Here is a 51,644-nt window from a genome sequence, read left to right as displayed (position 1 = left end):
TTTAGAATTAGAGACCCTTTGGACCTCTGGTTTTGCTAAAAAACCACCCCGAAAAGAACTCTTGATTCGTAATAATTGAAGAAAATCATAAAAAGATTTGTTAGAATCAGAAGAAAATATTTCTTCTCTATAGGACTTTTTATATGGTTACATCTTTTGGTAAAATTTTACGGAAACTTCGCATTGATCACTCCGAACGCCTCTTAGATATGGCTAAGAAATTAGACATATCTGTATCATTTTTATCTGCTGTAGAAATTGGCAAAAAATCTGTTCCTGTAGGACTGGAGGAAAAGATAATTGAACTCTATGCTTTAGATCAAGAGGTAGCAGAAATTTTGAGAAGAGAATCGGATGCTTGTCGCAAAAGTTTTACAATCAAGACTTCTGATCCGTTGAGAGGTGAAGCTGTTGGCATGTTTTTTAGAACTTTAAAAGATTTTTCACAAGAGGATTTAGAAGCATTCAAAACATTATTAGAGATGATTAGCGAAGCGCAAAGAAAAGAAAATGCTACTGTTGTAGAGAAATGTTAGAAAATCCTATTCCCCAACTTTTATTTACGCGTCCCTCACAGTAAAAAAGCTGTATAAATACAGCAAGTTATTTTTACATAAAACTTACATGTTATCCGTAAAGGGTATAACGGTAAAGCCATTGAGCCCCCCATCTTTACGCTTCATAACGGAGTAAGCCTTGCACCATCACATAGTTTGCCAGCTCGTGGGTGTCGCTTACAGCTCTTGGTACTTGAGACGGTTCATTAGAGGCATTTTTAATTCTTACTTAATAGTTTTTATCCATACGCCTCTTCCCACTTGTAACCTGCAAGAGATATAGTTTTGGTTGATTCAACATGGAACAGATTTGAAATGAAAGAATCTTACGATATTCTGGATTCTCATTTAACATGTACAATAATGAACACTCATTATAAATCAATGTGTTGCCTTATGATAGAGTTGCTGTAGCATTGAGATTTTAGAGGAAAAATATGCCTTTAAAACTTTATAACAGATACTAAGTCTTTATAGCAGGTATATTAATGCACATCATCTAAAATAAAGAGAGCGTCCATAGCGAAAAGGTAGCCCCTTTAAATACGGATAAATGCTTATTCTGTTGTACTGTAAAACGCTATCGTTTGCGGCTGTGGTGATATAAGACATAAGACTTTATACATGGGGTGTTTTGATGAGAGAGTGTGATGAATATTCAAGGGAGGGCTTGCTTGTATAATTTTGTGAAAGGAACCATATGAAATGGGAATCTGAGAAGGAGCTATTTTTGAGAAGGCGGATTATTCATCAACCGGTTTAAGAAGGGGGTTGCATCCTTTGAAGGTGTGGGGAGAAAGCCAAGAATAGGGCGTGTAGTACCCTATAGCTATGCTTTTAAAGCGTTTTAATTTTGATCACAAATTAAGTTTAAAATCGCTTTCTGCTTGACAGATGTGAGGACTCTAAAACTTTTTAAAAGCAAATATTCCTCTTTGCTCGAGGCGATTTCATCATAATGGTACGGGGTGTTGTCTTTTTTGATGATATCAGTGTAAAAAAAGGCAAGTGGAACATTCAAAATATCGGAAATTTCCTTTAAACGCCCTGCGCTCACGCGATTTAAGCTTTTTTCATACTTTTGGATTTGTTGGAAAGTGACACCTAAATAATGCCCTAATGTTTTTTGAGACATTTTTAGCATTTTTCGCCTAAAGCGAATCTTTTTGCCTACAAAAAGATCAATATTAAGATTTGGAGCTTGCATTTTTCCCCCACCGGCTGCGAGCGCCCTCGCATGAGTATTCCGGGAGTTAAAAGTACTGAACTCAAATCAGCATTTTGCTTTTAGTGCTGAGAAGCACTTGGACATAGCAAAATCTCCCGGAATTCCGGGATATCCGCAAAGCGGGGTCAATTCATGTTTGAGTTTTCAGGCTTTTAATCCCTATTGGTCGTTGCGTATGCGACCAAGACACTTTCTGACTCATAAAGTAATTTTAGGAGATTGGCAATAAAAATAGTTTTTCTTGAGACGGACAGATTTTTCCAAATGAGAGGTTGTTTGCCTTTCAAACTTTTAAGGTTTGCTTACTAAACGCATGACATCAGATATGCATTTTACGAAGGTAAACCTTGGTTTTTAAGCTCAAGGCACCGCTTACGGTGTTGCTCTTAACCAATAACCAAAATGGCTTGTTTTGATGCGTCTGAGATATCATGATGATAGGGGAAAGCTTTTATGAGTAAAGAGCCCTCATGCAAAATAAACTCAAAACATTATAGATCTGATTGTTGTATATTCACACATTTTTTTAAGAAGATATTTCTCAATGTTAGCGCCTATTTTACAATGGTGCTTCGTAAAGTGTGTAGTGTAAAAGCCTCTATGAATGGGATAAAAGCTATATTGAAAAAAAGATGCTCGGACGGCATATACTCTCGGCCAGTTCAAAATATTACGACAGTTTTTTCCTTTGAAAGGGAGCATAAGAGCTATTTTTTCTTTCTTTACGTGTTTTTATCTGTAGGCTCTCCGCTTATAATGTGCAAGTCAATAGTTTTGATTGATTCAATATAAACAGATTTGAAATGAGAAAATATATTGGGCTTTCTCATGATGCATGTTTTTAAGAGGGGGATACGTTTATTTTCTCAGTGAAGAATTTGAGTATTTTAGATAAAAAACTCTACCAACGTCGTTGTTGTTAGAATTAAAATTTTTATGAGAAAAATGAGCATTGGGGAATGATAAGCTTTTGCTATCAAGCATTTTAGAATTTTGCACAACTTAATGATAACTTAGTTATTTTATCATTTCTTATGATCTCTATAGACGATAAAAAGTTGGGATATGGTTTGAGAAAGCAGATGACACAAGTATTATCTTTCGGTAAGTAATTTTGAAGTAAAAGACAGCTTTAAATGACAAATAGAGATAGGTGCACCATGAATGAAGTTACCCATATTGAGACTATTATAGCGCATTATGATGCTGTTTTTTGTGATGTGTGGGGTGTTGTGCATAACGGTGTACATGCATTTGAACCAGCGTTGAAGGCGTTGTATAAAATCCGACAAATGGGAAAAACTGTCATTTTATTGACCAATTCTCCTCGGCTACGGGAAGATGTTGCTGCTCAATTACAAAGTATGAATGTTCATAGCGACTATTATGATGCCATTATCACTTCAGGGGATGTAACGCGCGATCTTATTCTGACTGCTCCGCGTAAAGTTTTTTTCATTGGTCCACAGCATGATTTGGTGCTGTTTGAAGGGTTAGAGTGTGAATTTGTTGAAGAATGGGAGGCTTCTGTTGTCGTCTGTAGCGGTTTTCTTGAAGATTTTGACGAAGAACCCTCTGCTTATGAGGAGATGTTTCGTCGCATGCGGTCGCGGAATTTACCTTTTATTTGTGCGAACCCAGATGTGATTGTCCATTATGGAAATAAAGAATTTTGGTGCGCTGGTGCATTGGCTCGTCTTTATCAACAATTAGGGGGGGAGGTGCGCATTGCTGGAAAACCTCACGCGCCTATTTATGAATGTGCCTTTGAAAAACTTCAAAAAGTACGGGGAACAGTAGAAAAAAGTCAAGTTTTAGCTATTGGTGATGGTCTTTTAACGGATATTAAGGGGGCGGCTCATTTTGGTCTTGATGCCCTTTATATTATGGGGGGGATTCATCATTATGATTATACGCAAAATGGTGTGGTTGATAAGCAAGCTTTGCATTCTTTTCTTGAACGTCATGGTTATAAACCACAAGCAATCATGTGGGCACTTCAGTAATGACTAATTTTTTGCGTCTTCAGGGAATTCATATGTTTCCCTCGGCTTGGCGGGGAGCAGTGTTGGCACTTGGAAATTTTGATGGTGTTCATTGCGGACATCAGGTGGTGTTGCAAAAAGCGCTTGATTTCGCCCGTATAAAAAAGAAACCAGCAGTTGTTTTAACCTTTGAACCCCATCCAAGAAGTTTTTTTCAACATTCAGCTCCTGTCTATCGTTTGACAGAGGCAGCTGAAAAAGCTGAAATTTTTAAAACCCTTGGCTTTGACTGCGTGATTGAACAGCCGTTTGATGCACAGTTTGCCGCTCTTTCAGCGGACGAATTTATCAAGTCGTTTTTAAAGGAAGTTTTTGATGTTTCAGTTGTGGTGACAGGCGAAAATTTTCAATTTGGTCATCAGAAAAGCGGAAATGTACATCTTCTTTGCCAAAGGGGAGAGAAATATGGATTTGAGGTTGTGCAAGTTTCTTGCGTTTCTCGTTCTCAAGATTCACAACCTTTGATCATTTCTTCTAGTTTTATTCGGCAACTTCTCTCACAAGGGGAAGTGGACAAAGCAGCCCATTTGTTAGGGTATCACTATCGGATACGCTCCAATATTATTCAAGGTGAAAAACTTGGACGTCTTTTGGGATTTCCTACCGCTAATCAAATGTTGCCTCCCCAAGTTCGTTTGGCTCATGGTGTTTATGCGGTACGTTTGCGTCGTGCGAACGGTGTTTTGTATGATGGTGTTGCAAGCTTTGGTTGTCGTCCAACGGTTGTTAAAGATGGTGCGCCCCTTTTGGAAACCTATTTGTTTGACTTTAACGACGACCTTTATGGGGAAAGCTGTACCGTTTCTTTTTTCCAGTTTTTGCGAGGACAAGAAAAATTTGATGGGCTTGAACCTTTGATTGCGCAAATGCATCGTGATGAAAAAAAAGCAAAAGAAATTTTAAAGACAGTACAACCATTATCAACGTTGGATAGGCTGCTTACTTTTAAAAATATGTCCTAAACTGATCTGAAAAAGAGAGAAGAGCTGTAAAAATAGCACTTAAAGTGATTATAATCACAAACATATATTCCAAAACATCGTGGAATATATGTTTTTTCCGTTGTTGAGAGGGAGAATCGAATATCTGAAGATCTGATTTTGGCATCATTTTTTTCAAAGTTAACTTTATGGTTTTTGTTGTCATTCAAAACTTTACTGCTTGTTTCTTTCTGATACGTTAAAACTCGTCATAAAAGATGCAGTAAAGAATAAGCAACCAGCCTATTTAGCAATAATAGACGTGAAGAAGGAGAAAGGCTGTTTTTAAAATTTCTTGCGATTTTAAGCTTATAGTTTGATAAAATTTAATTGATGACTTTTTTTATTTTAAAAGTTTATTGTTTCTTTTTTCTAATTTGGCTTATTATGTCATTTATGCCGTATCATCGTTTATGATGAGAGTTGGTTCGTGTAACCTTACGCATGTGATATTTTGTATTATGTAATGAATATTTTTACAAAAGTTTTGTTTGTCGAGTCTTGTGAAGAAGATTTAGTGCTCAGCAGCAGTTTTCGTGCTAACCAATCACGTAAACGAGAATGAAGCTGCTGGAAAATGCTTTAAGTTTCGTTTCTCTTGTATATTGTGATGGGGAATGCATATTAAGGAGACTGCGATTGATTGTAGATAAAAGAAATCATTGCGAGAAAGCAGGTGTATTTGTTTCAAAATTTCTAATGCTTTTGATGGATAAAGGCACAATTTTGTTGTCGTAACACGTCAATCTTTCAGATTTTCAAGTTAAAAACTATCCATATATTTCCTTTGTCTTTCACAAATGTAACGCCTATAATGAAAAGGAAAGACAGTCTTGTAAGGATATGAAAACACAAAGCCAATAATGTTTTGTTGTTTTTTGATAGAAATATTGGATAAAAGTTAGAACATCTTTCCAATCTATGTTCGGTCTATTCGTGACTTTATGGTGTTGTTTTTCTTATAAAACTTTTTCTTTAGTGTTCCTCAACGCGAGCAGTATGTTTGAGATAAGGATTAAGGTGCTTTAATGCTCTCTCTACTGTTACAGCTTTTGTATGCTAGATGAGGAGAGCCCTATTGCATTATCCATTTGCGTAATCTCTGAAACCGGTTTACAGCTTTATTGGGGAAAATATGAAGTTATAAAGGGGAAAATCAGTCCAGATGACAGTCTTTTTTAAATTCGGCTTTGCTACTTTCAAAAGGGTCCAGAGCAATATCTCTTAAATCATGAAAATAACAGCTTCAGGCTTTTGTTGTTCTTTGAATAGGATATCACGCCCCACAGGTAAAATAAAATGCTGGAATATCCTTGTTTTGCTAATTTATGCGCTTCTTTTGAAGAAATATCTCTCAACGCTTCCCATATTCATTTTCATGATGGCTCTCATGAATGGTATCGTGCAAGCTTCGTTGAGCGCTATCATCTTTATGCCTAATAAAAGAGCAATCCGACACCATCCGTTATATTGACAAGCCTTCAGTTTTGTACAGTCTTGGCTATTTGAGAGCGTTTATGAGAGTTTGTTCTTAACTCGTTTTATTTCACACGAATACTTCCTGCTTGTGACATGCAAGAAACACGCTTTTGATTGCTTCACTATAAATAGGCTTGAGAGAATCTTACGGTATTAGGATTTATCATTCAACGTGCAAAATAATTAATTGTTATAAATCAATATGTTGTAGTTAATCATAGATTATGGCTTACGGCTTTTTTTATAAAATACTCTGCACGCCTTTTATTCGGAATATGGGGTTTTCTTAGTGGTTTTACTGTCGTTTTAGGTGTTTGTGGCGTACGAATGAGCTCGTATTGGTAAAGGAAGAGAAAAAGAAGGTGGAGCAGTGATAAAAAGTGAGGTGAAAATAATTTTCTTTGATCATCATATGAATTTTCACGCATTTTTATGGCGTCGGGTGTGCATGCTTGTTGTATATTGAGGAGCAAAGCTTTCTTGTAGAGTTTTATGAAGTGGCAAGCCAAGGGAAAGGCGCAAGACAAAGATTATTGACAGATTGTTTTTTACAAATCGATGTGTATTTAAGAATCTTCGTCTTTTAAGGCGAGGGGGAAGTGTGCGAAACCTCTGTTTAAAGACGCGCTAAACGATAAAGATGCAGCGAGCGTGCTCCGTGATGGCAATAGGCAAGAAGAGGCAGAGAGGCTGTTTTTAAAATTGTTTGCATGGCTTCAACAGCTGACTTTTCTATAGTTGGATGAGAAATGGGAATGTGATAGGCTTTTATGCCATATTCATTTGCGACCGTTTTAATGCTAGAAAAGTCAGGTTGATGGAGCTCTTCGTGATCGGGGCGGTTACAGATAATTGTTTTAAAACCAGCTTGTGCCAATGTTTTGATATTTTCTATGCTAAGTTGGGCGCTGATAAAAATATCAGGTTCAATTTGTTGTAAATTCATTTTTGTTTATTCCCAATTGCATGATCTTCACGATACCCTCTGGTCTGGTATATAGAAAGAACATAATGAAGGTAAGTTTTTCAGTGGCATCTTAACAAAAATATTCTTTTTGTCGAGAAAATCTATTTGGGAAAAATGAGCTATAAGATGCAAAATATCTCACTTCGCAACATGTTCGTTATGCGATTTATGAAAGACGGATGTTTGGTCTTTATGGATAATCTATAGTGTTTACTAAACATAGACATTTCATTGTGTTGCTTGTTTACGCGCTTGCTAGAGGCACCCTTATTTCTCTTAAGCCCATTTTACTCTGTCGAGCGTCAAAGAGTATAAAATTCATGGATCACCACCCTTTTTACGCTTATGAAGAAGGAAGTCGGCACCTATTATATTTGCCAGCCCCCAATATTGTAATAGTTCTTGGTACTGGAGATTCTGCATAAGAAGCATTTTAAATCCTTTTTTGTACAGTTCTTGCCCACACGCCAGCCCTGCTTGTACGTACAAGAGATATGATTTTGATTAATTTAATATAAGAGGCATGAAATGAGAGAATCTTCCTGATTTCGGCTCTCTCATTCAACGTGCAAAACAATGAATTCTCCTTATAGTTTGTTGTATATTCAGAGTGGAGCTTGCTTGTAGAGTTGTATTAAGTGGATAGCATGAAGGGAGAAGCCCAAAAGGCCGGCGCAAAATAAGAAGCTGGATCATTTACAGCGCATTGTTTACAGATCGACATGGATTTAAGAATCTTCGTTTTAGGGAGGGGGAAGAAGAGCATGCCTCTTTTAAATTTATTTTGTTCTTTTCAAGAATATCATCTTCATAATGTTTTTGTTCATGCTAAAAGAATATTATAAAAAATTGCGGGCTATTGTTATTTATCCTAAAAATAGGAGAAATGGTTATTTTGCACGTATTGGATGCTTGTTTCTTTTATTACTTTCTGTATAATCGTAAAAACGATAATGCTGAAAGGCGTAATAAATGATTATTGGACTTTTGAATCAAAAGGGAGGTGTCGGAAAAACGACGTTGAGTGTTAATCTTGCGGCCAGTTTTGCCCGTACCGGTCTACGGGTATTGCTTATTGATGTTGATCCACAGGGAAGCGCATTGGATTGGGCTGCTGCGCGTGAAGGTGCACCTTTGTTTTCGGTTATTGGTTTACCGCGTGCAACGGTTCACAAAGAGATTACACAGATTGGTCATGGTTATGATCATATTATTATCGATGGTCCTCCGCGTGTAACTGATCTTGCTCGTAGTGCTCTTATGGCTTCGGATTTGGTGCTTATACCTGTTTTGCCTAGTCCCTATGATATTTGGGCAGCGGATGGAATTGTAAAGCTGATTGACGAAGCACGTGTTTATAAAGAAAATCTCAAATCTGCTTTTGTCATTAATCGTAAAATAGTCAATACAGCGATAGGGCGTGATGTGAACGAAGCTCTTGGCATATACCCTGTGCATGTTCTTTCTTCTAGCGTTGCGCAGCGCGTGATTTTTGCAGAAGCAGCAGCACAGGGGAAGGCGGTTTATGAAGTTGATAAGCAAGGACCAGCAGCAGCAGAGATTGAAGCGGTTGCAGCCGAAATCAAGGAGTTAGCGCGATGAATAAAAAAATTAAAATCGGCACAAAACCAACGAATAAATCAATTCCTTTAACAGCGGATGCATGGGTAGGAAGCCACAAAGGGAGCATGAGTGGAGGTATGAAGCGCCTCACGATTGATATACCAGAAAGTTTGCATCGGTTGATTAAGGTCAGTTGTGCAAGTCGTGGAACTAAAATAGCTGATGAGGTCCGCGAATTGCTTTCACAAAAATACGGAAAAGTGTAAAAATGATACGATAATTTCGTTGGTTTGAGTGCTTTTTCTAGAGATGATATCGATTGTTTTTATACGAAGTTAATAATAAAAGTGCTCTTCTTTTTTCACGATGGTTGCTTCATTCAAGTTGTTTTTCATAAGGTTCTGTATCATCGCATGAAAGAGCTATGAGTTTGCGAAAAATTCTCCGTTTCAAACTTTTCCCTATAAATGTGATAATCATCATACTACTTGTGATCTTATCCGCTAGATGAGTAGATAAGTTTATTCTTCCATAAAAATTATCTTGATAATGATTTTAAACATCAGGTTATTTTTTTGTTTATTGTACTTAATACATGCGTAAATAATGTAATTAAGAGTAGCGTTGATTATTTTTTTCTGTTATGCAGCAATCCGTTTTATTAAATTATATTCATGTTTATAAAGGGGGGGGATAAAAATAAGTAAAATTTACTGATATTGACGCGCTATAAGTTTTCCTAATAAACAAAAGAAGTCATTGAGCATATTATAGACAATATTTCTTACATTTATATGATCTTATAGTCTTAAATAGTTAATGCCAGTTGTAATGATACGCAAGGCAATAGGCTTTTTTCTTCAATTGGAATGTATAAGATCGCTTTTTTAGCATTTCTATTGGCTTTTAAAAAGTACAGGGGGGACTTAAAGCTTTCTTTCTTTTCCGGTGGTTTAGAAATGATAAGAGCGCAATCTGTTGATTAAAAGGTGTATTTTTTCGTTTGCAGGGAATTTGCAATGGATATAGGCATGACGAATTTTGGGTAAGATATCGTGCTGCTTCTCGTTACCAAGAGGTTCTTGAAGGAAAAGAAATGATTAAAAAGCTTTTTGAGAATGTCAAGATATCAGAATTTTTGCTGAAGTTTTAACACTTCAAATACAAAGAGCTGCCGTGCAGATAATGTTACAAATACAAGTCTGATAAATGAAAGCAGTTTTCATGATTTAACATGTTTGCGTTGGAAGTGTACGTATTTGCAAAGGAAAATTAGACGCAAGGTCACAATATAGGAGGGGATGTGAATCCAAAGATATTGTTAATAAAATATAAAACAAAGAGAGGGGTTAAATCATGAACAAGATCATTATAACAGCGCTACTGCTTTGCGTGGGACTTGTCGTTTCTGGTTGTGAAAAAACTTATAGCGTAGCAGAATTTAAGAAAGATAAAAAATTGATGCAAGAATGGGGAAAGAAATGCGATAAAATGGGCCCCTCTGCTTTTGCAACCAAGAATTGTCAAAATGTCATGCAAGCCGATATGGAACTTTTTCAAGAGCATTATAGAAATCTTGCAAAGGAACTTCGTGAAAGTAGCAAAAAGGGGAATGAAACTGAAAAACAGCAGGACAATAATTAAATCATAAAAATATATTGATAGCGGTATTTTTCTTTGTACGCGATTTATCATCATAGATTGGGAAAAATCGCGCACAGAAGTGGATTTTAAAATTTTTGAAAATGCACAATAAACTGAATGTACAATTTTAATCGGGTGCTAAATTGTGTCCTAAACTTTGTAAATTTGAAAAAAAGGGGAATTTTATTGATGAATAAAGCCATTATTACAGCATTGCTGCTTTGTACTGGACTTGTCGTTGCTGGTTGTGAAAAAACTTATAGCGTAGCAGAGTTTAAGAAAGATCCAAAATTACTCGAGCAATGGGCAATGAAATGCATGATATCAGGGGATTTAGATTCTCAAAATTGTAAAAACGTAGATAAAGCGTATCGTGAAGTTCATGCCCGAGATTGGCCTGGTTCGAGCTTTGTACATGATGACGAGAAAAAAACTGAAGAGAAAAAGGAAGGGAATTAAATCATGAATAAAGCCATTATTATAGCATTGCTGGTTTGTACTGGACTTGTCGTTGCTGGTTGCGAAAAAACTTACAGCGTAGCGGAATTTAAGAAAGATAAAACATTACTCGAAGAGTGGGCAAAAAAATGTGAAAAGCTGGATCAATCTTCTATGGAGAAATCTAAAAATTGCCAACATGCCAGACAAGCATATATGGAACTTATGTTTGGCATTCATTAAAAACATACAGCTCAATAAATAAGGAATTGTTTAGTTATTGATTCTATTGCGTTTTTTTAGGCTCTCTCTAACTTTTAGAGAGTCTTTTTATGGCTTCAAGAATTAGTCGTTTACGATCTGTACTCTTTGTGTAAACGGATGTTATACTGTCATTTGTTCAGCCCAAAAGTGCTTTCAATTGTAGATAGTATTTCCTCCCAATGAGTTGTTACGTGTTACTGCTAATTTTTTAATGTTTTGATTACATGTATTTAAAATATGAGATTAAATCTATCTTTGGGGTGTTTTTTTGCCTTTATCACAAATAAATGTTTCATCACATTAAGATCGTCTTTAAGCGTTGCGGCTAATTTCGGAAAAATTGGGAGGAAACATTTGTTTGGAAATTACTTTTCTCTGTTTTAATAAAGAGAAAAACATTCTGAATGTAATTATTATCGTTTTATACTCAAATGTTTTTCTCAAACTATTTTAAAAAATTGCTTTTGATTTGAGAATATTATAACATTAGTTAAGATGTGAGGCAGTTTTGCTAGGACGATTTTGCCGGATTTGTGAGGAATTGAGCGCCTTCCACACCTTTTTATTTTTCCCCTCTCTTTTCTGAGTTTGCAAGGGTTTCCCTTGTTATGTTTTATCTTGATTGTGTCGTAATATTATCATGTTGAGCGGTGGAGCTCATATAAAACTTTACGTATGAGGTGTTTTTTGTTCTCGAGTGTGTGATGAATATTTTTTTTGAATAACACTTTTATTTATAAAAATAATTTAATTATTTTATACTGAATAAGGATCTCGAATATAGTAAGATTCTCTTATTCCAAATCTGTTCTAGGTTGAATCAATTAAAACCATCTGCTTGCACGTTACAAGCATGGAGAGCCGTGTGGATAAAAACTGTTGAAGAAAGAAGTAAAAATGCCTCTTATGAACGATCTCAAGTGCTAAAGATTGTTGCAACATTTGGGGCTGGAAAAGTGTGTGATGCTGCTGGTTTATTTTCTCATAAGGGTAAAGATGGTTTTCAATAGATTTATTATAAGCTTCATGAAATATTATCCTTTAGAATTGTGATATGCCCTTGAAGGGGGGAGCAAGAGAAACTCACTCAATAAGGAGACAAATTATTTACAGATCGGATCTGGTAGAAAATTTCGTTTTTTAAGGTGGGAATGAAGTTGAGATTCAAGATAGCGTGAAAAGACGGACACTGATGGTTAAAAATGCATACAAAAAGCAGAGTTTACACTCAAATAGTTGCAAGCGATGTTTGAAATTGGGTGTGTGGTTTATCTGTAGAATTAAAATTTTGCTTTGCTCTTATGTGAAATTAAGATGCTTATTTGCGCAAATTACAATAAGCCAAGAGAGTATGCTTAGTATATTTCTATTACGAGAACTAAAATAACAACAAAAGCATTGATGGTGATAATCAAGGTTGAATAAAGCATAGCGGCTTTTACGAGATCAGCCATAAAAACCTCTTTCTGTTCTTTTTGAGGTGATTTTATGAATAACAATATGTTACATATCTGTAATATATGCTGATACAACATATTCGGCAAGCTTATAAATCGTTCTTTTTTTATAAAAGCTTAAGGAGTTGGAGTATTGTGAATCCTAAAAAAGAAAGCTTTAAAAGGACTATTGATTGCTTTTGTAAGTTTTGTGTTGCTGGAAACTTTTTTTTCCTGTTATGCTATAAAGCACTGTCATTTATAACGGTAATATAAGGCATATAAGTTTTCTTGGAACGTTTAAGTATTTTTTAGTGTGCGATGAATATTCGTAGGTTTATTTGTTGAGCCTTTCGTTTAAGTGAATCACAAGAGTGGAAGTCAAGAGAAGATCGTTTGACAAAAATTCGGACTGCGTACAGAGCAGATGGAGTTAAGATCTTGGTTCTTTAAGGTGAGCGGAGGAAGACAAAAATGTTTTTTGATCGTTTATCTCATAGCAAGATTGGTTAATGCTGTTCTAATGGGGCATGTTTTGCACAAAAGTAAAGAACGTTTCAAACGAAATATACTTATGTTGTATATTAGTATTGCATATTTATGTACTTGTTTTAAAGAAACATCTCTCAACGCACACGACAGACATTTTACGATGACACTCGTAAATGGTATAACGGTAAATGTGACTAGTATAACAGTAAAGCTCTCGTGAAATAATATAAACTTTGAATAATATAAAAATCTGTAGAATGCTATCATCTTTATACTTATGAAAGAGCAAGTCACAATCATCGTACGCTTGCTTCCAATATTTATTATAGTTCTTGGCATTTGCTAAGGTTCATAAGAGGCATTTTTCTTTCAGCGTATTTTATCAACACATCAGGGCGTTGTTTGTGATGTGCAAGCAAGTGATGTTAATTTATTCAACATGGAATAGATTTGAAATGTGATGATTATGAAAGAGAAGAGCCGCATTTAAAAGGTTAAAAACGAGAGAAAGTTCGTAACAAAAATTGTACCTTGATTATAAAATGATTGTTTCTCTGTTTTTATACTAGTAGCGCATGTAAAGCCGCGATATTAAGAGCAAACTGTTTTATGGAGCGAAATAATCTATAGGAAGATACTGTGGAAATTCTGAAAATATCAATGTGGGGGAGCATGAAGCATTATGCATTGGATAATATTTTGATTTATAATGATAATCTATCGTTATTCAACTTGAATTAGAGCCCTGAATACTGGAATTTTTTTCATTCCAAATTTGTTTCGTGGTGAATTAACCAAAACAATGTCTTTTGCAGTTACAAGCAGGGAGCTCCCATGCGCAGAGAAATTGTACAAGAAAGGCCACGCTTTTATGAACCATCTCAAGTGCCAAGGGTATCAGAACATAAGGGGTTAGAACAATATGTGATGGTGCTGGCTTGCTTCTTTTATTAAGCGTAAAGATGGAAAGTGCTCAATGGATTTTATACATGTCATGGAAGATTTATCATTATACCATTCATGGGCCGCGGCGCGAAATAGGCTTGGGTGCACTTAAGAGATGTTTCTTTAAAACAAGCGCGTGAATATGCGATTGAAGACGTATCGAACTGATTGGCTAAGAAACTCTTGAAAAGGTTCAAAAAATCTTATATAGTCGTTCATTGCAAAGAAAAGCGAATGATAACTTAAAAAAGGAAGATTGATGGCTGTTTAGCTATTTTAAGATGTCTTTTTTTATATTGCTGTATGGCTGATCTGTTCAAAAGAGCATTCTTTTTGTGTTTTATGCGAAATACTGCATGTGTGCGGAAAGAGCATGGGAGAGGGGGTGTCTTTTTGAATGGGTGCAAACTGATCTTGTAGGGTGCCATCTTATGGGACGCCAGAAGGTATACAGGTTTAGGTGCAGAGAGAGCCATACGGTTATGGAGGGTAAAATGCTGCTATCGGTAAAATGCTGAAATTTTTAATGGGCTTACGTTTTTATATGCTGCAAGATAGGCTGCGGGTTTTTGTCGGCAGATAGTTTTTGTGGCCGAAGTTTTCGTGAGAGCATTGTTGTTTTCTGTTGAAGACGTACTGGTGATAAAATAGGCAAAGATAAAATCGGTAAAGCGAAATAGACAGAACAAATATGGAAGTTTCGATATTATCGTAAGGTTTGAGTTTATAGCGTTTTGATGAATTAGTATAGCCGCAATGATGGTTTTGGAGCAAAGCAAGAAAAATATTTGAAGAGAATGCGTTGAAAGTTGAAGTGGTATACGCTTTGAAGGATTGTCGTGCTGTTGTTTGAGCAATGTTTGCACCACGAGCTTGGTTGAGTGTATCAGCATTGAAGAGAACCTGTTTAATCTCCCTCATTTGAAAGTAAGATTGAACAATAGTGTTGAAGGGGAAGTAAAAATGTCTGTAGTGCAATATGGTGATGATAGTTTTGCAGCAAAAGCAAAAGTTCTTGATAATAATCTTATTGATCGTGATTGGGCGATGACAAAATTTGTTGCTGCTGTTAAAGGATTAGCTCAAGTTGTTGATTATGAAAGCAATATGCTAGAGAGCAGTGGTGTTCCAGATTACGAAGAAATAAATTTGCGTAAAATACGTGGTTTGCGTGATCTTAATAAATCCATGAGTGATGTGAAGCGCTATATGAATCAAGATATTGAGCATGAGGTTGAAAGTTTGTTGTCTGATTTACAAGAAAAATTACAGCGTAATAGTGAATTACTTCAAACACATTTAAATGCAGTTAATGATCTTTCTAGAGCTATACAACTATCTGGACGTGCAAAAGAAATAGAGGAATGATCAAATCTGCTTAATACGGGCTGTTCTAAGTCATGACAATGATTAGGTAGGGCAGTTGATTTGGATAAATAGTGCGTTTAGTGAGTAGACTTGTTTTAAGTGCATTTGGGTATTTAAATTATTATCCTGTTGTACTGTAAAATGCTGTTCTTAAAACAGTGTCTTTTAAGGTGTAGTGATGTGAACCGCATGCTTTGGGAAACTGGCTGAAAGAGAACTCAGAGAAGGCGGATTATTTACAGAGAATTGTTTGCAGACTAAGTTAATAGGGGGCTTCATTTTTTAGTTTAGGGAGAGAGGCCGATCAAGAGGATATTTAGACCAGCCTGTGATGCCTTAAAAACAGCTTCCTTGGGGCTGTGGTAATGTAAGGTTCATACATTAGAGTCTTTTGCATGCATTTAGCAGATCTGGCAGCGACTTACTCTCCCGTGCCTTAAGGCAAAGTACCATCAGCGTTGGAGGGTTTCACGGCCGAGTTCGGGATGGGATCTGGTGCATTCACTCCGCCATAACCACCAAGTCAGCAAAAAGCATGAATGATGAAGAGTATGTGATGAGTATTGCCTATAAGCCTCATGGAGTATTGTCCTTTGAAGTGTGGTGATATGAAGCGGTTCGTTGTTTAAATCTATATGTTTGAGATAAAAATTAAAGCGGTTTAGTATTTTCTTTCTGCTGTTTTTAGTTTTTGTATGTCAGATTGGAGAGAGCATCCAGATTTGAGTGGATATATTGCGTATATCTTTGTTGGCGTAATATTTGAAATGGGGCGGCAATCTCATTGGGAAAGAATAAAGGGGGAGAAATCAGCTTCCCTCTGTCCTGCCGTCTTTTAATTTAGCTTTATGTCTTTCAAAAATATCTAAAGCACTATCTGTTAAATAATGAAGATTACGTATTGTTTCACGCTTTTTTTATTGTGTTTTTTACTGGGGGCACGTCCTTCATGCACGACAAAATGCTCAAAATAGAATGGATTTGTTATTCCTAATTCACGGCCTTGTTTTAAAGAGATATCTAAGCTCTCAAGTCTATTTCGTGATGGTGGTTGTGGGGCGCAACGACATCTTTGATGCAACGGCGCTTGTGAATGGTATAATAAAAAGTCCCCATGGAAATAATATAAAATCTATAGGGTACGACCATCTTTATGCTTAATAAAAGAGCAATTTGATATTGTTATATTCTTTGCTTTCTTCCAATGTTGCTACAGCCCTTGGCACTTGAGATAGTTCATTAGAGGCATTTTTAATCCTTTCTTAATAGTTTTTTATCCCTATGGCTCTTCCCCCTTGTCACTTGCAAGAGATATGGTTTTGGTTGATTCAACATGGAACAGGTCTAAAATGAAAGAATCTTACGATATTCTGGATTCTCATTTAACATGCAAAACAATTAATTGTCTTTATAAATCAAATGCTTGTCTTATGATGGAGTTGCTGTAGCATTGAGATTTTAGAGGAAAAACATGCCTTTAAGAATTTATACCAGATACTAAGTCTTTATAGCAGGTATATTAAATGCACATCATCTAAAATAAATAGAGCGTCCACAGCGAAGAAGGGGCTGACTTTTTTTAAAAATATGCATGAATGCTTATTCTGTTGTGCTGTAAAAACATCATCGCTTGAGGTGTGGTGATATAAGACATAAAACTTTATGGGGTATTTTGATGAGAGAATGCTAAGATATTCAGTTTTTTATTCAATATGCAAAAGAAATATTATAAGTCAAAATCTTCTTTGATGTGATAATGATTTTTGAGAATTTTAAAAAATATATAAATTTAAATAAAAAAGCAGCACTTTGTGCTGCTTTTTTATTTAAGTTAAAATTAACTTCTGCTTTAGAAACGATAACGTATTCCGCCAGACAAATTGGTGCCAGATACACCGGCTTTTTGCAGTTTTTGCCGATAGCTGATATCGGCGTTTAGTACGATATTTTGAGAAAGATATGCGTTCACCCCCATGCCTCCCTCAACTGAAGAGCCGGTAGGATCAACATGAAAGGTATCAGCAATTTTTATTGTTTTACCATCGCCAAAAGTTCTGATAACATTCATTTTACCATAGAAGGAAACAGCCTTGTTTTCTTCAACAGCCATTATCGTTTTTGTTAAACGTCCACCAAAACGGATCAACCATTGATGTGGATTGCCCATGTCTACTTTTAAGCCATTGGTATCTGAGAAAATATCAAACATGAGATTTTGATAAATGAATTGAGCTTGTGGTTCAAAGACCAGCCCTTTTGTATTGGTTGCTAATTTCTGACCAATGGTTGCAGATATATTAAGCATCTCGGTGCCATCCAATTTTGCGGCATTCCCAACAAGAGCCGTGGTAATATTTCCTTTTAAGGTTCCGTAAGAAAGAAGTGTGTTTAGATATATACCATTGCTATGTTGGATGCTGCTGTAAGCGGCAAGAGACCATTTATCAAGAGTTGTCTTTTCAGAATCTTGCATCTCTTTGGGCGTAAAGGCAAGTTTTCCGTATGTTCCTAAAAGACCAAAATGTGTGCTTATGTCTTTACCTTCCAAGGCGGCTAATATGACACCTATTTGTAAAGCAGTATAGTTTACATCAGCACCATAGCCATAATGTAATGGATCGCGGTTGGAAGATAAGGTGACTTTCTCGCCGTAGGAAGAGAAAAAGATACCATTTTTTTTATTGTCTTTTGCCCCAAATACTGTTGTGCGCATATTGTCTAACAACGTGTTTTGATTGTTTACATCAGTAAATCCAGCAGAAAACAAAGTATTAGATATGGTTAAATAGTTTGCTACCTGTGGTAAAAGGGCTCGAACCTTTTTATCCTTATCAATGTAGGCATTCTGTAAGCGAAAATCCCAGAAATTACTGTTTTTACCAAAAAGATTTTGGCTCTCATGAGATGTTCCAGGTTTATAGCCTGTAAGTACATACATATAAGGTTGTTTCCCTATTGTCATATAGTTTCCTGCTAACGTGAAGGAATTTTCATTTGCTTGTCCGGAAACTTGAATGATTGAAATCCCATGTGTCCCTAAAGGAAGTGACGCCATGCGTTCTTCCCAAACAGCAGAGCTATCGGTTATTTTTTTATCTGTTTCTTGGAGATTGATGTGAACAACAGTACTCCCTGAGACATCACCATTAATCACAATGCGATCAGTCTGTTGCTCCGTGATAGGAGAATGTTTATTCCATTGAGTATTTACATAAATTTCTGCAACACCTGTTGCACTGTAAACCGCTGCTGTGTGGGTCGTTTCGTCTTCTTGCGAAAGATTAGGTCCTATAAACAGAGTTTGATAATGTCCCTCCATTGGCTTGTCAAACATAATGACACTGTCTGTAAGGTGCAATTCAGAAAGATTAGAGTATGATTTTTCATCAACATCAAACTGTCTATAGTCATTTAAAATATTATCATTATTTGTGGCATTTTTATTCGCCTTTAAAAGCCATTTCGTCCCCTCTTTTAGATCAAAAACTGTTCTATTATCTTTAGAAGTTCTTACCCGACCTTCTAAAGAAGAGTGGTCTGCAACTAATGTAATAGTGTTTGTGGAGGCACTTTCGTTCTTGATATTTTTTAATAAAATATCGGCATGGACTTCTGAATTTTTAAGGTTGACTTCTCCGTCTACGCCTGTTCCATAAAGGTTGATACCGCTACCATGTTCAACAAAAAGCTTTGTATTCTCTAGGGTTACTTTATCTTTATTAGGAATAGCTTGTTCTTGAACGGCGTTGGCATTTCTTTCAGCATTGCGTGTATATTGTTTTCTAGGGGTATAGTATTGATTATTGCGGAAAATAATACCGTCTGCTTCATAATTTCCCGTGACATGTACGCTTGAATCCTTAAGTTTGATTGTGCCCCTCATGTTTAGCAAACCAGCTGTTTCTGCTGTTGCAGTAATACCTGTAGCATCAATTTCTCCACCATCTGATACGCTTAGTGCAACAAAACGTGCATCAACTGTTCCCCCTATCATGTTGACTTTTGAATTATTTCCATCTGCATGTACAGCAAAACCATTGTCTTGAATTTTTTTGTTATGTAGCGTTATGGTCTTACCGTTTGTAGCCTCAACTCCAGAGCTTATATCCTCAGTTTGTGCAGGTTTTTCAGGTTGTTTTGTTGGCGATATTGGTTTTTCAAGCTCTGATTTTGCAGATACCTTTTGTGTTGAGGCAGATTGCACGGGCGCTGGTTTTACAGATTTTGGCGGTACCGGTAATGCTGATTGTCCAGTTTCTAGCCTTAAAGATATTGGCTGTGCGAGTTCTGGTTCTTTAGGCGTTGGCGATAGCTCTGTTGTTAGTCTTGTAGCTTCCGTGCTTGTAGGTTCTGACTGTGAGGATACAGCAGAATTTTCGGGCGTTTTTTTTCTGGAAGAGTTTGTAGAAGAGGATGGCGCCCCTGAACGTCTTCTAGATTTTGCTTCCATTCCTGTCGTTGAAGCTGTTCCTATCGCTGGAGATTGTGTAATAGTGTCTTGTGTGGCTGTAGGGGTAGATTGTACATCTTCTGTATTTCCTTCAAGTTGCGTTTTGGGAGGTAGAGTGCTCGTGGAAGTAGGCGTTGTAGATTCACTCCCTGTAGGAGAAGAGCTTCTGGTCGTTCTTGTAGACCTAGATGTTGAAGGTGGATACGAAGATGATGCATTTGAATAGGGATTAGAAGTTCTGGATGCACCTATTTGATGAGTGGGTTGCAGAGAAGAGAGAGCTATCGTAGGTTGTGTATTCGTATCATGAAGAGCATTAGACAAGCTGGTGGAAGAACAAAACAGAACTCCAGAAACTGTGTATAGTAAAAAACTTTTTTTCATATGGATGTATTCCTAAATGTTTCCCCTCTCTTAATAGAAGATAAAACCTTGGCCTCATTATGTTTATTTTGTAAGAGACAAAACGAAACATAATGAGAGCACGTTATATTTCAAGATAGGAATATAAGTATTTTTAAAAGTGATAGCGCATTCCAGCGGAAATATTTATTGCAGAGATGCCATCTTTTTTGAGTTTATGTTGATAGCTGAGATCACTATGAAGCTCGATATTTTGCGATAAGTGCGCCTGAATACCAAAACCACCTTCGATTAAAGATTCCATAGCAGCAAACGGAAAGTTTTCACTAAAAGTGTTGATCATGTTCAGTTTGCCGTAGAAGGAAAGGGCATGGCCTTTGTTTTGTGTCAAACGTCCACCAATACGGATCAACCATTGATGAGGTTTGCTTATGTCTATTTTAGAGTTATCGCCATCTGATTTAGAGTTATCGTCATCTGAGAAAGAACTCCTATCTGATAAAGAACCAAGCATGAGACGTTGATACACAAGTTGTGCTTGCGGTTCTAGGATTACACCTTCCAAACTGGTTGACAGTTTTTGACCAATAGTTGCCGCGGCTCCTAATGTTTTACTATTCTTCACTTTTGAGGTATGTTTGATGAGAGCTGTGGCGTTATCTTCTTTGAAAATTCCATAAGAGAGAAATGCACTTGCATAGATGCCACTGTCATGCTGAATATTTCCATATGCGGTGAGTGACCATTTATCAAACATATTTTTTTGAAAGCTCTCCTTGTTTTTAGGAGTAAAAGATAATTTTCCGTATGTTCCGAAAAGGCCAAAGTTGCTGCTGATATTTTTATCTTTTAGCGCTATTAATGTTGCTCCTGCTTGCAATGCAGCATAGCGAATATCTGCTTGGACACCATCTTGTTCTGCTTGAACCTTGGAAGAAAACGTGCTCTTATTGCCATAAGAGGATAAGAAAACGCTTCTTTCTGGATGATCTTTGGGTTCAAACATTGTTATTTGCATATTGTCTAACAAGATATTTTGATTGTTGACATCACTAAACCCAACAGCAAACATCGCGATAGGCATGACTAAAGAGCTTTCTTCTTGTGGTGTAAGAATTGTTCTTTTTGCTGTCCCTTCAAGAGAAGTAGAAGTTGCGGTTGCTTTATCATCATCTGTAAGTTTAGAGGTGCTCTCTGTAGCCGCGGTAGCGGTATTTCCAACTTTTGGGAGCAAATTCATATGCGCTTTTTCGGATGGAAGAGTCGTTTTCGATTCCGAGGAAGTGGTGTTTGTTTGGGGATCAATATCAGATTGCGAATTTTCATTTATTTTAGGCTGTCTCATTCCATGATCTGTTCTTGTGAATGAATTGTCCTTTGAATTATCCTTGTGTTGGGCAGCAACATGAGCGGGTGGTAATTTATCACTAGAGCGTCTTTGTCTTGTACTGGAGACAATAAGAGGTTGTCTATTCTCTTCAGATGAAGGAGAGGTTATATCTCCTTTTCTCTCCACGTTGGTTATTTCATTATTGTTCAAAGCTTCTAATACCGCTTTGCGTAAAGTATTGGAAAGTTCCTTGTTGTGTTCTTGTAAAGCACTATCTATTTGTACTGCTTTATGTAATATTTCTGCTTTATTTTGCAGTTCAAACCAATTATGATTGTCTTGGCTCACCCATTGTTGGCGCGCGGTATTAACACGCTGTTGATTATCAGCATCAAGAATTTTTTCTGCTTGCACGGCATCGGAAACTACTTTGTCGTAGCCACGTAATAAATTTTCTCTTGTTTTTAATCGGTTCTGACGTAATTGTTCAAGGTATGCTATGGCTTTCATCATATGTTGCATATCCAGATGGTGTTTGTTTGCCATGGCTTGGGTACGTATATTATCCATTTCGTGGTTCACCACGTTCATATGTGCATCAGAACCGTAACGACTTTCACCTGCAAAAGAGTTGTTAATCGTATCTCTTACACGATCCATATGATTTTCAAGTGCTTGGTTGAAGTGCGAATTATCTTCCATCATGGCGCCAGAGGCTATCTTCTCAAGATTTTTTTCTGCTTGTGTTGGTGTGTTTATTGAATCAATGGCATGGCGATATTGTTCAGGTAATTTCATGATCCCTTCAAGAGCATGGCGTTCCTGGTGGCTTAGACCAGAGTCGGTGCTGGTAGATGTGAAATTAAAAGAAGAAAAAAATAAAGCACAAGCGGCTGTACATAACAAAATATTCTTATGCATAGAGATGTTCCTTAAGATATTTTCTTTGTTTTGCTAAAAATGAACCACTTTTTGACACATTGCGTTTTTTTGTAATGTAGCAAAATATAAGCAGCACTGTTTTTCATCTCAGCGCTGCTTACGCGTCAAAATAGAGAGCTAAGATTTCTAAAAGCGATAACGCATTCCACCGGAAAAATTAATTCCAGAGAACCCAGCTTTTTGAAGTTTATGTTGGTAATTAACGTCAGCATGAAGTGCGATGTTTTTAGAAAGCTGCGCGTTAATGCCAAGCCCACCTTCAAGGGACGAGCCCATAGAATCGAGATGGAAAGATTCCATAACATCGATAGTGCGCTTCTCACCAAAAGCTTTGATGACATTCAATTTACCATAAAAAGAAAGAACACGATCTTTTTCAATAGGAAGCATTGTTTTTGTTAAACGCCCTCCAATACGGACCAACCATTGATGAGGGGGCTTTATATTAACTTGGAAGCCATCAATATCTGAAAGAGTGCCAAAGGCAATATGTTGATAAATAAGTTGTGCTTGTGGTTCAAATGACACTCCTTCAACACCAGTTGCTAGTTTTTGTCCAACGGTAGCTGATATATTTAATGTATCCGTATTGTTTAATTCTGTGGTGTTGCCGATAAGGGCTGTTGTAATATGTCCGTTTAAAATGCCGTAAGAGAAAAGTGCATTAACATAGAGACCACTGTCATGGTGGAGGTTCCCATAGGCCGTAAAGGACCATTTATCCAGTATGCTTTTGTCAGAACCTTCCATATCCTTTGGCGCAAAAGCGAGCTTTCCATATGTGCCTAAAAGACCAAGATTCGCGGTCATATTTTGATTTTCTAACGTTGCTAATGTCATGCCTGCTTGTATAGCAGCATAGTGAACATTAGCACCATAACCATATTCCAATGGACTACGGCTGGAAGATAACGTCATCTTGTTGCCATAAGTCGATAAAAATATCCCTTTCTGTTTATGACCTTCTAATCCGAAAACTGTTGAGTGCATATTATCTAACAGTGTATTTTGATTGTTTATATCAGCCAAGCCAGAGGAGAATATTGCATTATGCATAACCAAATAGCTTGCCATTTGAGGAACAAGAGCTTTGATCTTTCCTTCATCATCGAGAGTAGCACTTTGCAAGCGGAAATCCCAGAAATTCTCATTTTCTTCCAAGGGAGCTTGTCCGTTGTTTTCTTTTCCAAGAGATGATGCATTGGTATTTTGCGCATCTTGCTTTTTTGATTCTTGTGGTATTGCGCTTAAATGACTTTGTGCCCTATCAGCTTTCCCACGGCTGGATGTTGGTCCATAGCCATTGAGTATGTATTTATAGGGTAATCCATCCATTGTGGTGTAGCCATTTGCCAGCGTGAAGGCGGTTTCTTCTGCTTTTCCAGACACTTGAACAAGTGAGAGACCACGCGCATTCAAAGGAATTGAATCTTCATCATCATCGAATGGTTCTGCATGCTTTGAAAGATTGTTGAAATAGATCGTTGTGGTGCCTGAGACATCACCATGAACAAGAACACGGTCAGTTTTTTGTTGTTCTTTTGTAAGACCATTACTCCATTCGGTATTAAAGTAAATCCTTGCGTTGCCCAATGCATTGTAAACCGTTGTTGCATCGGAGCTTCTGTTTTGCTCTGCTTTTTGTGGATGTCTTCCTACATGTAAGGTTTGATAATGATTGTCTGCTAGTTTATGCGGCGCATTAAATATGATAGAGCTATTATTAAGGTTTAGGACTGAAACGATTGATTGTGCTCGTTGCTTAAGATCAAGGAGCTTGTAATCAAATAGACTAAAACTATCTTTCAATTCAAATAGACTAATTTTTAAATGCCACTTGCTGTTATTGTTTAGGGTGAAAACCGTTGTATTTCGAGGAAGCGTTTGGGCTCTTCCTTCCATAATCGAATTATCAGCGTCTAATGTAAAAGTAGTAGGTTGAATCTCGAAGAAGGGTGAGACTTCATTTTTTAATAACATATCAGAACGAATTTCTGAGTTTTTAAGGTACACTGCATTAGCAACAGCTTTGGAATAATAAGGTCCGAAAATACCTACACCGTCGTTTACAAGAAGTTTTGTATTATTGAGGATTGCTTTGTTTACAACTTCTTCTCCTTCTTTTATTGTAGAGCTTGCAATATAACCAAAGTTGATACCATAGGCTTTGCCGTGGCCTATGACGTTTAATGTTGAATCTTCAATATGGATTGTGCCGTTTGTGAGTGACAAACCATGCTCTTTTGCCTCTCCCACAATTCCTTTGGCATTAATTTGACCACCTGACGTTGCAGAAAGCAAAGCAAAGCCTGAGTGCATTATTGAGTTTGTAATGGTAATATGACCTTTCTTAGCAACCACGGCATCATACTCACCACGAACAAAAACATTATGAAGGCTCTTCTCTTCTCCATTAGCTACTTGGACCGTAGGAATTTCAAGAGGTTGTTTATTTGCATAAGTTGGAGCAAAATGAGAAAAAATGAAAGTTCCAGCAATTGTACATAACAAAAAATTTTTCTTATAAATATATTTCTTATACATAGATATGCCTTTAGTATTTGGTATGCTTTGATGCTTACTTCATTCCCCTGATGGCGCAAGTACCCAATCAGTTTTTATATCATTACGTTTTTATTGTAAATAACAAAACGAATTATATTTATGGTGTTCTCTATGATTTAAAGTTTTTTTAAGAAAAGCGTTTTTCATGGTCATAAAAAGTCGGGAAAAATGGACTTCATAAAATCTAGCTTGATAAGTATTTTTGTTTTAAAGTGCTAAGAGTCAAAATATTTTGTATTTTTTATTGATATACAACAATTTTTATTGAATCCATTCGATTTTTATAAATCAAAAAGGCAGCTCTCTAAAGACTTCAACAGTCATTAAGAGATAAAGAGTTTTATTGCATTTGGTTTGAATGAAATTAATCCTTTCAAGAAAGCTGTATAGAAAGAACCATCATTGATGGCTCTTTCCAATAGATTGAAAAAAAGCAGCACACGCGTACTGCTTTTTTATTAAAAATGAATAGACTATAAATTGTTTTTTGCTTTTTCTTAAAACTGATAGCGTATTCCGCCTGAAAAGCTAGCTCCTGATATACCAGTTTTTTGAAGCTTATGTTGATAGTTAACATTAGCATGAAGGGCGATATTTTGTGATAATTGTGCATTTACACCAAGTCCACCTTCAAGGGCAGCTCCCATAGAATCAAGGTGGAATGGTTCACCAATCTGTATGGTGCCATTGTTAGAAAAAGCTTTAACAATATTTAATTTACCATAGAAAGAAAGAATACTGCCTTTTTCAATAGAAATCGTCGTTTGTGTTAAGCGCCCACCAACACGCACTAAGTATTGATGAGGATTTCCCATATCTACATCAAAGCCATCGACATCTGAGAGTGTGCCAAGCATGAGACGCTGATAAACAACTTGTGCTTGTGGTTCAAAGACCAATCCTTTCGTACTGGTTTCGAACTTTTGTCCAATGGTCGCCGATGCACTGAATGTATCAGCGTTTTTCAATTCTGCAGTCTTTCCTATGAGAGCTGTGGTGATATCTCCCTTGAGCATTCCATAGGAAAAGAGAGCATGGATATATGTACCATTATTATGGTGCAGTCCACTATATGCAGCAATTGACCATTTATTGAGTGTACTTTTGTCAGCACCTTCCATGTCTTTTGGGGTGAAAGCTAATTTCCCATATGTCCCGAAAAGCCCCACATTGGTGGTCATGTTTTGATCTTCTAGAGCTACTAATGTAAAGCCTGCTTGTAAAGAAGCATAGTGAATATCGGCACCATAGCCATATTGTAATGGCGTACGGTGAGAGGATAATGTCATTTTATTGCCATAAGTCGAGAAGAAGATCCCTTTGTTTTTATGATTTTTTTTCTCAAAGCCTGTTTCTTGTATCGTGTTCAGTAAAGTGTTTTGATTGTTTACATCAGCCAGTCCAGCTGAGAATAGTGCGTTAGGCATGGACAAATAGCTTGCCACTTGAGGGACGAGAGCTCTGATCTTTCCTTCATCATCGAGCGTTGCACTTTGCAAGCGGAAATCCCAGAAATTCTGATTTTCTCTCAAATGGTTTTGTATGCTCCCTATTTGCTCAGAATTTGGTGTTGATTCAACTTTTATATTATTCTCACCCCTTAAAGCTATTCCGCTAAATGCAGCGAAGGTCGTGTCGGTTTTTGAGTCCTTTTCTTGTGATTGTTGAGTTACTTCTCCTAAATGGCTTTGTGTGCTCTCTGCTTTTCCAAGACGTGATGTCGGTCCATAGGCATTTAAGACATATTTATAAGGCAAGCCGCCCATTGTGACATAGCCATTTGCTAGTTTGAAGGCATTTTCATCTGTTTTTCCAGATACTTGAATGAGTGACAGTCCACGCATATTCGTGGGAATAGAAGCTTCTTCTTTTGATGACACACCTTTTGAAAGGCTATTGAAACTAATTGTTGTGGTACCTGTTACATCTCCATGGACAAGAAGGCGGTCTGTTTTTTGTTGTTCTCTTTCTAAACCATCACTCCATTCTGTATTGAAATAAATCCTTGCATTGCCTACAGCATTATAAACGGTTTCTATAGCGGAGTCCCTGTTTTCGCGTGGATTAGGGAACTCAATTGTTCGTCCTACACTCAAGGTTTGATATTGACTCTTTGCCAGCCTATGTGGCGGATTAAACACAATAGAGCTATTATTGAAGTTCAGTACTGAAACGGTAGACAGCGCTCGTTGCTTAATGTCATGGAGTGCATAATTAGATGAACTAAAATCACGATTTATGTCGTATTGACTTACATTTAAATACCATTTGCTATTGTTGTTTAAATTAAAAACAGTCGTGTTTACTGCTAAGGTTCTTGCTCTTCCTTCCATAATCGAATTATCGGCAGTTAATACGAAAGTCACAGGATGAGGATCTGAATCTGTTTTCTTTTTTACATTGTTTTGTAATAATACATCAGAACGAATTTCTGAATTTCTAAGTTGAACTTCGGCAACAGACTTTGAAGATGACGGTCCTGAAATACCGACACCATTTCTCACAAGAAGTTTTGTATTGTTAAGAATTGCCTTATTGATAACTTCTTCATAATCTAAAATGCCATGGAAAATAATACCGTATTTTCTTTTGGTTTCTATGAATGAATCTTCAATGTTAATGATACCGTTTGCAATTGATAGACCAGTATCCAAGGCATTGACTTTCACTTCTTTAGCATTAATACGTCCACCTTGTGATACAGCAAAAGCAAACGAAGCTGAATGTATTGTTGAGTTCGTAATTGTGGCAATTGCTTTATCATCGGCGTACACTGCGCTCGATCCATTGCGGATAAAAACATTATTAAGAGTTTTTTCTTCTCCTTTCCCCAGCTTAAACTCACTAATAATTTCAGGAGGTTGTCTATTTGCATAAGTTGGAGCAAAATGAGAAAAAATGAAAGTTCCAGCAATTGTACATAACAAAAAATTTTTCTTATAAATATATTTCTTACACATAGATATGCCTTTAGTATTTGGTATGCTTTGATGCTTACTTCATTCCCCTGATGGCGCAAGTACCCGATCAGTTTTTTATATCATTACGTTTTTATTGTAAATAACAAAACGAATTATATTTTATGGTGTTCTCTATGATTTGAAGTTTTTCTTCAGAAAAACTTGTTCATGATCATAAAAAGTCGAAAAAAGTGGATTTCATAAAACCTAGCTTGGTTAAGCTTATGCTAAAAGCACTATGAAGTATGATATTTAAAAACTGTCTATTAAAGATAATCGCTATAAAAGCTCTATCGCATTGAGATGTATTATTTGATGTACTCACCAAAACGATCAGAAAATTTTCTCTGCTAGAAGAAGTGATGAGGGGGCTATTCACAGGCTTTCTTTACAGAAGCTTTTCCTTAAGGGTAGCAAAGTCCATTTTTCTAAGGTCGCACAGCCCATTTCGTGATGGTTTTCATGAATGCTATAACGCTAAAGCTATAGAGTCCCATCATCTTTATGCTTACGAAGGAGCAAGCCGATACCTTTACGGCTTAATAAAAGAGCAACTCCATTACATACTTTGCTAGCTCCCAATGTTGTGTGGATAGCCTTTGGCACTTGAGGCGGTGCATGAGAGGAATTCTTAGGCTTTTCTTATATAACTTTGCTTCACACGCCAGTCCCGCTTGTAATGTGTAAGTGAATGATTTTGATTAGTTCAACATGGAACAGATTTTAAATGAGAGAAATTTACGATATTCAGAACTCTAACTCAATGAAAGTAACGCTAAATTATCATTATAAATCAATATTTTGAATATTTCATTTAAAACATCTTTTATTGATACAAAAAGAACTTTATTGAGTTATTTCATTTTATAAATGAAAAAATTAGCTTTCTTGAGCGTTTTGTATGTGAAAGATAAAGCGCTTGTTGTTAGATTTTCTTTTCATGCATTAATTTTCTCAAAACTGTTTGTTTAGAAGAACCAGCAATGGAAGTGTAAATAAATCTTTATAGATAGCGACAACACATCGTAAAGAAAGAATTTATTTTATTGCTATAATAGATTGTAAATAACAAAAAAATACACTCCGTTTTTTTGTTAATAGTAAACGGATCAATATGCTTATTTTTTTATAATTTTATATTAAAATTGGTAGTGTATTCTATCAGAAAAACTTGTCTCGGCTATACGTCTTTTAAAATTTTTTCTGATAGTTTACATCAATATAGAAGGTTAAATTGTGAGATAACTGTGTATTGTGCTAAACGCACCTTTAATGGCAGGATCTATCGGATTAAGGTAAAAATGAATACCAATCTGTTTAGTATCATCAATATCAAAGTTTTTTAAGGAAGTTCACTTTCTCATACAAGGATGGGGTACGATCTTCTACGGTCCTAACAATAGTTTTTGTTAGATACCTACCTATCCGGACTAACTGGGGAGGCTGTCTGATTTAATTTTAAGATCATCAATATGTTAAAAGTTGGTAAAAATCAAATCCTTAGCACACAAATTATGTTAGTGGTTCAAAAGGTTAGTTCTCTGATTATTCTTTGCAAATTTTTGACAAATGATTGTTGAGGCAATTAACATTTTTACAGCATAACTTTAATAGTATTTTTTATAGAAGTTTTAGAGATATCTGCTGTACAGATATCACAAGGGAAGAGTGTAGCCATATGAAAACACCATTATGCTCTGTTATATTGTAAGCTATGATTGATGATTTATCCAGTGTGCTTTTTTTTCATTTTCTATATCCTTTGGAGTGAATGAGAGTGGCTGTAGGTTCCTATCTATTTCAAATGTGTAGTGATTAACTTTTCATTTTTCTAATATCATCTTTGCTTGGACAGCTCTATGGCGCATATTAGCACCATATCTATCTTCAAAGAGGAGCATAATCAAACGGTAGAGTTTCTGTACTTCCATAAGTGAAAAAGCAAGAAATCTTCTATTTTTTAAGATTTATTCTTAATGCTGTTATCTTTATATTATCTAAAAATACACTTTTTTAGCTTTATGGGTAAATTCGATGATGAATAGCTGCGCAACCCATGTGAAGAGGAGAAAAATCGTATTTAAGTGGAAAAGAAAACACTTCAGGAAAAAATGGATTTCATGTTCGAAAAGGCTGCATACTTTGTGACATATTCTAGATAAAAATACCTTATCTTTTATCTTGATAAAAATGGTATAATGTAATGATTTATAATGATAATTTATCGGTACTTTCATTGAATTAGAGTTCTGAATAACGTAAGATTTTCTCATTTTAAACCTGTTTGTCTTAAATTAAGCAAAACCATTCTCTTGCACACCACAAGCGGGGCTGGCGTGTGGGTAAAAAATGTATAAGAAAGGACTAAAAATGGCTCTTATGAATCGTCTCAAGAGCCAAGGGCTTTAGCAACACCCACGAGCTGGAAAATATAATGATGGTGCCGGATTGCTCCTTCACAAACGTAAAGATGGGGGCGCTCAATGGCTTTACCGTTATACCTTTCACGGGGGGGCGCCGGCGTGAAATGGGCTTGGGTGCCTTGAGAGATGTCCCTTTAAAACAAGCTCGTGAATTGGCAACTGGGTGGCGTGCTGTTTTACGTGAGGGGCGTGCCCCCATTAAAGAACGTGAGAAACGAAAACGTGAGGCAATGCGTAATCTCCATTACTTAAAAGACATTGCCTTAGATGCTTTTGAAAGTTGTAAAGCTGAATTAAAAATGATGGTAAAGATGGAAACGGGTTTTCACATTTAAAACTCCATATTCTCCTCAAATTAGGCTGTCTGCCTATTTCAGAGATTACACAAACAGAAATACGCAATATCCTCGCTCCCATCTGTCATACAAAAGCTGGAGCTGTTAATACAGCACTGATGCGTCTCAAGCTTTGTTTTAAACATGGGCGTTGCGCGTGGATGTTGATTTTACAGGCAGTAGAAAAAGCAAGGGCTCTCTTAAGGAGGGATAGTGTAGTGTTATTAGGATTTATAAAGCGAAAAGGCAGCATATTGTAGCTGCCTTTTTTTAAAATTGAATAGAATGAATAGGCTACTTTTCAACCTTGATTTAAAACTGATAGCGTATGCCGCCTGAAAAGTTTGCACCACTTATACCAGTTTTCTGAAGCTTTTGTTGATAGCTGACATCACCATGAAGGGAGAAATTGTGAGACAGTTGCGCATTAATGCCAACGCCGCCTTCAATTGCTGGTCCCATAGGATCAAGGTCAAAATCTCTGCCAATCTGGATGGTACCATTATCACCAAAGGTTTTGATCAAGTTTACTTTTCCATAGAAAGACATCGGACGGTTGTTTTCAGTGGAAATGGTTTTTGTCAAACGTCCACCAACACGGATCAACCATTGAGAAGGATTGTTCATATCAACGGTAAAATTATCAGCATCTTCAATGGTATTAAACATCAAATGTTGATAGGCAATTTGTGCTTGCGGCTCAAATGTTAAACTTTCCATTCCGGTTGCAAACTCTTTGCCAAAAGTGGTGGAGATACTCAACATTTTGGCATTTTGCAATTTTGCGGTTTTGCCAATGATAGCATTGCCGATATCTCCTTTTAGAATTCCATAGGATAACAGTGTATCCATATAGAAACCATTGTTATGCTGCACGCTGCCATAAGCTGTTAGTGACCATTTATCCAATGTGCTCTTACTTACATCATCCATATCCTTTGGAGTGAAAGACAGCCGCCCATAGGTGCCTACAAGACCGAAATGTGTTGTGGTATTTTGTCCTTCTAATGCTGCGAATGTAACACCGGCTTGTAGAGCAGCATAGCGGATATCAGCACCATAACCATATTTGAGAGGTCCGCGTTCAGAAGATAAGGTTCCTGTGTTTCCGTAAGTATAGAGGAAGAAACCGGTTTGTTTTTCTTCTTCTTTTCCTAAGACAGATGTTCTGATATTGGCTAAGAGTGCGTTTTGTTTAGCCATATCGGTTAATCCACTGTAGAAGAGAGCATTTGGCATGACCAAATAGCTTGCTGTTTGTGGTACAGGTGCAACGGTAGGGATATTTGTTTCAGGATCAGGATTTGAACCAGAATTGGAGCCAAGCAGTTCGGGTTGCAAACGGAAATCCCAGAAATTTTCATTCTTTTCATCAAAGAGGTTTTGTGCAATATCGGCGTTGCCTTGGCTTGAGTCTGGTCCATAGGCACGTAGTGTATACATATCTGGTAAGCCACCTCTTGTGGTATAGCCATTTACCAGTTTGAAAGAGTTTTCCTCTGCTTTTCCAGAAACTTGAATAAGTGAAAGACCCCGGACATTGGCAGCAGCAGAGGTATTTGCTTCGATATTGTTCTCTTCTAAGCGCCCCGTGACATAAACTGATGTGTTGCCAGAGACATCCCCATGGATCAAAAGTCTATCGGTTTTTTGGTCATTTATTGCAGCACCATCACTCCAAGCCGTGTTGAAGTAAATCTTTGCATCACCCGTTGCATTGTAGACTTCTTGCGTGTCTGGTTTACCAGAACCTATATGCAATGTTTGGTAATGATCTTCTGTTGGTCCATTAAAGATAATGGAGCTGTTATCGAGATTAAGCGTGGAAATATCAGAACGAGATCTTTGAGCGATATCAAGGAGATTGCCATCATCATCTTTTTCATTTTTGCTGATTTTCAACGTCCATTTTGTATTGTTTTTCAGATCAAAGTGCACATTTCTGTCTTTAGCAATATTTGCTCTGCCCTCTAGAATAGACTGATCTGCGCTTAATGTGAAGGTGCCGTTGGAGATCGTTTTAACCTCTTTACCATCCCACAAATCTTCATCTTTCCATGATGTTTTGTCCCAAAAAATACCATCTCCTAATAATACGTCAGCATGGACTTCTGATTTTTTAAGATTGACTGTGCCGATTGATGGAGCAGCAGCATCTTCGATGCTTTTTTCAACAACAGTTCTAACGAAAATTCCTGTACCATTTTCAGCATGAAGCTCTGCATTAGTCAGATTGATCTCATTACTATGATATTTTTGCGGATCATGCGAGCTATTCGGATTATTATCAAAGAAAGTTGCGAATTGTAAACTGGCAACTTCTGCTGTGGCAGAAACATCTGTCAGATCAATATGTCCGCCATTTATTACAACCAGTGCAGCCATTTTTGCTTCTATTGTATTTTTCTTCCCCTTCTGAGGAGTATCGGATTGGGTATCTAGGCTTTTAGAATTAGTATCAATAGCACGATTGCTCGTTTTAATTGTGCTACCTTCAATGACAAAAAGACCAACATCAACATTTTGAATGGTTGTTTTGCCATTGAATTCAACTATACTATCGGCATCCCAAATGTTTACACCAACGGTTGCTGCTTCGGACTCACCACCGGTTATTGTTAAATCTCCGCTAATGATTTGACTTCCACCGTCTGCATAAAAACCTTCATCGACATTTTGAATGGTTGTTTTGCCGGTTAACTGAATTTCACTACCAGAATCCTCTGTCCGTACACCAGTGCTTATTTTGCCGAGATTTTCATTAATTGCTTTACCACCGACTACTGTTAAATTTTCGCTGGTAATTTTGCCACCATTTATTGCTCTAAGACCCTTCAAAATATTATTAATCGTTGCCGTTCCATGCAATTCAATTCTGCTATCAGGACCAAGTGCAAGTGCACCGGTTCCCGCGTCATTCGTTGTTAAAGCTATATCCGTGACATCAATCTGTCCACCATTTCGTGCCTCAAGCCCATGTGTGAATTTTTCAATGGTTGTTTTTCCATTTAGTTCGATCTTGCTGTTAGGCAGGTCAACTCCTACACCAGTGCTTTCTTCTTTTGCTCCAGAACCGATGAGTGTTAAATTTTCGCTGGTGATTTTACCACCATCAAATGCTCCAAGACCGTTCAAAGCATTGTTAATCTTTGTATTGCCTTTTAATTCAACTATGCTATCAGAACCAAGTGCAAGTGCACCGTTTCCGAAGTTATCGGTTGTTAGAGTAACATCCGTAATTTCAATACGTCCACCATGTTCTGTAAATAATGCGCCTTCATGTCCATTCAAACTTCCTCCTATGACAGCCCCTCCTTTCATTGTGATCTTGGATTCTATACCATCTGCATGGAGTCCAGTACCATTAGATGATGCGACTGTAACATTGTTGTTTAAAGTAATGGTGCTGCCATTTTGAGCAGATATTGCTGTATTTTTTGCACGAAATGATCCTCCAGAGATTGTTATTGTCGAGTGATCATCTGCAGATATGCCTGTTAGTGCTTGAGTAACGGTTACATTGTTCAAGGTTACTGTGCTGTTTTTAGCACTTATTCCTAAGGATAGTGAACTGTTATCGTTTTCACTCGATATTACCACGTCTTCCAGCTTGTTTTTTTTACTCTTACTGTCAGAAAAGGAAGCACCAGTGCTAGATAAAATGCCAGATGAGGAGGCCTCCATTCCAGAATATGTAATTGTTCCCTTAGTCATTTGAAGTGTAGCACCGTCTTTGGCTTCAAGGCCTAAGAAAATACCAGAACCAGTGCCTTTAATGGTTGTGCCATCCAGTAACTCAATCGCACTGTTAGCACCTTCTGCTGTTACAGCATAGACGGTTTGGTTTGTGCCTTGGTTTATATCTTTATTCGTAACAATGGTTAAATGTTTTCCAATGATTTTGCCACCGTCTTTTGCGTGAATAGTTTCGTAGGTTTTATCGGATACTTCTTGTTGTTTTCCCCCAGAAACTACGAGGGTTTCAGCATGTGCACTGAACTGGATGTTGAACAGGATGATAGCGGCTGTAGCCGTGCATGATAAAAGGGATGTTTTATACACTAGTATTCTCCTTATGATAGCCCCCAAATATTCATTTCCCCGCGAACTTCATAAGAAGAAGTGAAAATGGATAGTTGTTATTAATTTCAGTAATTGTCTTTATTTGGTAAGACATTTTTGGTTTTTTGTCAAAATTAAAAAATACTTGATATTAATTATGTCTAATACAAAATGTATTTATAATTGATTTTATTTAAAGAATTATAATTTTGAATATTATTATTCAGAGAAATATTCTGAGATACTGATATAGTGGTACCATGACATCTTTTACGTGATGGTAGGGATTATTATATGACGCAAATTGGGATTATGAGGGAACAAAAAAGGATGTAGAAGAAGCTAGTAAAAAAGCTAACTTACTTGGGCTTAAAGTGGGTTTTCATCTTTCAACACAGTGGTATTAATTTATTTCTAATAGACTTCTCTTTTTTTCAAAGTAGGAAGTACTCTTCATCCACTGGGGATAGAAGTGCTCTGTTGCGTTTGTTGTGTCTTGTCTTGGGGATTTTCGTAAAGAACTAAGTATAAAGAGGGAAGGGTGCTTTAAAAGGAAAAAGGATGACTTTAATGTACAAAAAAGGCAGCATATTGTGCTGCCCTTTTTGTTAAATTGAATAGAATGAATAGGCTATTTTTACAGCCTTGATTTAAAACTGATAGCGTATGCCACCTGAAAAGCTTGCACCACTTATACCAGTTTTCTGAAGCTTTTGTCGATAGCTTACATCACCGTAAAGAGAGAAATTGTGAGACAGTTGTGCATTGATGCCAACGCCGCCCTCAATTGCTGTTCCTATGGGATCAAGGTCAAAATCTCTGCCAATCTGGATGGTACCATCATCACCAAAGGTTTTGATCAAGTTTGCTTTTCCATAGAAGGAAATGGCAGGACCATTTTCAGTGGTCATAATGGTTTTGGTTAAACGTCCACCAACACGGATCAACCATTGAGAAGGATTGTTCATATCAATTTTTAAATTATCAGCATCTTCAATGGTATCAAACATCAAATGTTGATAAGCAAGTTGTATTTGGGGCTCGAAGGTTAAACCTTCCATTCCGGTAGAAAATTGTTTGCCAACGGTGGTGGAAATACTCAACATTTTTACATTGTTCAATTTCGCGGTTTTACCAATGATAGCATTGGTGATATCGCCCTTTATTATCCCATAGGATAAAAGCGTATCGATATAGAAACCACTGTCATGTTGTACACTACCATAGGCAGTGAGAGACCATTTATCTAGGGTGCTTTTACTTGCATCCTGCATCTCTTTTGGAGTGAAAGACAGCTGCCCATAGGTACCTAAAAGACCAAGATGTGTAGTAGTGTTGTGCCCTTCTAACGTAGTCAATGCAACCCCACCTTGTATAGCAGCGTAGCGAATATCAGCACCATAACCATATTTAAGGGGACCGCGTTTCGAGGATAAGGTTCCTGTACCCCCATAGGTAGAGAGGAAGAAACTGTTTTTTAGATTTTTCTGCTCTCCCAAGACTGTTGTTCTCATATTGGCTAAAAGTGCATTTTGCTTGGCCATATCGGCCAATCCAGTATAAAAGAGGGCATTTGGCATAACCAAATAGCTTGCCATTTGTGGTACAACTGCTCTTACTTTTGAATCGGTGTCAAAAAATTCAGGCTGCAAACGGAAATCCCAGAAATCTTTATCCTTTTCATCGAATAAGTTTTGGTTAGCATTGGCTTTGCCATAGCTTGATACTGGTCCATAGGCAGTTAGCGTATATTTATAAGGAGTTCCTCCTATGGTGGTATAGCCATTTTTCAATTTAAAGGAGTCTTCTTTTGCTTCTCCAGAAACTTGAATAAGTGAAAGCCCACCTATATTTGAAGGAGTAGAAGCATTTTCTACGCTCTCTTTATCCCCTGAAACACTTTTGACATAAACTGTTGTGGTGCCTGCTACATCACCGTGAATGAGAAGCCTATCGGTTTTTTGTGCATCTATTGCAACACCATCACTCCATATAGCGTTGAAATGAATTTCTGCCTCACCAGAGGCATTATAGACTGCTAGAATGTTCGGTATTCCAGATCCTATATGCAATGTATGATAATGATCTTCTACCGGTCCATTAAAAACAATAGAACTATCATTGAGATTGAGCACAGAAATATCAGAACGTGACCTTTGAGCAATAGCAAGCAGTTTTCCGTCATCATCGGTTTCTTTTGTACTGGTTTTCAATATCCATGTTGTCTTGTTTGTCAAATCAAAGCGTACAGTTCTGTTTTCTGCAATTTTTGCTCTTCCCTTTAATACGGAGTGATTAGCATTTAGTGTAAAAGCAAAATTATTTTCTTTAGTTGAAGCTTTTGCTGCTAATAAAATATCGGCACTGATTTCTGAATTTTTGAGATTGGCTATACCGATTGATTGGTCTGCGTTAATTCCAATACTATTTTCAGTGCGAATCTTTGTATTTGTCAAGTTGATTTCTAAGGCATTATCGTCCTCGGATTTATCAAATGTTATGCCACTGTTTTCTGCTGTTGCAGAAACATTTGTTACATCAATATATCCGCTATTTTTTACAACAAATGCTGATCCTTTTGCTGCTACGGTCCCTCCATTCATTTTAATTGTGCCACCGTTTTCTGCATAAAGTCCGATGAAAGTATTGCTAATCGCTGTATTTCCATGCAATTCAATTAAGCTGTAAGGATTGCTGGCAGCTGCACCGTATCCGTTGCCATCCATCGTTGTTAGAGCAACATCTGTGACCTTAATATGTCCACTGTTCATTGCAAATAATGCCATGGTTTTCGCAGTTACTGTTCCACCAGTCATTATAATTGTGCCACTATTTTCTGCATCAAGTCCGGTTACAGCATTATTAATTGTTGTCTTTCCATATAATTCAATCAAGCTTTCAGGATCGGTTGCAGCAGCACCATAGTTACCATTTGTTGTTGTTAAAGCAACATCTGTGACTTTAATATGCCCACCGCTTTTTGCAAGCACTGCCACGTTTGTTGCGGTTACAGCTCCTCCCGTCATTGTGATTGCACCACTGTTTTCTGCATTGAGCCCGATGAAAATATTATCAATTGTTGTCTTTCCATCCAATTCAATCAAGCTTTCAGGATCGGAGGTAGCTGCTCCGTATCCGTTGCCATACATCGTTGTTAGAGCAACATCTGTGATCTTAATATGTCCACCGCTTTTTGCAAGCAATGCCATGTTTGTTGCGGTTACAGTTCCACCCGCCATTGTGATTGCACCACTGTTTTCTGCATTGAGCCCGATGAAAGCATTATTAATCGTTGTCTTTCCATCCAATTCAATCAAGCTTTCAGGATCGGAGGTAGCTGCTCCGTATCCGTTACCATACATCGTTGTTAGAGCAACATCTGTGAGCTTAATATGTCCACCGCTTTTTGCAAGCAATGCCATGTTTGTTGCGGCTACAGTTCCACCCGCCATTGTGATAGTACCACTATTTTCTGTATAAAGTCCGATGAAAGTATTATTAATCGTTGTCTTTCCATCCAATTCAATCAAGCTTTCAGGATCAGTGGTAGCTGCTCCGTATCCGTTGCCATCCATTGTTGTTAGAGCAACATCTGTGAGCTTAATATGTCCACCGCTTTTTGCAAGCAATGCCATGTTTGTTGCTGTTACAGTTCCACCCGCCATTGTGATAGTACCACTATTTTCTGTATTAAGTCCGATGAAAGCATTATTAATCGTTGTCTTTCCATCCAATTCAATCAAGCTGTCAGGATCAGTGGTAGCTGCACCGTATCCGTTTCCGTCCATCGTTGTTAGAGCAACATCTGTGACCTTAATATGTCCACCGTTTGCTGCAAATAGTGCCATATTTGTTGCGGTTACAGTTCCACCCGCCATTGTGATAGTACCACTATTTTCTGTATAAAGTCCGATGAAAGCATTATTAATCGTTGTCTTTCCATGCAATTCAATCAAGCTGTTAGGATCGCTGGTAGCTGCACCATATCCGTTGCCATCCATTGTTGTTAGAGCAACATCTGTGACCTTAATATGTCCACCGCTTTTTGTAAGTACTGCCGCGCTTTTCCCAGTTACAGTTCCACCCGCCATTGCGATAGTACCACTATTTTCTGTATAAAGTCCGATGAGAGCATTATTAATTGTTGTTTTCCCATCCAATTCAATTAAGCTTTCAGGATCGGTGGAAGCTGCACCGTTTCCGTTTCCGTCCATCGTTGTTAGAGCAACATCTGTGACCTTAATATATCCACCGTTCATGGTAAACAATGCTGCACTTTTTGCAGTTACAGCTCCTCCCGTCATTATGATGACACCACTGTTTTCCGCATCAAGTCCATTTATAGCATTAGTAATCGTTGTCTCTCCATCCAATTCAATAAAGCTGTAAGGATCGGTGGAAGCTGCCCCGTATCCGTTTCCGTCCATCGTTGTTAGAGCAACATCTGTGACCTTAATATATCCACCTTTTTGTGCAAATAATGCTCTGTTTCCCGCAGTCACTGTCCCTCCCATCATTATGATGGTAGAGAATAAACCGTCTGTATAGAGTCCATCACCATCAGATGATGTAACTTGAACGCTGCCTTCTTTACTATTGGTTAAAGTAATGAAGCTGCCGTTCATTACGTATAGCCCTGTGTGTTCTCCATCAAATGCTCCTCCTAATATCGTTACTTGTGAACCATCTTCTGCCGATATGCTGGTGTCTGCTTGCGTAATGGTTACATTTTCTAAAGTGAGATGACTTCCGGCAAAGGCCGTTATTCCTGTGAATAAAAACTCTTCTTTTTCATTTTCTAATTCACTTTCCCATCCAGGGTCTAATTCATTGTCCGATGTTTTTACATTTTCTAGCTTGTCTTGATCACTTATGCTGGTATTTGCATAAGTAATGGTTACGTTTTCTAACTTGTTTTTATCGCTTTTACTCTCATTGAAGAACGCACCAGTTTCAAAAGCCGTAATGGTTCCTCCAGTCATTGTGATTGTGCTACCGTTTGTTGCATAAAGCCCAATTACAGCGTCATTAATTACCGTATTTCCGTGCAGTTCAATTGTGCTGTCAACATCATTAGCTATTGCACCGATTCCGGTGCCATCTTTTTTTAAAGTAACATCTGTGACGTCAATATGTCCGCCATTTTCTGCAAGTAATGCTGTATTTTCTCCAGTGACTGATCCTCCTATCATTGTGATTGTGGATTGTGCACCATTTGCATAGAGTCCGTCACCATGAGATGATGTAACTTGAACACTGCCTTTTTTATTATCGGCTAATTCACTATAGGTTAAAGTAATAGCGCTGCCTTCCGTAGCAGATATTCCTTTGAGTTCTCCATCAAATGCTCCTCCTAAAATCGTTATTTCAGAATGATCATTTGCAAATATACTGGTGTTTGCTTGCGTAACCGTTACGTTTTCTAAAGTAAGTTTGCTTTTGTTGTCGGCATTTATTCCCTTGTCCATGAAGTGGTCATCTTTACCGCTTGATATTGTTACACCTTCCAGCTTGTTTTTATCATTCATACTGTTTTCGAAGAAAGCGCCAATTTCAGAAACCGTAATAATGCCTCCAGTCATTTTGATTGTAGCACCATCTTTTGCATTAAGACCGAGACGAATGTCAAAATCAGTTCCTTTAATGGCTGTGTCTTGCAGTAATGTAATCGCACTGCCAAAACCGTCAGCTGTTACAGCGTAAATATCCGTGTCTTTATTCCCAACCACAGTTAAATGTGTGCCGGTAATTTCCCCGTTGTCTTTCGCATTAATAATCTCATACGTTGTGTTAGATATTTCTTTTTTCTCGCCGGAAACTTCAAGAGTTTCAGCATATACATTGAGATGGGTGTTGAATAGCATGACAGCTATGACAGCCGTGCAGGATAAAAGGGACTTTTTACACATCAAGATTTTCCTAAATTATAAGTAAATTATAAGTGCCCCACACTCTTCCCCCGCTTATAAGAAGGATATCAAATGGATGGGTATTTTAGAGATGGAACGTGAATAGGCGATTTTTATTTTTATGTAAAGTATAAAATAAATTATACATTTAACATATAATGTATTATACTTAAATTCATTTAGTATTATATGAATACATTATGTTAATATTATATAAGTATTATAAGTTTTTCTATTCAAGATATGTGTTATGCTTGCATAAAACTTGTTGCTTATGCTTAAAGAAAAGGAGTAGGCAAGAAAATTTAAAAAAACTGTATGCTTGAGCCTGATAGGGATCTCTTTCAACATCATGAAACCAAAGATGATACCATATCTTTCATGTTTTTCTTTAACACGGTTACGATAAAATAGCGCTCATTGATTTTTCAATCGACGTTTAGTTTTTTTCAAGGGATATTTTTACTAGTTGAAAGCGCGCTATTTTATTGTTTTGAGTTTTTTAACTAATTTTCTTAAAGAAAAATGTTGGCGGTGTGTATTGGTAGAGAAGAATAGGGGAGAGATAAAAAGGCAGCATATTGTGGCTGCCTTTTTTGTTAATGCATAGAAAAGAAATACGCTGTTTTGACAGTTTTATTTTAAAACTGATAGCGTATTCCTCCTGAAAAGTTTGCACCACTTATACCAGTTTTCTGAAGCTTTTGTTGATAACTGACATCACCATGAAGGGAGAAATTGTGAGACAGTTGCGCATTAATGCCAACGCCACCTTCAATTGCAGGTCCCATAGGATCAAGGTCAAAATCTCTGCCAATCTGGATGGTACCATTATCACCAAAGGTTTTGATCAAGTTTACTTTTCCATAGAAAGACATCGGACGGTTGTTTTCAGTGGAAATGGTTTTTGTCAAACGTCCACCAACACGGATCAACCATTGAGAAGGATTGTTCATATCAACGGTAAAATTATCAGCATCTTCAATGGTATTAAACATCAAATGTTGATAGGCAATTTGTGCTTGCGGCTCAAATGTTAAACTTTCCATTCCGGTTGCAAACTCTTTGCCAAAAGTGGTGGAGATACTCAACATTTTGGCATTTTGCAATTTTGCGGTTTTGCCAATGATAGCATTGCCGATATCTCCTTTTAGAATTCCATAGGATAACAGTGTATCCATATAGAAACCATTGTTATGCTGCACGCTGCCATAAGCTGTTAGTGACCATTTATCCAATGTGCTCTTACTTACATCATCCATATCCTTTGGAGTGAAAGACAGCCGCCCATAGGTGCCTACAAGACCGAAATGTGTTGTGGTATTTTGTCCTTCTAATGCTGCGAATGTAACACCGGCTTGTAGAGCAGCATAGCGGATATCAGCACCATAACCATATTTGAGAGGTCCGCGTTCAGAAGATAAGGTTCCTGTGTTTCCGTAAGTATAGAGGAAGAAACCGGTTTGTTTTTCTTCTTCTTTTCCTAAGACAGATGTTCTGATATTGGCTAAGAGTGCGTTTTGTTTAGCCATATCTGTTAATCCACTATAGAAGAGAGCATTTGGCATGACCAAATAGCTTGCTGTTTGTGCTACAGGGACGATCACACTTGGACCAGAACCAGAATCCGTTTCAAGAATTTCTTTATGTAAGCGGAAATCCCAGAAATTTTCATTCTTTTCATCAAAGAGGCTTTGTGCAACATCGGCTGTACCGTGGCTTGACTCTGGTCCATAGGCCGTTAGCGTATATTTATAAGGCAAACGATTTCTTGTGGTATAGCCATTCTCGAGTTTGAAAGAGTCTTCTTGTGCTTTTCCAGATACTTGAATGAGCGAGAGGCCACCTATATTGGAAGGATCAGCAGCATTTACTACACTACTTTCATCTCCTGAATCGCTTTTGATATAAACTGTTGTGGAGCCTGAGACATCACCGTGGATCAGAAGTCTATCGGTTTTTTGATCGGCACTTTTTACGCCATCACTCCAAGCAATGTTGAAGTAAATCTTTGCATCACCCGTTGCGTTGTAGACTTCTTGCGTATCTGGTTTACCAGATCCTATATGCAATGTGTGATAATGATCTTCTGTTGGTCCATTAAAGATAATAGAACTATTGTTGAGATTAAGCGTGGAAATATCAGAACGAGATCTTTGAGCGATATCAAGCAGATTGCCATCAGCATTGAGTTCTGTTGCGCTGGTTTTTACGATCCATTGTGTCTTGTTTTTTAGATCAAAACGTACATTTCTGTCTTTAGAAATATTTGCTCTGCCTTCTAAAGTTGAATGATCAGCGCTTAATGTGAAGGTGCCGTTGGAGATCGCTTTAACCTCTTTATTGTTCCAATAATTGTCATTTTTCCAAGATTTTGGATCTTCGAAAAGACCATCTCCTAACAATACATCAGCATGGATTTCTGAATTTTTGAGATTGACTGTACCGATTGACAAACCTGGAATATCTTCCATGTTTGTGTTAGTAAAAGCTCCAACAAAAATTCCAGTACCATTTTCAGCGTGAACATCTGCATTGGTTAAATTGATTTCACTGCTTTTACGTTTTTGTGGATCATCTGGATAATCTAGATCAGGATTAGAGAGAGCTATAAATTGCAAACCAGCAACTCCTGCTATCATAGAAGTATTCACGACATCAATATGTCCGTTAAATGCCGCCCATAGTGCAACTTTTTTTGCTTCTATTTTATTTTTTATTGTATTCTCTGCTGCTCCAATATAACCATTCGTCATCTTAATTGTGCTATTATTTTCTGCGGTGAGACCAACATCAAAATTTTGAATGATTGTTTTACCATTTAACTTAATTAAACTATCAGTTTCTGCAACGTTTACACCAACGGTCATTGTTTTACTTTCACCACCGGTTATAATTAAATCTCCGCTAATGATTTGACTTCCACCGTCTGCATAAAACCCTTCATCAACATTTTGAATGGTTGTTTTGCCCATTAACCTAACTTCACTACCAGAGTCCGATGTCCATATACCAGTGCGTTCGTTGTCGGGGCCGTCAAGTGCTTCACCACCGATTATTGTTAAATCTTTGCTGGTGATTTTACCACCGTCAACTGCTCTAAGGCCGCCCAAAGTATTGTTAATTATTGTATCACCATGCAATTGAATTGTGCTGTCATTGCCACTTACAAATGCACCGTTTCCTTTTCCCTCTGTTTTTAGAGCAACATCTGTGGCATCAATATGCCCTCCGTTGATTGCGAATAACGCTGTTTCGCTCGCGGCTACGGATCCTCCCATCATTATGATCTTAGATCCTGAACCGTCTGCAAGGAGTCCTCCGCCATCAGATGATGTAATGTTAGCATTGTTTTTTAAGATAATCGTACTGCTGGCTTCGGCGCTTCCTCCTACATCACGTCCACTAAATGATCCTCCTGAGACCGTTATTGTTGAGTGATCATTTGCAACTATACTGGCGGCTGCCTGAGTCACTTCTACATTATTTAAAACAACGGTACTTTTGTCTGCTTTTATTCCAAAGTTTAGTAGCGCATCGTCTTTACTATTCGATATCTTCACACCTTCTAGCTTGTTTTCACCGCTGTTACTGTTTAAGAAGCTGGCACCAACTAGAGAAGTTTTAATGGTTCCTCCAGTCATGTTTATTGCGCCACCATCGTTTGTTGTAAGTCCAATTTCACTATTACTAATCGTTGTTCCTTCAAGCAATTCAACTACACTGCCTTCGCCATTAGAAAATACACCAGACGATATATCTTCGTCATCTACAGATACATCTGTAACATTTAGAGACACATTTGTGACCGTAATATGTCCACCATTTTCAGCAACCAATGCATTACCTTTCCCCGTGACGGTTCCTCCCGTCATGCTGATGGTGGAGTTTGAACTATTTGCATAGAGTCCAACGTTATCAGATGATGTAATGTTTGCATTGTTGGTTAAAGTGATGGCGCTGCCGTTTTGAGCAGATATTGTTGTATTTCGTGCATGAAATGATCCTCCTGAGGCTGTTATTGTCGAGTGATCATCTGCAACTAAGGCATTGGTTGCTTGCATGACGGTTACATCTTTTAAAGTGACGATACTGTTTTGGTCTGCTATTACTCCCAAGCTCAGTGGCGCATCGTCTTTACCACTTGATATCGTCACACCTTCTAGTCTGTTTTCATTGCTGCTGCTTGAGAAGACAGCACCAACTAGAGAAGTTTTAATGGTTCCTCCAGTCATTTTTATTGCGCCACCATCGTTTGTTGTAAGTCCAATTTCACTATCACTAATCGTTGCCCCTTCAAGCAATTCAACTACACTGCCTTTGCCATTAGAAAATACACCAGATGACTTATCGCTATCATTTGTTTTTAGGGTTACATCTGCAACAGTAATATGGCCACCATTTTCAGCAACCAATGCATTACCTTTCCCCGTGACGGTTCCTCCCGTCATGCTGATGGAGGAGTTTGAACTGTTTGCATAGAGTCCAACGTTATCAGATGATGTAATGTTTGCATTGTTGGTTAAAGTGATGGCGCTGCCGTTTTGAGCAGATATTGTTGTATTTTGTGCATGAAATGATCCTCCCGAGATTGTTATTGTCGAATCATGATCTGCAAATATACCGGCTGCTGCTTGAGTCACTGTTACATCTTTTAAAGTGGCGGTACTTTTATCTGCTTTTATTCCAAAGTTCAGTGGCGCATCGTCTTTACCACTCGATATTGTCACATTTTCTAGTTTGTTTTCACGACTGTTACTGTTTAAGAATCCAGCACCAGCTGCAGAAGCTGTAATGGTTCCCCCAATCATCTTGATTGCGCCATCATTTTGTACTGCAAGCCCGATTGCACTACCACTAATTGTTGTCTTTCCAAGCAATTCAATTACACTATTTGCGCCATTAGAAAATACACCAGATGACTTATCGCTATCATTTGTTTTTAGGGTAACATCTGTAACAGTAATATGGCCACCATCTTCAGCAGCTAAAGTATTCCCTTTTCCCGTGACGTTTCCTTCTATCATTGTGATGGAGGAGTTTGAACCTTTTGCATAGAATCCAACATCACCAGATGATGTAATTTTTGCACCATTTGTTAAAGTGATAGCGCTGCCGTTTTGAGCAGATATTGTTGCACCTTTTGCATCAAATAATCCTCCCGAGATTGTTATTGTCGAATCATGATCTGCAAATATACCGGCAGCTGCTTGAATCACTGTTACATCTTTTAAAGTGACGGTACTTTTATCTGCTTTTATTCCAAAGTTCAGTGGCGCATCGTCTTTACCACTCGATATTGTCACATTTTCTAGTTTGTTTTCACGGCTGTTACTGTTTAAGAATCCAGCACCAGCTTTGGAAGCTGTAATGGTTCCCCCAGTCATCTTGATTACACCACCGTTTTGTGCTTGAAGCCCGACGGCACTATCACTAATCGTTGTCTTTCCAAGTAATTCAATCATGCTACCAAGGTCATCAGAAGCTACACCAAATCCATCACCATTTGTTTTTAGGGTGACATCTGTAACAGTAATATGGCCACCGTATGTTGTCGTTACTGCTTCCTCTTTCGCTGTGATGCTCCCTCCTGTCATTTCGATTATGGACTTTGAGCCTTCCGCATAGAGTCCAGCATCATTATATGATGTAATTTTTGCACCGCCAGTTAAAGTGATGTTGCCGTCGTTTTGAGCAAATATTGCTGCTTTTTCTGCATCAAATGATCCTCCTAAAACTTTTACTGTGGAATCATATGCATCTATGGCAGTTTGTGCTTGCGTCACTGTTACATTATTTAAAGTGACATTACTGTTAGTTGCCTTGATTCCATTGATTAGTGGCGCATCATCTTTCCCACTTGATGTCACTACATCTTTCAGTTCGTTTTCTTTGCTTTTGCTATCCAAAAAGAAAGCACCAACTTTGGACGCTGTAATGCTTCCCCCAGTCATTGCGATTGCGCCACTTTCTTGTGTTTTCAACCCGATTGTAGCATCTTTGATCTTTGTATCAGACAATTCAATCACACTGTTTTCACCTTGAGACAAGGCGCCGAATCCACTCTCAATTTTAGTACCCTTATTAGATGCAGGATTATCCCCTTCTGTAGTAGGTGCACTTGTGGTATCTCCCTTTGCTGTTAGAGTACCACCCGTGACTTTAATATGACCACCGTCGTTTGTATACAATGCTGCGTCTTTTCCAGTTACGCTTCCTCCAGTCATTTTTATGGTGGTATTTTCATCATCGGCATGGAGTCCGTTACCATTAGATGAGGTAATGTTAGTACCGCCATCTACAGTAATGGTGGTGCCGCCCATAGCATATACGCCATCCATTTTACCCTCGAATGATCCTCCGGATACTATAACTTGAGAAACGTCATCCGCAAGTATACCAGTTTCTGCTTGCTTAACTGTTACATTTTCTAAAGTAATTAAACTTTCGTTGTTTATTTCTATTCCAAGGAGTGATGATGCTTCATTTTTATTATCTGATATCACTACATTTTGCAGTATACTTCTACTATTCTTACTACCATCAATATAAACGCCAGTTTGAGAAGCTGTAATGTTCCCCCCGGTCAGGTTGATGTTAGCGCCGTCTTTTACAGAAATACCGAAACGAACATCAGAATCAGTGCCTTGAATATTTAAGCCATTTAATTCAAGCGCACTGTTAGCACCTTCAACTGTTACAACATATTTATCGCTACCTGTGTCTGTATTTGTGTTTTCATTTCCAGTTACAGTTACAGTACTGCCGGTGATTTTTCCTTTGTCTTTTACATAAATAGTCTCGTACGTTTTTCCGGATATATCTTTTTCTTCGTTGGTAACGCCAAGAGTTGCAGCATGTGCAGTGAACTGGATGTTGAATAGGATGATAGCAGCCGCAGCCGTGCATGATAAAAGGGATGTTTTATACACCAGTATTCTCCTTATGAGAGCCCCCAAATATTCATTTCCCCGCAAACTTCATAAGAAGAAGTGAAAATGGATAGTTGTTATTAATTTCGATAATTTTCTTTATTTGGTAAGACATTTTTGGTTTTTTGTCAAAATTAAAAAATAAATACTATTAAATTTGTATGAATTTATATTTAACACACAATGTGCTTGTAATGATTTATATTATATAATTAAATTTATTGTAAATCTACATTATAGAAATTATAACTATTATTATTATACTTTACATAATTTATATTATTTTTTATAAAGTAATAATAGTATTTTCTGTAGTATTTCTGCATTTTTATAGCTTATCAAAGTGAATGATGACGGTAATACTATAACACTGTTGCTAGCACTTTTGATTATTTATACCTTATTTATCATAATATTATAATATAATTGATCTTGATATCCAAAGGAGTTGGGCACTCTAGTATAAGAATATATTTTTTCTCCTGTTGGGGATATTTTAATAGTATACGACTAAGTTTTTATAAGCTGTTGATGTATCGATGACATTTGAAAGAGCCAGAGCCCAAGCTTATAAATCTTAATCAATTAAAGTTCTTGAAGTTGAAGGCTTGAAATCAACAGTGCTTTTATATCATCAAAGTGCACCTTCATTGAAGGATCATTGCTTTCGTTATTTCGAATTTTTGACATATTTTTGACAATAAAATCTAAAAAAATTGTCTCTGAGGAATTTTTTAATATAAAAAATATGTAACGTTTTTATGGTGATAGGTTTATGAGATATAAAGTTGAATTGGTAATCACCGTGATTGCTTTTACTCTCTCTGGTTGTTTTAATCTTGATTCTGAAAAAATAAAAAGAGACAAGAGGCTTCATCATGATGCATTCATGGATTGGTCTATGAAAGAAAAGTCTCTTACAAAAAATTATACTGCTATCATTATGGCTGATCCGCAACCGTGGCGTTTAAACTCTGGTGATGCCAATGGAATATCAAACAGAGAGCCATGGTTAAAGATAAATGAGCAGGTTGCTGGTGTGATAAAAGCGCACAAGGCTGCATTCCATATTGTCAATGGTGATCTGACGGAGTTTGGACAACAAAAAAACTATGATGATTATGAAAATGTTTATAAAACTCTTGGAGCACCTGTCTATGAGGGGCTAGGGAATCACGATTATGCCAATAATGTTGGTAATTGTACAAATCCTCAAGAATTCAGTTTTTACAAAGATGCTTGTGCTATAAGTGCAGTTTCAAGAATGGTATCGGAAATCAAAAAATACCGTAGTCAATTATCGCATTTCAATGCAGATGTTACTGAAAGCTTGGTTCCCATTTCGGGTGGAAATATTCGCTCGATAAGGGGGAGTTTGAGTTATTCTTAGGATTATGGAGATGTTCACTATGTGCAGCTTCACAATTATCCAAGCTATACGGTTGGTTTGAAGGGGCAGTCTACAGAAGTGCAAATCAATAAATCTTTAGATTGGCTTAGGAACGATTTAGCTGCTGCTGATGCAAGAGGTAAAGTGACAATCATTAATTTTCATGATGCGCGTGCTGCTTCCATTGATGGTGAATCCTTTTTTATTCGTAAAAAGAATGCTAAAGATTTGTCGGTCTTTAAGTCAATTATTACCTCTCATAATGTTAAAGCAATCTTCGTGGGTCACACGCATTATCAGTCTTATTGCCGTGCGAAAAATGATAAGGTTTTTGGAAATATCCCTATATATACAGCTGGTGCGCTTTTTAATGGAGATTATTACCTCTTAGATGTGAAAGGCAAGACCATTCACGTTAAAGCCTATAATGGAGAAATAGGAAAACCGCTTTTAATTAAAGATCTTGGTGTTATAGGGAAAGACACCAAATTTTCGGCAAGTTGCAGTAAGTTATAATAGGATTTGTTTCTTTGTCTTAAAGCATGAGGGAAAAAACGTATTATATGTGCGGACTTGAAGAGCAGTAGGAGTGTCTAAATGTTACTTAGAAATAGAGTGAAAAATCAGACATCTTTTTTATATCTTTTTCAAAGCTGTTAAGATTTCAGGTTATACGCTATAAGTGCAATGGTTTAATGTGAACTGAGCTTTAATACAAAGCAGAATAATGGTTTGTTATTCTATTTTTTCTTGCATCTTTGAAGAAAGGGGAGTTTGTCAAGGGTGTGTTCATAATTTGCTAGCACTTGTTGTCCAGAATTATCAAGAAGGCTGTTTCTATTAGTTTGTTGCGGTATAATTATCAAGTTATGCCCTTTGTTAGAGTTTATAATATCTACTCATGGGCAACTCTTTTCTTTTTCATAAGAAAAGCTTTTTATTTTGATCAATTTTTTACTTATAATCTTCAAACAATTGATGTTTTGTGATGCTGTATAATTTCTCTTGATTAACCGTATGAACTTTTAGTTGTATTACAATTTTATCTTCTTCTTTTATACGTAAGTAAATCGTTACAATAATATGATACAAATATTGGAGTCTGTTTATAGCTGTTATGGTCTCATGCAATTATCCTTAGATGACTCTCACGTGTCTTGGCAGTTTTATCTTTGCTTTGAGAGAGGTGTAAAAAGAGGATTTTAAGAAGTTCCAGTTTAGAAAGAGTTTTTTTGTCCGCGAAAAGCTCTCTGATGCTGCCAAGGCTGGTATGGAACAAGCTGGGGAAGATTTAGCAAGTTGGATTGTCGATGGTTTTATGGGCACCATCTCACAACTGACAGATTTTTGTAAATCTTTGCCCCATCGCATGAAGGGGTGGATTGGGTCGATTGATGTTAAGAGAGTTTTTGCCAAGTTTTTTGGGGGGCAAAACACCAATCCAGCCCATAGCACAATTTGCGGGGGCGGGGCGTGCAAATTCCCCTTTCACAGAAGCAAAAGGCAAAGAGCGCTCCACCATCACACACAATCAAAATGTCACGGTGCATGTCAATGGCGCCCGTGATCCTGTTGTCACTGGTCGTGCGGTTGCCCATGCCATTCAACGGGCACGCGCTAATGCCCTGCATGGCGGGACAGAATGATACGGGTTACAGAATAAGGGAAAAGACGGCGTGCTGGAAAGAACACAATGAGGGGAGGGATGAAGTGCTAGGAGGGCGCAATGGTAGGAGAGATGCAATGATACGTTTCGAAAGAGATGACGTGCTGGAAGGGGTACAATCAATGGGAGGGAGCCTATGAGAGATCCTTTGATGATGTTAGGTCCGCATCAATTTTATGTGGACTGGCTGAATTTCCAATCTTTTGAAGAAGAGCTTTCTGCCTCATGGGTTTGTATGGAGCGTTTTGGCAGGTCCCCCAGTTTGCAATTTACCGGCTATGGCAATGATCCCAAAACCATTCATGGGGTTTGGTTTCCAGAAGAATTTGGGGACCGAGTAGCGATAGATGCCATCACTACAACTATTCGAAGAGCAAAGCCGGTCCAGATGCTTCATTGGATCAATGATACCACCTATAGTGTCCTTCTCCATGGACCCGTGGTGATCACCAGTATCACAAAAGACCATGACTATATCAGTCGTTCTGGTCAATCCCAACGCATCCGCTATTCCATTACGCTCTTGCCCTTTTTAAATGGTGGAAAACCACAAGGACAATACCAAGAGGGACAATATCAAATGGGGTATTACCAAGAGGAACCTACCCCATGAAGATACCCAAAAAGCGCGTTATTGTAGAGTTAGAGGATATGAGTCTTGATCTTATCTGCTTTCACCATACCATGGCTGTGTTAGGAGACCGGAGGCAAGCTGGTTTACTCAAAGGCTATTTAGAAGCCACACTGGAAGCTAATCCAGAGATTGCCAAATATGGTGTGTTTTTACCACGGGGCTTAAAGGTCATTCTGCCTGAATTTGTGTTTTCTAATCCCCAAAGCATGGTGAAGCGGTTATGGGATTAATGCGTACACACCCTTTTATTGCGGTCAAGGTGGGAGACAAACCTGTT

General features: G+C 37.5%; 24 protein-coding genes, 1 rRNA gene and 2 pseudogenes. 16 read left to right on the top strand and 11 right to left on the bottom strand.

The features are described from left to right. The first annotated feature begins 143 nt into the window (after nt 1-143). A complete protein-coding gene (locus tag ACFILA_RS07305) occupies nt 144-536 on the top strand; it encodes a helix-turn-helix domain-containing protein (protein WP_375657766.1) in 393 nt (130 codons plus the stop codon). A gap of 868 nt (nt 537-1,404) precedes the next feature. Here the strand turns inward: ACFILA_RS07305 and ACFILA_RS07300 are convergent. Then, nucleotides 1,405-1,764 (bottom strand): helix-turn-helix domain-containing protein, encoded by a 360-nt coding sequence (locus ACFILA_RS07300; protein WP_375637740.1) that lies wholly within the window; start codon nt 1,762-1,764, stop codon nt 1,405-1,407. Nucleotides 1,765-2,945: 1,181 nt separating this feature from the next. On the opposite strand from ACFILA_RS07300, the gene ACFILA_RS07295 reads away from it, so the two are divergent. The 3 genes from ACFILA_RS07295 to ACFILA_RS07285 all read left to right on the top strand — a co-directional run bounded on the left by ACFILA_RS07295 (nt 2,946) and on the right by ACFILA_RS07285 (nt 6,250). Further along, nucleotides 2,946-3,791: a TIGR01459 family HAD-type hydrolase gene (locus tag ACFILA_RS07295; protein WP_273790965.1), complete on the top strand. Its 846-nt coding sequence runs from the start codon at nt 2,946-2,948 to the stop codon at nt 3,789-3,791. Beyond that, nucleotides 3,791-4,792: a bifunctional riboflavin kinase/FAD synthetase gene (locus tag ACFILA_RS07290; RefSeq protein ID WP_273790966.1), complete on the top strand. Its 1,002-nt coding sequence runs from the start codon at nt 3,791-3,793 to the stop codon at nt 4,790-4,792. The genes ACFILA_RS07295 and ACFILA_RS07290 overlap by 1 nt, the downstream gene beginning before the upstream one ends. A gap of 1,317 nt (nt 4,793-6,109) precedes the next feature. Next, entirely contained in the window at nt 6,110-6,250 is a 141-nt protein-coding gene (locus ACFILA_RS07285) for a hypothetical protein (RefSeq protein ID WP_375637739.1), read from the top strand. A 254-nt stretch (nt 6,251-6,504) separates the two neighbouring features. Here ACFILA_RS07285 and ACFILA_RS07280 read toward each other — a convergent pair whose 3' ends face one another. Next, nucleotides 6,505-6,717, bottom strand: a complete 213-nt coding sequence (locus ACFILA_RS07280; protein ID WP_375660902.1) for a hypothetical protein — start codon at nt 6,715-6,717, stop codon at nt 6,505-6,507. 188 nt (nt 6,718-6,905) lie between these two features. Then, a complete protein-coding gene (locus ACFILA_RS07275) occupies nt 6,906-7,235 on the bottom strand; it encodes a TIGR01244 family sulfur transferase (RefSeq protein WP_375660901.1) in 330 nt (109 codons plus the stop codon). A gap of 993 nt (nt 7,236-8,228) precedes the next feature. Here ACFILA_RS07275 and parA point away from each other — a divergent pair. The 7 genes from parA to ACFILA_RS07240 all read left to right on the top strand — a co-directional run bounded on the left by parA (nt 8,229) and on the right by ACFILA_RS07240 (nt 15,406). Beyond that, nucleotides 8,229-8,858, top strand: coding sequence for a ParA family partition ATPase (parA, locus tag ACFILA_RS07270; RefSeq protein ID WP_375660900.1), 630 nt, complete (start codon nt 8,229-8,231; stop codon nt 8,856-8,858). Next, nucleotides 8,855-9,085, top strand: coding sequence for a plasmid partition protein ParG (locus tag ACFILA_RS07265; RefSeq protein ID WP_273790969.1), 231 nt, complete (start codon nt 8,855-8,857; stop codon nt 9,083-9,085). Before parA ends, ACFILA_RS07265 begins: the two co-directional genes overlap by 4 nt. A gap of 1,090 nt (nt 9,086-10,175) precedes the next feature. Then, the gene (locus ACFILA_RS07260; RefSeq protein ID WP_273790970.1) at nt 10,176-10,463 is read left to right on the top strand and encodes an EexN family lipoprotein; all 288 of its coding nucleotides are present in this window, start codon (nt 10,176-10,178) and stop codon (nt 10,461-10,463) included. A 189-nt stretch (nt 10,464-10,652) separates the two neighbouring features. Next, on the top strand, nt 10,653-10,922 hold the full coding sequence (locus tag ACFILA_RS07255; RefSeq protein ID WP_273790971.1) for an EexN family lipoprotein: 270 nt from the start codon (nt 10,653-10,655) through the stop codon (nt 10,920-10,922). Nucleotides 10,923-10,925: 3 nt separating this feature from the next. After that, nucleotides 10,926-11,144: an EexN family lipoprotein gene (locus ACFILA_RS07250; RefSeq protein WP_273790972.1), complete on the top strand. Its 219-nt coding sequence runs from the start codon at nt 10,926-10,928 to the stop codon at nt 11,142-11,144. 884 nt (nt 11,145-12,028) lie between these two features. Beyond that, nucleotides 12,029-12,175 carry a hypothetical protein gene (locus ACFILA_RS07245; protein ID WP_273790973.1) on the top strand — a complete coding sequence of 49 codons (147 nt, stop codon included), beginning with the start codon at nt 12,029-12,031 and terminating at the stop codon, nt 12,173-12,175. A 2,826-nt stretch (nt 12,176-15,001) separates the two neighbouring features. Then, entirely contained in the window at nt 15,002-15,406 is a 405-nt protein-coding gene (locus ACFILA_RS07240) for a flagellar protein FlgN (RefSeq protein WP_273790974.1), read from the top strand. Between the two features lie 408 nt (nt 15,407-15,814). Here the strand turns inward: ACFILA_RS07240 and rrf are convergent. The 5 genes from rrf to ACFILA_RS07210 all read right to left on the bottom strand — a co-directional run bounded on the left by rrf (nt 15,815) and on the right by ACFILA_RS07210 (nt 28,016). Continuing rightward, nucleotides 15,815-15,929, bottom strand: a 5S ribosomal RNA gene (rrf, locus tag ACFILA_RS07235). Between the two features lie 1,326 nt (nt 15,930-17,255). Next, complete coding sequence (locus ACFILA_RS07230) at nt 17,256-20,240, bottom strand: autotransporter outer membrane beta-barrel domain-containing protein (protein WP_404977457.1); 2,985 nt, start codon at nt 20,238-20,240, stop codon at nt 17,256-17,258. Between the two features lie 133 nt (nt 20,241-20,373). Beyond that, nucleotides 20,374-22,470, bottom strand: a complete 2,097-nt coding sequence (locus ACFILA_RS07220; RefSeq protein WP_375660897.1) for an autotransporter outer membrane beta-barrel domain-containing protein — start codon at nt 22,468-22,470, stop codon at nt 20,374-20,376. A gap of 147 nt (nt 22,471-22,617) precedes the next feature. Beyond that, a complete protein-coding gene (locus ACFILA_RS07215) occupies nt 22,618-25,035 on the bottom strand; it encodes an autotransporter outer membrane beta-barrel domain-containing protein (protein ID WP_375660896.1) in 2,418 nt (805 codons plus the stop codon). Between the two features lie 518 nt (nt 25,036-25,553). Beyond that, nucleotides 25,554-28,016 (bottom strand): autotransporter outer membrane beta-barrel domain-containing protein, encoded by a 2,463-nt coding sequence (locus ACFILA_RS07210; RefSeq protein ID WP_375660895.1) that lies wholly within the window; start codon nt 28,014-28,016, stop codon nt 25,554-25,556. Nucleotides 28,017-30,386: 2,370 nt separating this feature from the next. Here ACFILA_RS07210 and ACFILA_RS07205 point away from each other — a divergent pair. Further along, nucleotides 30,387-30,977: pseudogene (locus ACFILA_RS07205) on the top strand (Arm DNA-binding domain-containing protein); the annotation flags it as partial. A 109-nt stretch (nt 30,978-31,086) separates the two neighbouring features. Here ACFILA_RS07205 and ACFILA_RS07200 read toward each other — a convergent pair. The 3 genes from ACFILA_RS07200 to ACFILA_RS10030 all read right to left on the bottom strand — a co-directional run bounded on the left by ACFILA_RS07200 (nt 31,087) and on the right by ACFILA_RS10030 (nt 47,677). Further along, nucleotides 31,087-34,836: an autotransporter outer membrane beta-barrel domain-containing protein gene (locus ACFILA_RS07200; protein ID WP_375660894.1), complete on the bottom strand. Its 3,750-nt coding sequence runs from the start codon at nt 34,834-34,836 to the stop codon at nt 31,087-31,089. Nucleotides 34,837-35,486: 650 nt separating this feature from the next. Then, nucleotides 35,487-40,745, bottom strand: coding sequence for an autotransporter outer membrane beta-barrel domain-containing protein (locus ACFILA_RS07195; protein WP_375660893.1), 5,259 nt, complete (start codon nt 40,743-40,745; stop codon nt 35,487-35,489). Nucleotides 40,746-41,386: 641 nt separating this feature from the next. Next, nucleotides 41,387-47,677: an autotransporter outer membrane beta-barrel domain-containing protein gene (locus ACFILA_RS10030; protein WP_404977456.1), complete on the bottom strand. Its 6,291-nt coding sequence runs from the start codon at nt 47,675-47,677 to the stop codon at nt 41,387-41,389. A 775-nt stretch (nt 47,678-48,452) separates the two neighbouring features. On the opposite strand from ACFILA_RS10030, the pseudogene ACFILA_RS07180 reads away from it, so the two are divergent. From ACFILA_RS07180 to ACFILA_RS07165, 4 genes and pseudogenes are all read left to right on the top strand, one after another. Further along, a pseudogene (locus ACFILA_RS07180) lies at nt 48,453-49,583 on the top strand (metallophosphoesterase). An 866-nt stretch (nt 49,584-50,449) separates the two neighbouring features. Continuing rightward, nucleotides 50,450-50,713 carry a hypothetical protein gene (locus tag ACFILA_RS07175; protein ID WP_375660892.1) on the top strand — a complete coding sequence of 88 codons (264 nt, stop codon included), beginning with the start codon at nt 50,450-50,452 and terminating at the stop codon, nt 50,711-50,713. A gap of 156 nt (nt 50,714-50,869) precedes the next feature. Next, complete coding sequence (locus ACFILA_RS07170) at nt 50,870-51,346, top strand: phage tail protein (protein WP_375660891.1); 477 nt, start codon at nt 50,870-50,872, stop codon at nt 51,344-51,346. After that, complete coding sequence (locus tag ACFILA_RS07165) at nt 51,343-51,597, top strand: tail protein X (RefSeq protein WP_375660890.1); 255 nt, start codon at nt 51,343-51,345, stop codon at nt 51,595-51,597. Before ACFILA_RS07170 ends, ACFILA_RS07165 begins: the two co-directional genes overlap by 4 nt. Nucleotides 51,598-51,644: the final 47 nt, after the last annotated feature.

The sequence above is a fragment of the Bartonella sp. CL71SXKL genome (genome assembly GCF_042194935.1).
Taxonomy (GTDB): Bacteria; Pseudomonadota; Alphaproteobacteria; order Rhizobiales; family Rhizobiaceae; genus Bartonella.
The sequence above is the reverse complement of the archived record's forward strand: the minus strand, read 5'-3'. Positions and strand labels throughout refer to the sequence as shown.

Coding starts and splice junctions, on each gene's coding strand:
- parA (WP_375660900.1), top strand. CDS start 8,229: ATGATTATTGGACTTTTGAATCAAAAGGGAGGTGTCGGAAAAACGACG.
- ACFILA_RS07300 (WP_375637740.1), bottom strand. CDS start 1,764: ATGCAAGCTCCAAATCTTAATATTGATCTTTTTGTAGGCAAAAAGATT.
- ACFILA_RS07220 (WP_375660897.1), bottom strand. CDS start 22,470: ATGCATAAGAATATTTTGTTATGTACAGCCGCTTGTGCTTTATTTTTT.
- ACFILA_RS07250 (WP_273790972.1), top strand. CDS start 10,926: ATGAATAAAGCCATTATTATAGCATTGCTGGTTTGTACTGGACTTGTC.
- ACFILA_RS07170 (WP_375660891.1), top strand. CDS start 50,870: ATGAGAGATCCTTTGATGATGTTAGGTCCGCATCAATTTTATGTGGAC.
- ACFILA_RS07255 (WP_273790971.1), top strand. CDS start 10,653: ATGAATAAAGCCATTATTACAGCATTGCTGCTTTGTACTGGACTTGTC.
- ACFILA_RS07260 (WP_273790970.1), top strand. CDS start 10,176: ATGAACAAGATCATTATAACAGCGCTACTGCTTTGCGTGGGACTTGTC.
- ACFILA_RS07240 (WP_273790974.1), top strand. CDS start 15,002: ATGTCTGTAGTGCAATATGGTGATGATAGTTTTGCAGCAAAAGCAAAA.
- ACFILA_RS07265 (WP_273790969.1), top strand. CDS start 8,855: ATGAATAAAAAAATTAAAATCGGCACAAAACCAACGAATAAATCAATT.
- ACFILA_RS07230 (WP_404977457.1), bottom strand. CDS start 20,240: ATGAAAAAAAGTTTTTTACTATACACAGTTTCTGGAGTTCTGTTTTGT.
- ACFILA_RS07280 (WP_375660902.1), bottom strand. CDS start 6,717: ATGCGTGAAAATTCATATGATGATCAAAGAAAATTATTTTCACCTCAC.
- ACFILA_RS07295 (WP_273790965.1), top strand. CDS start 2,946: ATGAATGAAGTTACCCATATTGAGACTATTATAGCGCATTATGATGCT.
- ACFILA_RS07195 (WP_375660893.1), bottom strand. CDS start 40,745: ATGTGTAAAAAGTCCCTTTTATCCTGCACGGCTGTCATAGCTGTCATG.
- ACFILA_RS07210 (WP_375660895.1), bottom strand. CDS start 28,016: ATGTGTAAGAAATATATTTATAAGAAAAATTTTTTGTTATGTACAATT.
- ACFILA_RS07290 (WP_273790966.1), top strand. CDS start 3,791: ATGACTAATTTTTTGCGTCTTCAGGGAATTCATATGTTTCCCTCGGCT.
- ACFILA_RS07285 (WP_375637739.1), top strand. CDS start 6,110: ATGCTGGAATATCCTTGTTTTGCTAATTTATGCGCTTCTTTTGAAGAA.
- ACFILA_RS07275 (WP_375660901.1), bottom strand. CDS start 7,235: ATGAATTTACAACAAATTGAACCTGATATTTTTATCAGCGCCCAACTT.
- ACFILA_RS07305 (WP_375657766.1), top strand. CDS start 144: ATGGTTACATCTTTTGGTAAAATTTTACGGAAACTTCGCATTGATCAC.
- ACFILA_RS07215 (WP_375660896.1), bottom strand. CDS start 25,035: ATGTATAAGAAATATATTTATAAGAAAAATTTTTTGTTATGTACAATT.
- ACFILA_RS07165 (WP_375660890.1), top strand. CDS start 51,343: ATGAAGATACCCAAAAAGCGCGTTATTGTAGAGTTAGAGGATATGAGT.